This window comes from Stenotrophomonas sp. TWI169, assembly GCF_039674705.1.
GTDB lineage: Bacteria > Pseudomonadota > Gammaproteobacteria > Xanthomonadales > Xanthomonadaceae > Stenotrophomonas > Stenotrophomonas maltophilia_P.
Genome location: NZ_JBDJOB010000016.1, coordinates 54,027 through 99,104, shown reverse-complemented (window position 1 = coordinate 99,104; position 45,078 = coordinate 54,027). Strand labels below are relative to the sequence as shown.

At 66.5% G+C, this 45,078-nt stretch carries 45 protein-coding genes, 13 tRNA genes and 1 other RNA gene (1 of these 59 cut by a window edge); 43 read left to right on the top strand and 16 right to left on the bottom strand.

What is annotated here, in order from left to right:
- Nucleotides 1-101: 101 nt before the first annotated feature.
- Both phoB and ABE543_RS13440 read right to left on the bottom strand, forming a co-directional pair.
- Nucleotides 102-791, bottom strand: coding sequence for a phosphate regulon transcriptional regulator PhoB (gene phoB, locus ABE543_RS13445; protein ID WP_053519436.1), 690 nt, complete (start codon nucleotides 789-791; stop codon nucleotides 102-104).
- A 116-nt stretch (nucleotides 792-907) separates the two neighbouring features.
- On the bottom strand, nucleotides 908-2,608 hold the full coding sequence (locus tag ABE543_RS13440; protein ID WP_180875756.1) for a M48 family metalloprotease: 1,701 nt from the start codon (nucleotides 2,606-2,608) through the stop codon (nucleotides 908-910).
- 88 nt (nucleotides 2,609-2,696) lie between these two features.
- Between ABE543_RS13440 and grxC the strand changes: the two genes are divergently transcribed.
- The 4 genes from grxC (at nucleotide 2,697) to ABE543_RS13420 (ending at nucleotide 5,567) form a co-directional block, all read left to right on the top strand.
- Nucleotides 2,697-2,987, top strand: a complete 291-nt coding sequence (gene grxC / locus ABE543_RS13435) for a glutaredoxin 3 (protein WP_004154541.1) — start codon at nucleotides 2,697-2,699, stop codon at nucleotides 2,985-2,987.
- The gene (locus tag ABE543_RS13430) at nucleotides 2,984-3,376 is read left to right on the top strand and encodes a carboxymuconolactone decarboxylase family protein (protein ID WP_053519434.1); all 393 of its coding nucleotides are present in this window, start codon (nucleotides 2,984-2,986) and stop codon (nucleotides 3,374-3,376) included. The genes grxC and ABE543_RS13430 overlap by 4 nt, the downstream gene beginning before the upstream one ends.
- 227 nt (nucleotides 3,377-3,603) lie before the next feature.
- Nucleotides 3,604-4,608: an isocitrate dehydrogenase gene (locus tag ABE543_RS13425; protein WP_053520418.1), complete on the top strand. Its 1,005-nt coding sequence runs from the start codon at nucleotides 3,604-3,606 to the stop codon at nucleotides 4,606-4,608.
- Between the two features lie 197 nt (nucleotides 4,609-4,805).
- The gene (locus ABE543_RS13420; RefSeq protein WP_053520419.1) at nucleotides 4,806-5,567 is read left to right on the top strand and encodes a sulfite exporter TauE/SafE family protein; all 762 of its coding nucleotides are present in this window, start codon (nucleotides 4,806-4,808) and stop codon (nucleotides 5,565-5,567) included.
- A gap of 3 nt (nucleotides 5,568-5,570) precedes the next feature.
- On the opposite strand, the gene ABE543_RS13415 is transcribed toward ABE543_RS13420, so the two are convergent.
- Both ABE543_RS13415 and ABE543_RS13410 read right to left on the bottom strand, forming a co-directional pair.
- Nucleotides 5,571-6,191 carry a flavin reductase family protein gene (locus ABE543_RS13415; protein WP_053520417.1) on the bottom strand — a complete coding sequence of 207 codons (621 nt, stop codon included), beginning with the start codon at nucleotides 6,189-6,191 and terminating at the stop codon, nucleotides 5,571-5,573.
- 75 nt (nucleotides 6,192-6,266) lie between these two features.
- Nucleotides 6,267-7,022: a Bax inhibitor-1/YccA family protein gene (locus tag ABE543_RS13410; RefSeq protein WP_053520416.1), complete on the bottom strand. Its 756-nt coding sequence runs from the start codon at nucleotides 7,020-7,022 to the stop codon at nucleotides 6,267-6,269.
- A 181-nt stretch (nucleotides 7,023-7,203) separates the two neighbouring features.
- Here ABE543_RS13410 and ABE543_RS13405 point away from each other — a divergent pair.
- The 5 genes from ABE543_RS13405 to ABE543_RS13385 all read left to right on the top strand — a co-directional run bounded on the left by ABE543_RS13405 (nucleotide 7,204) and on the right by ABE543_RS13385 (nucleotide 8,041).
- Nucleotides 7,204-7,280: transfer RNA gene (locus ABE543_RS13405), tRNA-Pro, on the top strand.
- Between the two features lie 39 nt (nucleotides 7,281-7,319).
- Nucleotides 7,320-7,396: transfer RNA gene (locus ABE543_RS13400), tRNA-Arg, on the top strand.
- Nucleotides 7,397-7,569: 173 nt separating this feature from the next.
- Nucleotides 7,570-7,646, top strand: a tRNA-His gene (locus ABE543_RS13395).
- Between the two features lie 79 nt (nucleotides 7,647-7,725).
- A tRNA-Lys gene (locus tag ABE543_RS13390) sits at nucleotides 7,726-7,801 on the top strand.
- Between the two features lie 164 nt (nucleotides 7,802-7,965).
- Nucleotides 7,966-8,041: transfer RNA gene (locus ABE543_RS13385), tRNA-Lys, on the top strand.
- 44 nt (nucleotides 8,042-8,085) lie between these two features.
- On the opposite strand, the gene ABE543_RS13380 is transcribed toward ABE543_RS13385, so the two are convergent.
- Nucleotides 8,086-8,745 carry a DUF2306 domain-containing protein gene (locus ABE543_RS13380; protein WP_346475778.1) on the bottom strand — a complete coding sequence of 220 codons (660 nt, stop codon included), beginning with the start codon at nucleotides 8,743-8,745 and terminating at the stop codon, nucleotides 8,086-8,088.
- 144 nt (nucleotides 8,746-8,889) lie between these two features.
- Between ABE543_RS13380 and ABE543_RS13375 the strand changes: the two genes are divergently transcribed.
- From ABE543_RS13375 to ABE543_RS13320, 12 genes are all read left to right on the top strand, one after another.
- Nucleotides 8,890-8,974, top strand: a tRNA-Leu gene (locus ABE543_RS13375).
- A gap of 190 nt (nucleotides 8,975-9,164) precedes the next feature.
- A complete protein-coding gene (tig, locus tag ABE543_RS13370) occupies nucleotides 9,165-10,460 on the top strand; it encodes a trigger factor (RefSeq protein ID WP_053520350.1) in 1,296 nt (431 codons plus the stop codon).
- Between the two features lie 76 nt (nucleotides 10,461-10,536).
- The gene (clpP, locus tag ABE543_RS13365; RefSeq protein ID WP_053520351.1) at nucleotides 10,537-11,163 is read left to right on the top strand and encodes an ATP-dependent Clp endopeptidase proteolytic subunit ClpP; all 627 of its coding nucleotides are present in this window, start codon (nucleotides 10,537-10,539) and stop codon (nucleotides 11,161-11,163) included.
- 126 nt (nucleotides 11,164-11,289) lie between these two features.
- Nucleotides 11,290-12,579: an ATP-dependent Clp protease ATP-binding subunit ClpX gene (gene clpX / locus ABE543_RS13360; protein WP_053520352.1), complete on the top strand. Its 1,290-nt coding sequence runs from the start codon at nucleotides 11,290-11,292 to the stop codon at nucleotides 12,577-12,579.
- 142 nt (nucleotides 12,580-12,721) lie between these two features.
- Nucleotides 12,722-15,172, top strand: coding sequence for an endopeptidase La (gene lon / locus ABE543_RS13355; protein ID WP_053520353.1), 2,451 nt, complete (start codon nucleotides 12,722-12,724; stop codon nucleotides 15,170-15,172).
- Between the two features lie 217 nt (nucleotides 15,173-15,389).
- Nucleotides 15,390-15,662 carry an HU family DNA-binding protein gene (locus ABE543_RS13350; protein WP_005408270.1) on the top strand — a complete coding sequence of 91 codons (273 nt, stop codon included), beginning with the start codon at nucleotides 15,390-15,392 and terminating at the stop codon, nucleotides 15,660-15,662.
- Between the two features lie 11 nt (nucleotides 15,663-15,673).
- Nucleotides 15,674-15,748, top strand: a tRNA-Val gene (locus ABE543_RS13345).
- Nucleotides 15,749-15,774: 26 nt separating this feature from the next.
- A tRNA-Asp gene (locus ABE543_RS13340) sits at nucleotides 15,775-15,851 on the top strand.
- An 84-nt stretch (nucleotides 15,852-15,935) separates the two neighbouring features.
- Nucleotides 15,936-16,012 (top strand) — tRNA-Asp (locus ABE543_RS13335).
- An 87-nt stretch (nucleotides 16,013-16,099) separates the two neighbouring features.
- Nucleotides 16,100-16,176, top strand: a tRNA-Asp gene (locus ABE543_RS13330).
- A 107-nt stretch (nucleotides 16,177-16,283) separates the two neighbouring features.
- Nucleotides 16,284-16,360, top strand: a tRNA-Asp gene (locus ABE543_RS13325).
- 130 nt (nucleotides 16,361-16,490) lie between these two features.
- On the top strand, nucleotides 16,491-18,446 hold the full coding sequence (locus ABE543_RS13320) for a peptidyl-prolyl cis-trans isomerase (RefSeq protein ID WP_053519048.1): 1,956 nt from the start codon (nucleotides 16,491-16,493) through the stop codon (nucleotides 18,444-18,446).
- Nucleotides 18,447-18,545: 99 nt separating this feature from the next.
- Here ABE543_RS13320 and ABE543_RS13315 read toward each other — a convergent pair whose 3' ends face one another.
- On the bottom strand, nucleotides 18,546-19,751 hold the full coding sequence (locus ABE543_RS13315) for a transglycosylase SLT domain-containing protein (protein WP_346475777.1): 1,206 nt from the start codon (nucleotides 19,749-19,751) through the stop codon (nucleotides 18,546-18,548).
- Entirely contained in the window at nucleotides 19,748-20,512 is a 765-nt protein-coding gene (gene gloB / locus ABE543_RS13310; protein ID WP_053519052.1) for a hydroxyacylglutathione hydrolase, read from the bottom strand. Before gloB ends, ABE543_RS13315 begins: the two co-directional genes overlap by 4 nt.
- A gap of 11 nt (nucleotides 20,513-20,523) precedes the next feature.
- Between gloB and ABE543_RS13305 the strand changes: the two genes are divergently transcribed.
- Genes ABE543_RS13305 through dnaQ form a run of 3 tightly spaced genes read left to right on the top strand, consistent with a single transcriptional unit; the run spans nucleotide 20,524 to nucleotide 22,370 of the window.
- Nucleotides 20,524-21,168 (top strand): methyltransferase domain-containing protein, encoded by a 645-nt coding sequence (locus tag ABE543_RS13305; protein ID WP_053519054.1) that lies wholly within the window; start codon nucleotides 20,524-20,526, stop codon nucleotides 21,166-21,168.
- 13 nt (nucleotides 21,169-21,181) lie between these two features.
- Nucleotides 21,182-21,634: a ribonuclease HI gene (gene rnhA / locus ABE543_RS13300; protein WP_053519056.1), complete on the top strand. Its 453-nt coding sequence runs from the start codon at nucleotides 21,182-21,184 to the stop codon at nucleotides 21,632-21,634.
- 4 nt (nucleotides 21,635-21,638) lie between these two features.
- On the top strand, nucleotides 21,639-22,370 hold the full coding sequence (gene dnaQ / locus ABE543_RS13295; RefSeq protein WP_053519058.1) for a DNA polymerase III subunit epsilon: 732 nt from the start codon (nucleotides 21,639-21,641) through the stop codon (nucleotides 22,368-22,370).
- Nucleotides 22,371-22,405: 35 nt separating this feature from the next.
- Here the strand turns inward: dnaQ and ABE543_RS13290 are convergent, their stop codons facing one another.
- On the bottom strand, nucleotides 22,406-23,110 hold the full coding sequence (locus ABE543_RS13290; protein ID WP_053519060.1) for a protein phosphatase 2C domain-containing protein: 705 nt from the start codon (nucleotides 23,108-23,110) through the stop codon (nucleotides 22,406-22,408).
- A gap of 162 nt (nucleotides 23,111-23,272) precedes the next feature.
- Between ABE543_RS13290 and ABE543_RS13285 the strand changes: the two genes are divergently transcribed.
- A tRNA-Ser gene (locus tag ABE543_RS13285) sits at nucleotides 23,273-23,363 on the top strand.
- A 133-nt stretch (nucleotides 23,364-23,496) separates the two neighbouring features.
- Nucleotides 23,497-23,901: a DUF6165 family protein gene (locus tag ABE543_RS13280; RefSeq protein ID WP_053519062.1), complete on the top strand. Its 405-nt coding sequence runs from the start codon at nucleotides 23,497-23,499 to the stop codon at nucleotides 23,899-23,901.
- A 46-nt stretch (nucleotides 23,902-23,947) separates the two neighbouring features.
- Here ABE543_RS13280 and ABE543_RS13275 read toward each other — a convergent pair whose 3' ends face one another.
- The gene (locus tag ABE543_RS13275) at nucleotides 23,948-24,994 is read right to left on the bottom strand and encodes a glycosyltransferase family 9 protein (RefSeq protein ID WP_197600974.1); all 1,047 of its coding nucleotides are present in this window, start codon (nucleotides 24,992-24,994) and stop codon (nucleotides 23,948-23,950) included.
- Nucleotides 24,995-25,014: 20 nt separating this feature from the next.
- Here ABE543_RS13275 and ABE543_RS13270 point away from each other — a divergent pair, with 20 nt between their 5' ends.
- The 3 genes from ABE543_RS13270 to ABE543_RS13260 are packed head-to-tail and all read left to right on the top strand — an operon-like array spanning nucleotide 25,015 to nucleotide 26,917.
- Nucleotides 25,015-25,764, top strand: coding sequence for a 3-deoxy-D-manno-octulosonic acid kinase (locus ABE543_RS13270; RefSeq protein WP_053519066.1), 750 nt, complete (start codon nucleotides 25,015-25,017; stop codon nucleotides 25,762-25,764).
- The gene (locus ABE543_RS13265; protein WP_253118870.1) at nucleotides 25,764-26,531 is read left to right on the top strand and encodes an MBL fold metallo-hydrolase; all 768 of its coding nucleotides are present in this window, start codon (nucleotides 25,764-25,766) and stop codon (nucleotides 26,529-26,531) included. The genes ABE543_RS13270 and ABE543_RS13265 overlap by 1 nt, the downstream gene beginning before the upstream one ends.
- Nucleotides 26,528-26,917: a nuclear transport factor 2 family protein gene (locus tag ABE543_RS13260; RefSeq protein ID WP_053519070.1), complete on the top strand. Its 390-nt coding sequence runs from the start codon at nucleotides 26,528-26,530 to the stop codon at nucleotides 26,915-26,917. The genes ABE543_RS13265 and ABE543_RS13260 overlap by 4 nt, the downstream gene beginning before the upstream one ends.
- Before the next feature lie 76 nt (nucleotides 26,918-26,993).
- Here the strand turns inward: ABE543_RS13260 and ffs are convergent.
- Nucleotides 26,994-27,090, bottom strand: an RNA gene (gene ffs, locus ABE543_RS13255) — signal recognition particle sRNA small type.
- A gap of 300 nt (nucleotides 27,091-27,390) precedes the next feature.
- Between ffs and sugE the strand changes: the two genes are divergently transcribed.
- Complete coding sequence (gene sugE, locus ABE543_RS13250; RefSeq protein ID WP_053519073.1) at nucleotides 27,391-27,708, top strand: quaternary ammonium compound efflux SMR transporter SugE; 318 nt, start codon at nucleotides 27,391-27,393, stop codon at nucleotides 27,706-27,708.
- Between the two features lie 266 nt (nucleotides 27,709-27,974).
- Here the strand turns inward: sugE and ABE543_RS13245 are convergent.
- Nucleotides 27,975-28,067 (bottom strand) — tRNA-Ser (locus ABE543_RS13245).
- Between the two features lie 132 nt (nucleotides 28,068-28,199).
- Here ABE543_RS13245 and dnaX point away from each other — a divergent pair.
- From dnaX to ABE543_RS13225, 4 genes are all read left to right on the top strand, one after another.
- The gene (gene dnaX, locus ABE543_RS13240; RefSeq protein WP_053519075.1) at nucleotides 28,200-30,215 is read left to right on the top strand and encodes a DNA polymerase III subunit gamma/tau; all 2,016 of its coding nucleotides are present in this window, start codon (nucleotides 28,200-28,202) and stop codon (nucleotides 30,213-30,215) included.
- 6 nt (nucleotides 30,216-30,221) lie between these two features.
- A complete protein-coding gene (locus ABE543_RS13235) occupies nucleotides 30,222-30,542 on the top strand; it encodes a YbaB/EbfC family nucleoid-associated protein (RefSeq protein ID WP_010483846.1) in 321 nt (106 codons plus the stop codon).
- A gap of 60 nt (nucleotides 30,543-30,602) precedes the next feature.
- A complete protein-coding gene (gene recR, locus ABE543_RS13230; RefSeq protein WP_053519077.1) occupies nucleotides 30,603-31,202 on the top strand; it encodes a recombination mediator RecR in 600 nt (199 codons plus the stop codon).
- 64 nt (nucleotides 31,203-31,266) lie between these two features.
- On the top strand, nucleotides 31,267-31,626 hold the full coding sequence (locus ABE543_RS13225) for a histidine triad nucleotide-binding protein (RefSeq protein ID WP_053519079.1): 360 nt from the start codon (nucleotides 31,267-31,269) through the stop codon (nucleotides 31,624-31,626).
- 78 nt (nucleotides 31,627-31,704) lie between these two features.
- On the opposite strand, the gene ABE543_RS13220 is transcribed toward ABE543_RS13225, so the two are convergent.
- The 4 genes from ABE543_RS13220 to ABE543_RS13205 are packed head-to-tail and all read right to left on the bottom strand — an operon-like array spanning nucleotide 31,705 to nucleotide 36,068.
- Nucleotides 31,705-32,229 carry a Slp family lipoprotein gene (locus tag ABE543_RS13220; protein ID WP_053519081.1) on the bottom strand — a complete coding sequence of 175 codons (525 nt, stop codon included), beginning with the start codon at nucleotides 32,227-32,229 and terminating at the stop codon, nucleotides 31,705-31,707.
- A complete protein-coding gene (locus ABE543_RS13215; protein WP_346475776.1) occupies nucleotides 32,226-34,175 on the bottom strand; it encodes a DUF3488 and transglutaminase-like domain-containing protein in 1,950 nt (649 codons plus the stop codon). The genes ABE543_RS13220 and ABE543_RS13215 overlap by 4 nt, the downstream gene beginning before the upstream one ends.
- Nucleotides 34,168-35,112, bottom strand: a complete 945-nt coding sequence (locus ABE543_RS13210) for a DUF58 domain-containing protein (RefSeq protein ID WP_053519085.1) — start codon at nucleotides 35,110-35,112, stop codon at nucleotides 34,168-34,170. The genes ABE543_RS13215 and ABE543_RS13210 overlap by 8 nt, the downstream gene beginning before the upstream one ends.
- Nucleotides 35,113-35,114: 2 nt before the next feature.
- A complete protein-coding gene (locus tag ABE543_RS13205; protein ID WP_065175954.1) occupies nucleotides 35,115-36,068 on the bottom strand; it encodes an AAA family ATPase in 954 nt (317 codons plus the stop codon).
- A 42-nt stretch (nucleotides 36,069-36,110) separates the two neighbouring features.
- Between ABE543_RS13205 and ABE543_RS13200 the strand changes: the two genes are divergently transcribed.
- Nucleotides 36,111-37,952 carry a glycosyltransferase family 39 protein gene (locus tag ABE543_RS13200; protein ID WP_053519089.1) on the top strand — a complete coding sequence of 614 codons (1,842 nt, stop codon included), beginning with the start codon at nucleotides 36,111-36,113 and terminating at the stop codon, nucleotides 37,950-37,952.
- 17 nt (nucleotides 37,953-37,969) lie between these two features.
- Here ABE543_RS13200 and ABE543_RS13195 read toward each other — a convergent pair whose 3' ends face one another.
- Nucleotides 37,970-38,539 (bottom strand): Maf family nucleotide pyrophosphatase, encoded by a 570-nt coding sequence (locus ABE543_RS13195; protein WP_053519091.1) that lies wholly within the window; start codon nucleotides 38,537-38,539, stop codon nucleotides 37,970-37,972.
- A 113-nt stretch (nucleotides 38,540-38,652) separates the two neighbouring features.
- Here ABE543_RS13195 and ABE543_RS13190 point away from each other — a divergent pair, with 113 nt between their 5' ends.
- The 8 genes from ABE543_RS13190 to fabF all read left to right on the top strand — a co-directional run.
- Nucleotides 38,653-39,162 (top strand): YceD family protein, encoded by a 510-nt coding sequence (locus ABE543_RS13190; protein WP_049404889.1) that lies wholly within the window; start codon nucleotides 38,653-38,655, stop codon nucleotides 39,160-39,162.
- Between the two features lie 107 nt (nucleotides 39,163-39,269).
- Nucleotides 39,270-39,464: a 50S ribosomal protein L32 gene (gene rpmF, locus ABE543_RS13185; RefSeq protein WP_005408308.1), complete on the top strand. Its 195-nt coding sequence runs from the start codon at nucleotides 39,270-39,272 to the stop codon at nucleotides 39,462-39,464.
- A gap of 93 nt (nucleotides 39,465-39,557) precedes the next feature.
- A complete protein-coding gene (locus tag ABE543_RS13180) occupies nucleotides 39,558-40,535 on the top strand; it encodes a beta-ketoacyl-ACP synthase III (RefSeq protein ID WP_053519093.1) in 978 nt (325 codons plus the stop codon).
- A gap of 75 nt (nucleotides 40,536-40,610) precedes the next feature.
- Complete coding sequence (locus tag ABE543_RS13175; protein WP_065182460.1) at nucleotides 40,611-41,393, top strand: serine/threonine protein phosphatase; 783 nt, start codon at nucleotides 40,611-40,613, stop codon at nucleotides 41,391-41,393.
- A gap of 188 nt (nucleotides 41,394-41,581) precedes the next feature.
- On the top strand, nucleotides 41,582-42,526 hold the full coding sequence (fabD, locus tag ABE543_RS13170; protein ID WP_053519097.1) for an ACP S-malonyltransferase: 945 nt from the start codon (nucleotides 41,582-41,584) through the stop codon (nucleotides 42,524-42,526).
- An 82-nt stretch (nucleotides 42,527-42,608) separates the two neighbouring features.
- Nucleotides 42,609-43,352, top strand: a complete 744-nt coding sequence (fabG, locus tag ABE543_RS13165) for a 3-oxoacyl-ACP reductase FabG (RefSeq protein WP_053519099.1) — start codon at nucleotides 42,609-42,611, stop codon at nucleotides 43,350-43,352.
- A gap of 152 nt (nucleotides 43,353-43,504) precedes the next feature.
- Nucleotides 43,505-43,744 carry an acyl carrier protein gene (acpP, locus tag ABE543_RS13160; protein ID WP_053519101.1) on the top strand — a complete coding sequence of 80 codons (240 nt, stop codon included), beginning with the start codon at nucleotides 43,505-43,507 and terminating at the stop codon, nucleotides 43,742-43,744.
- Between the two features lie 142 nt (nucleotides 43,745-43,886).
- A protein-coding gene (gene fabF, locus ABE543_RS13155; protein WP_053519103.1) for a beta-ketoacyl-ACP synthase II crosses the window boundary here: on the top strand, nucleotides 43,887-45,078 show its 5' portion. Its footprint extends 71 nt past the window's final position; only the first 1,192 of its 1,263 coding nucleotides appear in the window; it begins with the start codon at nucleotides 43,887-43,889; the stop codon falls past the right edge of the window.

Here is a 45,078-nt window from a genome sequence, read left to right as displayed (position 1 = left end):
GCTGGTCTTGGTGGGGGGGTGTTTATGTCTAATGACCCTTGTGTTATTCCTTTGTGGCCGCCCGCGCCCCGGTGGGGGGCCGTAGGCCCCCACGACGGGACTCAGGTGGCGGTCGAGAAGCGGTAACCCGCGCCGCGCACGGTCTGCACCATGTTCTCGGCATTGAACGGTTCCAGCGTCTTGCGCAGGCGGCGGATGTGCACGTCGATGGTGCGCTCCTCCACGTACACGCTGCCGCCCCACACGTGGTCCAGCAGCTGGGCGCGGGTGTACACCCGCTCGGGGTGGGTCATGAAGAAGTGCAGCAGGCGGTACTCGGTCGGGCCGATCGGCACCGGCTGTTCGTTGGCGAACACGCGATGCGCGGCACCGTCGATGCGGATCGGACCGACTGCCACGCTGCCGTCCTCGTCGTCTTCGCGGGCGCGGCGCATGACCGCACGGATGCGGGCCAGCAGCTCCCGGGCCGAGAACGGCTTGACCACGTAATCGTCGACGCCGGCTTCCAGGCCGCCGACACGGTCGTTCTCCTCGCCACGCGCGGTCAGCATGATGATGGGCACCTCGCGGGTCAGCGTCTCCTTGCGCCAGCGGCGCGCCAGGTCCAGGCCGCTGGTGCCGGGCAGCATCCAGTCCAGCAGGATCAGGTCGGGAACACGGTCAGCGATCGCGGTCTGGGCTTCGCGGGCATCACCGGCGTGAACCGGCTCGTAGTCACCCTTGCGCAGGGCGAAGGCGACCATTTCGCGGATCGCGGGCTCGTCATCGACGATCAGGATACGTTTCTGCACGAGGGCACCGTAGGGCTCGGTTACTGGACGGGTGCCAGTAGACTACGGTTTGATGACATTTTTGTGACCATCGGGCCGGAACCGCTCCCGATTGCCACGGACCGGTCATGCAGCGCTCAGCGGCGGTCCAGGTCGGGGTCCTGCACGCCCTGCCGGCGCAGTTCCAACACGGTCGGGGTGATCGATTCGATGCGCGCGTCGACCCGGGCCCGTCCCACGTAGTCCAGCGCGGGATTGCGCTTGAGTGCCTGCAGCTGCATCAGCGCCTGCTCCGGCCGGCCGCTGAGGAAGGCGGCCTCGGCGTAGGCCTCGCTGGCACGGACGCTGTCCCCGGCCAGCTCGCTGGCACGGGCGTAGCGCTGCTGGAACACCGGATCGTTACCACTTTGCGACAGCAGCGGCCGCAGCATGGCCTGCGCGCGCTGCCCCGCCTCGCGGTTGCCCTGTTCGTTGAGGATCTCGGCGTAGGTCAGCGCGACGGGCCGGCTGTTGGGATGCTCGCGCAGCAGCTGCTCGAAACGGGCATTGGCCTGCGTGGCCTGGCCCGAGCGCGATTCGGCCTCGGCCAGGGCAAGGGCTACCCACAGGCTGTCCGGATGGGCCTGCAGCAGGCCGTTCAGGGTCTGCCGCGCCTCGCCGGCACCGCTGCGTCCCCCCCGCATCACCGCCAGGGCCTGGCCGTAGCGCTGGGCATCGTTCAATCCGCTCTTCTGGCGTTTGCCCAGATCGGCGTATTCACGCTCCACCTCGCCGGTGGAGTCGGCACTGAGCACCCGCAACCGTTCACGTGCCCAGTCGAAGTCGCCGCTGGGGCCCCGGCTGAGCTGGCCAACCGGCACCCGCAGCACACTGCTTGGCAGCAGCGGGTTGCTGCCGCGCAGCAGCGGTTCGGACAGGGTCGGGTCGGCCGGGTCCACCCGTTCCCTGCGCTCGCCGCTGGGCGTGGTGGTGGTCAGCAGCACCGTGTCCTTCTTCATCTGCTCGGCGCGGGCCTTCGCTTCGCTGATGCGGGTGATGTTGACCGGGTGCGTGCGCAGGAACTCCGGCACGCTGTAGCCGCCCTCGTTGCCGCGCATGGCCGTCGACATCCGCTCGAAGAAGCCGGCCATCGCGTCCACGTCGTAACCGCTGCGTGACAGGGTGCGTATGCCCAGCCGATCGGCTTCCGATTCGTTGGAGCGGGTGTAGTTGATCTGCCGCTGCTGCATCAGGCCCATGCCCGAGCTGATCGCGGCCATGGTCGCATTGCCTGAAGAGGTGCTGTTGCTGGCCTGTGCCGCCACCACCGCCGCCAGCATGCCCAGCAGGATCGGGATCTGGTCGCGCTGGGCGCGCTCGACCCCGCGCAGCACGTGCTGCTGGGTGACGTGGGCGATTTCGTGTGACAGCACCGCGGCAACCTCGTCTTCGCGTTCGGCCGTCAGCACCAGCCCGGCGTTGACCCCGATGTAGCCGCCCAGGGTCGCGAAGGCGTTGATCTGGCGGTCCTTCATCACGAAGAAGGTGTAGGGCTGGCGCGGCTGGTCGCTGTTGGACCCCAGGCGGGTGCCCATGGTCTGCAGCCAGTCATTGACCAGCGGATCGTCCAGCAGGTAGCCATAGTTGCGCAGCTCGCGCAGCATCATCGCGCCGTACTCGGCCTGGCGGGCCGGGGTCAGCAGCTCGCCGGCCGAGGAGCCGATGTCGGGCAGCTTCTCCTGGGCCTGGGCCAGCGGCATGGCCAGGGCGAAGGTGACGGCGGTCGAAAGCAGCAGGGCTCGCAAGCGGGAGGTCCTCGGGCGGGGCGCGCCAAGCGTGGCAGGGCAGGGGGCAACCATTCGTTAATCCACAGTGTTGCGGTGGTAGCGTGGAAATTCCAGCGCACCGGTACCATATGTAGACCGTCGATCCATCGTGGAGTTTCCCGTGACAGCCCAGACCGCCGGCGGTGCCCCCGCCATCACCATCTATTCCACTGCCGTCTGCCCGTACTGCGTGGCCGCCAAGAACTTCCTCAAGAGCAAGGGCCAGCAGTGGACCGAGGTCCGCATCGACCTGGACCCGGCCGAACGCGAGAAGATGATGGCGCTGACCCGCCGCACCAGCGTGCCGCAGATCTTCGTCGGCGACGTCCATGTCGGTGGCTATGACGACATGATGGCGCTGCACCGTGAAGGCAAGCTTGAGCCGCTGCTGGCCGGGCAGGGCCAGGCATGAGCGCGGCCGACGACGGCAGCAAGGACCGCATCGCTGAGTTCACCGCGTTCCGCAAGCGCATGAACGAGCGCATTCTGGGCGAGCCGAACCAGGTGGTGCGCCGGTTCTTCGCGCTGGATACGCAGACCTACCAGGCCGGCGCGCTTGATGTGAAGACCAAGGAGCTGCTGGGGCTGGTGGCCTCGATGGTGCTGCGCTGCGACGACTGCATCAGCTACCACGTGGCCCAGTGCAAGGAGGCCGGGGTGACCCGCGAGGAGTTCTTCGAGACCTTCTCGGTCGGCCTGGTGGTCGGCGGCTCGATCGTGATCCCGCACCTGCGCCGCGCGGTCGATTTCCTCGACCAGCTCGAAGGCGGTGCCGCCGCCCCGGAAGCCCACGAGCACTGAGGCTAACGCCGGGCCATGCCCGGCTAATGACCGGACGCCCACCCGCCGGGCATGGCCCGGCGCTACCGGAATACGCGGGCAATTCTGCCTGAGCCGGGGACTGGGACCATGGTCTATTTGGGACCTCGGCCCCGGCTCAGGCATAATTGCCGGTGAAACTTCCTTTGCGCCGGCGTTTCCGGGCACGTCCGGACGGCGTTTTTTCCCCCTGTTCGGAACATCGATCAATGACGCAGAAAATTACGGTCATCCGCGGCGACGGCATCGGCCCGGAGATCATGGACGCCACCCTGTACGTGCTCGACCAGCTCAATGCCGGCCTGGAGTATGAAGAGGCCGACGCCGGCCTGGCGGCGCTGGAGAAGCACGGCGACCTGATGCCGGCGGTCACCCTGGACTCGATCGCGCGCAACAAGGTTGCCCTGAAGAGCCCGCTGACCACGCCGGTCGGCGGTGGCTTCACCTCGATCAATGTCAGCCTGCGCCGCCATTTCGACCTGTACGCCAACGTGCGTCCGGCCCACACCTTCCCGAACACCAAGTCGCGTTTCGACAACGTCGACCTGATCACCGTGCGTGAGAACACCGAAGGCGCCTACCTGGCTGAAGGCCAGGAAGTGTCGGCCGACGGCGAGACTGCCTTCTCCGGCACCCGCATCACCCGCAAGGGCTCGGAGCGCATCGTGCGCTACGCCTTCGAACTGGCCCGCAGCGTCGGCCGCAAGAAGGTCACCGCCGTGCACAAGGCCAACATCATCAAGTCGACCTCGGGCCTGTTCCTGAACGTCGCCCGTGAAGTGGCCGCGCAGTATCCGGACATCGAGTTCCAGGAAATGATCGTCGACAACACCTGCATGCAGCTGGTGATGCGCCCGGAACAGTTCGATGTGATCGTCACCACCAACCTGTTCGGCGACATCATTTCCGATCTCTGCGCCGGCCTGGTCGGCGGCCTGGGCCTGGCCCCGGGTGCCAACATCGGCAAGGACGCGGCGATCTTCGAAGCCGTGCACGGCACCGCGCCGGACATCGCGGGCCAGGGCAAGGCCAATCCCTGCGCGCTGCTGCTGGCGGCGGCACAGATGCTGGATCACATCGGCCAGCCGCAGAATGCCGAGCGCCTGCGCAAGGCCATCGTGGCGACCATGGAAGCCAAGGACTCGCTGACCGGCGACCTGGGCGGCACCGGCACCACCATGAGCTTCGCCAAGGCCATCGCCACGCGCCTGTAAGCGGTGGCGGGACCTTGTCTGGATTTCCAGCGGGGCGCCTTCGGGCGCCCCGTTGCGTTTGGGTGCCTGCGCATGCTCTGCGCAGCTCATGTGGTGTGGCGGCACCGAAAGTGCGCACGCTGGTCGAGCACCTTGCCACGCACTACGCTGCCCAGGCCGGCGTGGCAGCGTAGCCATGGGGTCGTAGCGAGGTGATGATGGATTCGGTGTATCTGCTGGTCGCACTTGGAGCGATCGTGGCGGGATTCGTGCAGGGACTGTCCGGCTTTGCGTTCGGAATGGTCGCCATGTCGTTCTGGGCGTGGGGGCTGGAGCCACGCCTGGCGGCGACGCTGTCGGTGTTCGGCGCGCTGGTGGGTCAGCTGGTGGCGGTGTTCACCGTGCGGCGCGGATTCAATCTGCGTCTGCTGCTGCCCTTCGTCTTCGGCGGCCTGGCGGGCATTCCGCTGGGCGTGATGGTATTGCCGCAGCTGGACATGGACTGGTTCAAGGCCCTGCTGGGAGGCTTCCTGGCACTGTGGTGCCCGGTGATGCTGATGGCCCGTTCGCTGCCGCCGATCACCACGGGCGGGCGCATCGGCGACACCGTGGCGGGCATGGCCGGTGGCGTGCTCAGCGGCATCGGCGGCTTCGCAGGTCCCGTGCCCACGTTGTGGAGCACGCTGCGTGGTTTCGGCAAGGAGGAGCAGCGCGCGGTCATCCAGAACTTCAACCTGGCGATGCTGTCGGTCACCATGGCCACCTACGTCGGCAGTGGCCTGGTTACCCGGCAGATGTTGCCGTACTTCGCTGTCGTCGCCCCGGCCATGCTGGTTCCGGCGCTGCTGGGGGCGCGGGTCTACATCGGCATCAGCGAGGCGCGGTTCCGCCAGATCGTATTGAGCCTGCTGACGCTGTCGGGCATCGCGCTGCTCGCCTCGTCGCTGCCGGCCCTGTTGGCGCGCCCGGTTGCCGGCTGAGATTCAGGCCGGCCGGAACATGCGGAAACGCTGCTCGGCACTGACGCGGAAATAGTCGGCCGGTCCACCGCCGCGCAGGATCGGGTCGGCGGCTGCAGTGTCGTAGATGCCATCGACCAGCAGTCGTGCCTCGATATGTACGGCGACCACCTCGCCGAGCACCAGCCAGCCGTTGGTGTCCTGTCCGGCGGCATCGCGCAGGCGGACGATCTGGGTGCAGCGGCATTCCATGCTGACCGGGCTTTCTGCAACACGCGGCGGCTTGACCTGCCCGGAAGCCAACGGCGTCAAGCCGGCCAGCGTGAACTCGTCGACGTCCGGCGCGACCGCCCGGCAGCTCTCATTCATGGCTTCGGCCAGGTCGAAAGTGGCCAGGTTCCAGACGAACTCGCCCGTCGCTTCGATGTTGTGCAGCGAGTCCTTGCGGCCCTGGCTGGAGAAACCAATGATCGGCGGCGTGTAGTTGAAGGCGTTGAAGAAGCTGTAGGGCGCCAGGTTCAACGCGCCGTCGGCAGCGCAGCTGGAAATCCAGCCGATCGGGCGGGGGCCGATGATGGCGTTGAACGGGTCATGCGGCAGGCGATGGCCGTCAGCGGGGCGATAGCTGTGGAAGAGGGCAGGCATGGCGGGGTCGAAAGGGGGAGGGGAACAGAAAGGGCGCCACGGAGGCGCCCTTTGTCGTTTTCAGCCTGACCGGAATCAGCGCTGCTGGATCTTTGACAGCAGGCGGAGGAACTCGACGTACAGCCAGACCAGGGTCACCATCAGGCCGAATGCGCCATACCACTCCATGTACTTGGGCGCGCGCTGGGCCACACCGCTCTCAATGAAATCGAAATCCAGCACCAGGTTCAGCGCGGCGACCACGACCACGAACAGGCTGAAGGCGATGCCCCAGCCGCTGGAGGAGTGGATCAGCGGGACTTCGATGTTGAAGAACGACAGCACGAACGACGCCAGGTAGAGCAGGGCGATGCCACCGGTGGCGGCGACCACGCCGAGCTTGAAATTCTCGGTGGCCTTGATGACGCCGGTGCGGTAGGCCACCAGCAGGGCAGCCAGCGTGCCGAAGGTCAGCAGCACGGCCTGGAATACGATGCCCGGGAACCGCAGCTCGAACACGGCGGAAATGGCGCCGAGGAACAGGCCTTCCACCAGCGCGTACAGCGGTGCGGTGACCGGCGACCATTGCTTCTTGAACACGGTGACCAGCGCCAGCACCAGGCCGCCGATCGCGCCGCCCATGGCATACAGCTTGGCGGCCGGCAGCACCTGGCCGAAGGCCACGGTCTGGTTCCAGGCGAAGGCTGCGGTCAGCACGGTCAGCAGCAACAGGATGCCGGTCTTGTTGACGGTGCCGTTGAGGGTCATCGCCTGGTCGGGGCGGGTCACCACCGAGCCGTTGGCGAGGTCGAGGAAAGTCGACTCGGAAAGAGCCGGGTTGCCGCTGCGCATGCGCGTTCTCCGTGCGAATGAGGGATCAGGAAGGCCATCCGGCCGACGATGTCGAGCATAGCCGATGGCCACTGCCACTGCCGTGACCGCGCGCCCGGGACAGATCGCTGCGTTGACAGTTCGCCGCGTGCTTGGCGACAATGACCAACTCCCCGGGCCCGGCTCGAGGGGATTGCAAGACCGGGGTATAGCGCAGTCTGGTAGCGCGCCTGCTTTGGGAGCAGGATGTCGGGGGTTCGAATCCCTCTACCCCGACCAATCCCACGCCACGTCGGATTGGACGCCGTTCCGGTTCGGGCGCCCGTAGCTCAACTGGATAGAGCACCGGCCTTCTAAGCCGGCGGTTACAGGTTCGATTCCTGTCGGGCGCGCCATTGGCGAGGCACCGGGACCGCATCGGCGGATGTGAAGAAAGGCTTGCAAAAGCGTGAGGACTCCACCAGAATATCGGACTCGCTTCGGCGGCCCGAACTTCGGTGACGGTCTCCAGGCAAGGCTTCAAAGCTCCAGCGCCAGCAGCATTGGCGATGAAGCGAATGTTTCAGTGGTGGCTGTAGCTCAGTTGGTTAGAGTACCGGATTGTGATTCCGGTGGTCGGGGGTTCGAATCCCCTCAGCCACCCCACTGATTCAACCGCATCGGCACAGCCGACACGGTGTTGCAATAAACAGAATGCACGCTATAATGTGCGTCTGAGTTTCACGGGCCGTTAGCTCAGTTGGTAGAGCAGTTGACTCTTAATCAATAGGTCCAAGGTTCGAATCCTTGACGGCCCACCAAGACAGAAGCCACCTGGTACCCCAGGTGGCTTTTTTCTTGCCTGCAGGCCGCGCAAAGGGCATGCGAAGCACCTTGGGTCGTGGCACGCATGCATCGATCAACGATGTTGAAAAAAAGCTTGCACCCCGTGTGCGCATCAGGTCATAATTCGCGCCCCGATTTCGGGCTGTTAGCTCAGTTGGTAGAGCAGTTGACTCTTAATCAATAGGTCCAAGGTTCGAATCCTTGACAGCCCACCAGACGAAAGCCACTTGGTCCTCCAAGTGGCTTTTTTCTTGGGTGTTCAGCGGCTGCCGGACGGCTCTGCGAGTGTGCCGATGGACACCAGGCGCCTTCCTGCTTCATGCACCAGCAGCGGCAGGGCCCAGCTCAGTACCAGCAGGCTCGGCACCATCACCAGAGGCGATGCCAGCTGCATGAGCGCAGGCACCAGCAGCGCCAGGCGGAACGCCGCGGGTGACAGCGTCACCAGGTAGCTGCGCAGCATCCATCGCCGGTGCTGCTCGACGTCGCCACGCCGGATGCTGCGATAGCCGCAGAATGATGTGACCAACCACGCCAGGCCGGTCGCAGCGAACGCCATTTTCAGTGCCAGCCAGCCCTGGGTGGTGGCGATCAGGCCGGCGACAGCGGCACTCCCCAGCAGGATGCCGGCCAGGTAGATCCGTCCCAGCCAGCGATGCAGCCGGGGACGGTGTCGCCGCAGGGGACCGATGAACTGCGTGGCGCCAGCCAGCATGGCCAGGCTGCCGCCGGCGACATGCAGCCACAGCCAGTTGCGACGCTCCCAGAACATGCCATAGGCCTCGGCGCTGACCTGCCCGTAGCGCTGTGCGGTGACCCACAGGAAGTGCAGCGCGACTGCAAGACCGAGCAGCCAGACGAGTGTGGACCAGCCGGGCATCCGGGCCTGCAGGGGCGTGCGGAGTGGGGTGCGTTCCATCGGGGCAGACCGGGTGGTGGCAACGGCACGAGTCTACGCGCACGTGCCGGCGCCTGCGCGTGGGTGCCTGGACTACGTATTCAGGTTTGTCACGCCTTCCGCTTTGTGCACCCGCCTGCGACAATGACGGCCTGTGCCGGCCACGCGAAAGTGGCGGAATTGGTAGACGCCCTGGATTTAGGTTCCAGTGCCGCAAGGCGTGGGGGTTCGAGTCCCCCCTTTCGCACCAGTGCCGGCCTGCCTCCGCCCCCCGCCGGGCGTTCCCGAGGCGCTTGCCCGGCCTGCGCTGGCAGTGCACGCCGAATTGGGCGAAACTAAAGGGCTGCGGCAAGCAGGCGCGTCCCGGACGCCGTCACCTTACAACCGTTTCATCCATCATCGAGCCGGAGGCCAGAGCGCCACCGGTGGCAGGAGTCAACATGCAAGCTTCGATCGAATCCATCGGCAACCTGGAACGCCGCCTGAGCTTCTCGCTGCCGGAAGACCGTCTGCAGAGCCACATCAACGGCCGCCTGGGCGAAATCGCCCGTACCACCCGCATCAAGGGTTTCCGTCCGGGCAAGGTGCCGGCCAAGGTGATCGAGCAGCGCTTCGGCGCGCAGGTCCGTGGCGAGGCGCTGGACGGCCTGCTGCGCGAAACCTTCGACGCGGCCGTGCGTGAGCACGATCTGCGCATCGTCGGCAGCCCGCGCATCGACAAGGGCGACGAGGGTGAGTTCTCCTTCGTGGCCACCGTGGAAGTGGTGCCGGACTTCGGTGACATCGACGTCAGCAAGCTGACCGTGGTGCGCCACACCGCCGAGATCACCGACGCCGACATCGACCAGATGATCGAGAACCTGCAGAACCAGCGCCGCACCTGGGCACCGGTTGCGCGTGGCGCGCAGGATGGCGACCTGGTTGCGGTCGAAACCTGGTCGCAGGCCGGCGAAGAGCGCCTGCCGGCCGAAGGCACCGAGAAGGGTTCGATCGTGCTCGGCCAGGGCATGATGTTCGAGACCATCGAAAAGGGCCTGGTCGGCCTGGCCAAGGGCGAGGAAAAGACGCTGGACGTCGATTTCCCGGCCGACTGGCGCGTGCCGGTGCTGGCCGGCAAGACCGTGCAGGTCACCGTCAAGGTTGCCGAAGTGTCCGAGCCGGTGGTGCCGGCGGTCGATGAGGCCTTCATCAAGAGCTTCGGCGTGAAGGGCGGTGATGTCGAGCAGTTCCGCAGCGACATCCGCGCCAACCTGGAGCGCGAGCTCAAGGGCGCGCTGATGAACCGCCTGCGCCGTGAAGTGGGCGAGCAGCTGATCGCCGCCTATTCCTCGGTGGAAATGCCGCCGCGCCTGGTCGAGAACGAAGCCCGCGCGATGCTGGCCCAGCAGGTCGAGCAGATCCGCCGCAGCGGCCGCAACCCGGGCGAGATCCCGGCCGATGCCCACGAAGGTTTCAAGGACGCCGCCGCCAAGCGCGTGCTGGTCGGCCTGCTGGTCGGCGAAGTGGCGCGCACCAACGATCTGCGACTGGAGCCCAAGCGCCTGAACGAAACGCTGCGTCTGATCGCCTCGACCTACGAAGAGCCGGAGCAGGTCATTGAGATGTACCGCAACGACCCCCAGCTGATGTCTGGTCTGCAGAACCGTGTGATGGAAGAGCAGGTGATCGACTGGATCGCCGAGCGCGCCCAGCACACCGAAGAGAAGCTGTCGTTCCAGGACGCGATCCGCCAGTAAGTCCGGGCGGATCACCGTATGCCCCGCGCCCCTGCCGGCGCGGGGTTGTTTCCCCCCAAGATAGGTACCTCACGTAATGGACAACCGAACCAAAGCCCTGAACCTGGTTCCGATGGTGGTCGAGCAGACCAGCCGCGGCGAGCGTGCCTACGACATCTATTCGCGCCTGTTGAAGGAGCGCCTGATCTTCCTCGTGGGCCCGATCGACGATCACATGGCCAACGTGGTGGTGGCGCAGTTGCTGTTCCTGGAATCGGAGAACCCGGAGAAGGACATCAACATCTACATCAACTCGCCGGGTGGCGTGGTCACCGCCGGTATGGCGATCTACGACACCATGCAGTACATCAAGCCGAATGTGAGCACCACCTGCATCGGCCAGGCGGCCTCGATGGGTGCCCTCCTGCTGGCTGCAGGTGAAGCCGGCAAGCGCTATGCGCTGCCCAATTCGCGCGTGATGATCCACCAGCCGCTGGGGGGTTATCAGGGCCAGGCGACGGACATCGACATCCACGCGCGCGAGATCCTGACGCTGCGTTCGCGCCTGAATGAGATCCTGGCCCGCCACACCGGCCAGTCGCTGGAAACGATCGCTCGCGATACCGAGCGCGACAACTTCAAGAGTGCGGTCGAAGCGCAGGCCTACGGCCTGGTCGACCAGGTCCTGGAGCGTCGCCCGGATGAGTCGGTCCAGGCGGGTTGAGCCGCCTTCACGGGGCCAGGCAGGCCTCGTTCCTGCAGGGTCGGGCGGGACTGGTGTCCCTCCGGCCCTGTGCTATTCTCGAATCGAACCCCCGTTCAGCGGGTGGGGTAACTGGGTAAGCGAAGCATGAGCGAAGACCGCCAAGGTCGTTCCACGGACACCGGCAAGATCCTCTACTGCTCTTTCTGCGGCAAGAGCCAGCATGAAGTGCGCAAGCTGATTGCGGGTCCGAGCGTGTTCATCTGCGATGAATGCGTGGAGCTGTGCAACGACATCATCCGCGAAGAACTTGAGGAGAAGGCGCAGTCGGCGCGCAGCTCGCTGCCGAAGCCGCGCGAGATCCTCGAGGTCCTCGACCAGTACGTGATCGGCCAGAACCGTGCCAAGCGCACCTTGGCCGTGGCCGTATACAACCATTACAAGCGCATCGAGAGCCGGCAGAAGAACGACGACGTCGAGCTGGCGAAGTCGAACATCCTGCTGGTCGGTCCGACCGGTTCGGGCAAGACCCTGCTGGCCGAAACCCTGGCCCGCCTGCTCAACGTGCCGTTCACCATGGCCGACGCCACCACGCTGACCGAAGCCGGTTACGTGGGCGAGGACGTGGAGAACATCATCCAGAAGCTGCTGCAGAAGTGCGACTACGACGTCGAGAAGGCGCAGCAGGGCATCGTCTACATCGATGAGATCGACAAGATCTCGCGCAAGAGCGAGAACCCGTCGATCACCCGCGACGTGTCCGGCGAAGGCGTACAGCAGGCCCTGCTGAAGCTGATCGAAGGTACCGTGGCCAGCGTGCCGCCGCAGGGCGGTCGCAAGCATCCGCAGCAGGAGTTCCTGCAGGTGGACACCAAGAACATCCTGTTCATCTGCGGCGGCGCGTTCGCCGGCCTGGACAAGGTGATCCAGGCCCGTTCCACCGACGTGGGCAGCATCGGCTTCGGCGCCAAGGTGAAGAGTGCCGAGCGCAAGCAGGAAGTGGGCAAGCTGCTGGCGGAAGTCGAGCCGGAAGATCTGATCAAGTTCGGCCTGATTCCCGAGTTCGTCGGCCGCCTGCCGGTGGTGGCGACCCTGGAGGAGCTGGACGAGCCGGCCCTGATCAAGATCCTGACCGAACCGAAGAACGCCATCACCAAGCAGTTCAAGAAGCTGTTCGAGATGGAGAACGTCGAACTGGAGTTCCGTCCGGACGCCCTGTCGGCCATCGCCCGCAAGGCGCTCAAGCGCAAGACCGGCGCCCGTGGCCTGCGCACCATCGTCGAATCGGTGCTGCTGGACACCATGTACGACCTGCCTTCGCAGGAAAACGTCAGCAAGGTGGTGGTGGACGAATCGGTGATCGAGCACAAGTCCGAGCCGTACCTGATCTACCAGACCCCGGCGGCCCCTGAACAGAAGGCCGCAGGCGCCGAGTGATTCTTCCAAGTTGTTGATTGGAAAGAATTTTAAAGGAATGCCTTGCATCTAAAAGCCGATGGCCCCATAACGGGGCCATCGGCTTTTTTTGTCTCCGGAAGATGTCCTCCCGGAGGCGGTTTTCCCCTTCCCTGGAGCCCCCATGGCCCGTTCCCCAAGTGAAACCCTCGACCTGCCGGTCCTGCCGCTGCGCGACGTAGTGGTGTTCCCGCACATGGTCATCCCGCTGTTCGTCGGCCGTGACAAGTCCATGCACGCGCTCGAACAGGCAATGGAGGCAGACAAGCGCATCCTGCTGCTCGCGCAGAAGTCCGCCGAGACCGACGACCCGCATGCGGCCGATCTCTACCAGGTCGGTACGCTGGCGCAGGTGCTGCAGCTGCTGAAGCTGCCCGATGGCACGATCAAGGTGCTGGTCGAAGGCCTCTCGCGCGTGCAGGTGACCCATGTCGACGAACGCAACGGTTCGCTGCACGGCCAGGCCGTGGAGATCGACGCTGCGGACGAGCGCGAGCCGCGCGAGATCGAGGCGATCGCCCGCTCGCTGATGTCGCTGTTCGAGCAGTACGTGAAAACCAACCGCAAGCTGCCGCCGGAGCTGCTGCAGACCCTGGCCGGGATCGACGAGCCTGCGCGCCTGGCCGACACCATCGCCGCCCATATCAGCGTGCGCCTGGCCGACAAGCAGCGCCTGCTGGAAACGCTGGCCGTCGGCGAGCGCCTGGAGATGCTGGTCGGCCTGGTCGACGGCGAGATCGACGTGCAGCAGATGGAAAAGCGCATCCGCGGCCGTGTGAAGTCGCAGATGGAGAAGAGCCAGCGCGAGTACTACCTCAACGAACAGATGAAGGCCATCCAGAAGGAACTGGGTGACCTCGACGACGCGCCGGGCGAGCTGGAAGAGCTGGCCCGCAAGATCGCCGAAGCGGGCATGCCGAAGGCCGTGGAAGCCAAGGCGCGCAATGAACTGAACAAGCTCAAGCAGATGTCGCCGATGTCCGCTGAGGCGGCGGTCGTGCGCAATTACCTGGAGTGGCTGCTGGGCGTGCCGTGGAAGAAGCGCACGAAGGTGCGCAAGGACCTGAAGGCTGCGCAGGACACGCTCGATGCCGACCATTACGGCCTGGAGAAGGTCAAGGAGCGCATCCTTGAATACCTGGCGGTGCAGTCGCGGGTGAAGCAGATGAAGGGCCCGATCCTGTGCCTGGTCGGGCCCCCGGGCGTGGGCAAGACCTCGCTCGGCCAGTCCATCGCCAAGGCCACCAACCGCAAGTTCGTGCGCATGTCGCTGGGCGGCGTGCGTGATGAGGCCGAGATCCGTGGCCACCGTCGCACCTACGTCGGCTCCATGCCGGGCCGCATCGTGCAGAACCTCAACAAGGTCGGCAGCAAGAACCCGCTGTTCGTGCTCGACGAGATCGACAAGATGTCGATGGACTTCCGTGGTGATCCCTCCTCGGCGCTGCTGGAAGTGCTCGATCCGGAGCAGAACAACGCATTCAACGATCACTACCTGGAAGTGGACCTGGATCTGTCGGAAGTGATGTTCGTGGCCACCTCGAACTCGCTCAACATTCCGGGCCCGCTGCTGGACCGCATGGAAGTGATCCGCATCCCCGGTTACACCGAGGATGAGAAGCTCAACATCGCGACCCGCTACCTGGTGCCCAAGCAGATCAAGGCCAATGGCCTGAAGCCGGAGGAACTGGAAATCGGCAGCGATGCGATCCAGGACATCGTGCGCTACTACACCCGCGAGTCGGGCGTTCGCAATCTGGAACGCGAGATCGCCAAGATCTGCCGCAAGGTGGTGAAGGAGATCGCGCTGGCAGGCCCGCAGCCGGTGAAGGCCAGGAAGGGCGCGAAGAAGGCCAAGGCGCTGGTCACGGTGACCGGCAAGAACCTGGACAAGTACCTGGGCGTGCGCCGCTTCGATTTTGGTCGCGCCGAGGAAGAAAACGAGATCGGCCTGGTCACCGGCCTGGCCTGGACCGAAGTCGGTGGCGACCTGCTGCAGATCGAATCGACGCTGGTACCGGGCAAGGGCCAGTTGATCCTGACCGGCCAGCTCGGCAACGTGATGAAGGAATCGGCTTCGGCGGCGCTGTCGGTCGTGCGTTCGCGCGCCGATCGTTTCGGCATCGACAGCGACTTCCTGCAGAAGCACGACGTGCACCTGCACGTTCCGGACGGTGCCACGCCGAAGGACGGCCCGAGCGCCGGCGCGGCGATGGTGACGTCCCTGGTCTCGATGCTGACCAGGGTGCCGGTGCGTGCCGATGTGGCGATGACCGGCGAAATCACGCTGCGTGGGCGGGTCACCGCCATCGGTGGACTGAAGGAGAAGCTGCTGGCTGCACTGCGTGGCGGTATCCGCACGGTCATCATTCCCGAAGAGAACCGCAAGGATCTGGCCGACATCCCGGCCAACGTCACCCGTGATCTGAAGATCGTGCCGGTGAAGTACATCGAAGAAGTGCTTGATCTGGCATTGGAGCGTCCGCTGGCACCGAAGAAGGCGCGCAAGAGTGCGCAGCGCGTCACGGTACGTAGCAAGGCGAAACCGAGTGGAAACGCGCGCGTCAAGCACTGACGCGCGTTGCCGAATGGCCTGAAACCCGCGTCGTTGCTGGCTTTCCAGCTTGCGTGGGGGTAGGGCCACTGGTATAAAAGCAGCACTCGCAAATGAGTGATCGCTGTTGGCGATCTCTGAATCGGCGAACCGTTTCCACATGGCGATCGCGCGCAGATGGCGTGCGGTTGCTTCCCTGTCGAATCCGCGGAACCCACCGCCAAAGGAGTTGTAGAGAATGAACAAGACCGAATTGATCGACGCCGTTGCTGAAGCTGCCGACCTGACCAAGGCCGAGTCCAGCCGCGCTGTCGATGCCGTCGTTGCTGCCATCACCAAGGCGCTGAAGGACGGCGATGCGGTCACCCTGGTTGGCTTCGGTACCTTCCAGGTCCGCGACCGTGCAGCCCGCACCGGCCGCAACCCGAAGACCGGCGACACCATCAAGATCGCTGCTTCGAAGAATCCGTCCTTCAAGGCTGGCAAGGCCCTTAAGGATGCTGTAAACTAAGCGGCTCGCTGGGGTGCTTAGCTCAGCGGTAGAGCGTCTCCTTTACACGGAGAGGGTCGGGGGTTCGAAACCCTCAGCACCCACCACAGCACCGCGGTAAAAGTTTGAGTGTGGAGCGGTAGTTCAGCTGGTTAGAATGCTGGCCTGTCACGCCGGAGGTCGCGGGTTCGAGTCCCGTCCGCTCCGCCACTTCAACGAGGCCTCCGGCCAAAAGCTGGAGGCTTTGTTTTCTCCCTGATCCTGATCGGGAAGAGAACACAAGCAGTACAACGCGGAGCGGTAGTTCAGCTGGTTAGAATGCTGGCCTGTCACGCCGGAGGTCGCGGGTTCGAGTCCCGTCCGCTCCGCCATTACATCGAGGCCCCCGGCCCAAAGCTGGGGGCCTTGTCTTCTCCCCGGCCTGTCCGGGACGAAGGCAGAAGGGTTGTCGCAAGCACGGAGCGGTAGTTCAGCTGGTTAGAATGCTGGCCTGTCACGCCGGAGGTCGCGGGTTCGAGTCCCGTCCGCTCCGCCATTGCGAAGTTCTTAAGTCCCCGTGAAAAAACTTTGAAAAAAGTGTTCATCGGGCTGGGTTTCCAGGGTGTCTTCGGATATACTGGGCGCCTGCAAAGTTTCAAGCGCGGAGCGGTAGTTCAGCTGGTTAGAATGCTGGCCTGTCACGCCGGAGGTCGCGGGTTCGAGTCCCGTCCGCTCCGCCAACTTTCAAAAGCCCTCGGCGAATGCCGGGGGCTTTTTCTTTGCGCGCATGTCGCCCTTGGCGTTTTTGGTCCCTGCGACGAAGCGGGTTACACTGCCGGGCTCGCCAATCAGGCCTTGTGATTCCTCACCATGCTGCAGAAACTCCGCGACAAGACCTCAGGCTGGATCGTCACCGTGATCCTGGGGCTGCTGATGATTCCGTTCCTGTTCGTGATCGACAACAGCTACCTGGGTGGCGTTGGCGCACAGAACGTGGCCAAGGTTTCCGCACCGCCGACCTGGTGGCGTTCCGCGCCGTCGTGGTGGCCGGTACGCATGCTGTGGCAGCACCATGAGATCAGCGCGCAGGATTTCCGCACCCGTTTCGAGCAGGAGCGCATGCGTGAGCGCCAGCAGCAGGGCGAGAACTTCGACCCGCGCGCGTTCGAAAGCACCGAGAACAAGCTGGCGGTCCTGGATCAGCTGATCGACGAGCAGGTTGTGCGCCTGGTCGGCGAGCAGGCAGGTGTGGTGATTGGCGATGGCGCCGTGCGCGAGTACATCACGTCCATGCCGGCGTTCCAGGGGCCGGATGGCAAGTTCAACGAGAACAGCTACCGCCTGGCGCTGGCCGGCGGCAATCCTCCGCGTACCCCGACCCAGTTCCAGGAACTGGTGCGCGAGAGCCTGCAGCAGTCGGTGATTCCGGCCGGACTGCAGAACTCCGGTTTTGTCACCCAGGCCGAGACCGAACGCCTGTTGAAGCTGCTGGGCGAAACCCGTGATGTCGAGCTGGCTGCGCTGCCGCCGGTGCCGGCTGACACGGCCCCGGTGACCGATGCGCAGATCAAGCAGTGGTACGACAGCCATGGCAAGGATTTCCGCCAGGCCGAAACCGTTTCGCTGGAGTATGTCGAGGTCAACGGTGCCAACCTGCCGGCGCCGACGCCGGCCGACGAAGCCACCCTGCGCAAGCGCTACGAGGAAGAAAAGGCCAAGTTCACCTCTCCGGAGCAGCGCCAGGCCGCCCACATCCTGATTACCGGCGACGGTGCTGAGGCCAAGGCGAACAAGCTGGCGGCCGAGGCAAAGGCGGCCGGTGCCGACTTCGCAGCCCTGGCCAAGGCCAACTCCGAGGATCCAGGCTCCAAGGACCAGGGCGGTGACCTGGGCTGGGTGGAGCGTGGCGCGATGGTCAAGCCGTTTGAAGACGCCCTGTTCGCGGCCAAGGCCGGCGACGTGATCGGTCCGGTCAAGACCGACTTCGGATACCACATCATCAAAGTGGCCGCGGTACGCGGCGGCGAAGGCAAGTCGTTCGAGGACGTGCGCGATACGCTGGCCGCCGAACAGCTCAAGGCCGACGGTGAGCGCGGTTTCAACGAGCTGGCCGGCCGTCTGGTCGATGCCATCAACAAGAGCCCGAGCGACCTGGCTGCCGCAGCCAAGGAAGTGGGGCTGCCGCTGCAGACCCTGGGACCGATCACCCGCGCTACCGCCAGCGGCATCGCCAGCGACCCGGCCGTGCTGCGCGCCGCGTTCTCGGACGTCCTGGTGCAGGACGGGACCGCCAGCGATCCGATCGCCCTGGGAGGCGCCACCAACCACAGCGTCGTGATCCGCGTCGCGGCCCACACGCCGGAGCAGGCGCTGCCGCTGGAGAAGGCCCGCGAGCAGGTGATCGCCGCGATTCGTGCCGACCGCCAGCGCCAGGCCAGCGACAAGGCGGCCGAAGCGCTGCTGGCCAAGTTGAAGGGCGGTGCCACCCTGCAGTCGCTGGCTGCCAGCGAAAAGCTGCAGCTGAGCCCGATGCCGGGCCTGCCGCGTGGCCAGCCGGTGCCGACCCCGGAAATCAACAGCGCGATCTTCAGCGCGCCGGTACCCACCGCAGGCAAGCCGACCTACGGCAAGGTCGACGTCAACGGCCGTGCGCTGGTGTTCGCGGTGAACAAGGTCAATCCGGGCGACATCAAGGACGTGACCGCCGAGCAGCAGAAGCAGCTGAAGGAACAGTTGAGCCAGATCGACGGCATGGCCGCAGCCAAGGCCTACATCGACGCGATGCGCAAGAAGTTCGTGGTGCAGACCACCGAAGCGAATCTGTAAGCCCACGGCGGGCAGAACGGAAAGGCCCGGCATTGCCGGGCCTTTTTCGTGGGCGGGTGCCCGGTAGCAGGAGGATCGCGCGGCGCTGCTGTGCGCCGGTCAGTCTTCCAGGCGAAGCACCGCGCCCGGCTTGAGCACGCTGCTGCCACTCAGGCCATTCAGCGACAGCAGCGCCTTGACCGGCATGCCGTAGCGACGGGCAATGGTCCAGGCCGACTCGCCGTTGCGCACCGTATGCCGACGGCTGCGCGGACGGTCGACGGCGGCGGCGACGGTGCGGGCAACCTGCGGCGCTGGCGAGGCAGCGGGGGCAGAGGCGGGCGAAACCGAGGCCGCCAGCGCCGTCTTGCTGTCCACCACGTCGGCGGTCGCCGCTGCGACAGGGGCCAGCACCCGGGTGGTGCCCGTGGGGCGGCCACCGGCGGCCAGGGCGGGATTCAGGCGGGCGATGCGTGCCGGGTCCAGTGAGCGCTGGGCGGCCCACTGCTGGACGCTGGTGCCGGCCGGCAGGGCATGATCCTTCAGCACCGGCACGGTGCGGTCCAGCGAGGCCATGACGCCCGGTTGTTCTTCCACGTCTTCCAGCACGCAGGCCAGGGCGTGAAGCTTCTCGACGTAGGCATAGGTGACCGGCGACAGGCCGGGCAGGGCTGAGGGCGTGGCGTTCTGCGCATTCATGCCCGCCTTGCGCAGTGCCTGCAGCACGCGATATTCGCCAGCGTTGTAGGCCATGGTGGCCAGCCGCCAGTCGCCGCCGAACATGCCGTGCAGGGTTTTCAGGTAGCGCACCGCGGCCTGGGTCGAATCCACCGCCGACAGGCGGCCGTCGTAGCCGTTGGCCATCGGCACGCGATGGTTGCGGGCGGTGGTGGCGATGAACTGCCACAACCCGGTCGGTCCGCTGCCATTGCGGGCATTGGGCCGGTAGCCGCTTTCCACGAAGGGAATCAGCGCGAATTCGGTCGGCAGGTTGGCCTTGCGCAGTTCTTCGACCACATAGCCGAACAGGACCAGTGCATCGTCATCCTGGTTGGCCAGGCGTGAAGGGGCGTGCGCGAACTGTTTCTGCCAGCGCGGGCTGGTGGCCTCGGCGTCGCAGGTGGGTTCAGCCAGGCCATCGCGGAAGCTGGAGAAGATCTCCTGGCCATTGCGCACCGATGCAGGTGGCAGCGAAGAGGCGTCCAAGGGCAACGCAGCAGCGGCGGTGAGATTCTGGCCGATGCCAGCGCCCAGCGACTGCGCGCCTGCGGTTCCAGCCAGCCCCAGAGCGATGCCCAGGGCCAGCGGCAGACTTCGGCGCATCATGCGCGGAAGCCGTCTTTCCAATGCCGGAGACCGGCCATGACATCGACATCGTCAACGACGTCGCGCCCCAGGTGCGCCGACACCGCCGCGCGGATCGGCGCGGTGTGCACACGCAGGAACGGATTGCAGTCCAGTTCGTTGGCCAGGGTTACCGGCAGGGTGGAACGGTCATCGCGGCGCATGGCCAAAGCCTCCTCTTGGCGCTGCCGCAGGGCAGCGTTGGCGGGGTCGACATGCCGCGCGAAGACGGCATTTGACACGGTGTACTCATGGGCACAACAAAGCAGCAGTCGTGCAGGCAAGGTACCCAGCGTGCGCATCGATGCCAGCAGCTGGGACGGCGTACCTTCGAACAGGCGTCCACAGCCCAGGCTGAACAACGAATCTCCGCTGAAAAGATGTTCAGCAGTGTGAAACGCGATGTGGCTGCGGGTATGCCCGGGCACGGATAGTACGTGGAACGTCCGGCCCAGTGCCTGAACGCGTTCACCTTCGCCGACGCGTTCGGTGGCGGTGGTGATGCGTTCCTCCACCGGTGCGACCACCCGCGCGCCGGGAAAACGGGCACGCAGGGCCGGCACGCCACCGATGTGGTCGTCGTGATGGTGGGTCAGCAGGATGGTATCCACGCGCAGGCCCTGTTCGGCCAGCGCGAGCACCGGCGCGGCATCACCGGGATCGACGACGATGGCAGCGCCTTCATCATCGATCAGCACCCAGATGTAATTGTCCGCAAATGCGGGTAGGGCAGTCAGTCGCATAGAATTGGACCATGCCCGCGCTGCAGAGCACCCGTCAAGCGAGCCTGGCCCCGTGGTTCGACAGCGAGCCGGCGGCGGCCCTGCGCGTGCTGGAGCGGCAACTGCTGTTGCCACAGCTGTCGGTGCTGCCCGCACAGCCCTGGATGTGGATCGCGCCGAGCGCTGCCTGGCTGGAAGATGCGCAGCCGGGCGGGCGCGGCCTGCGCCTGTACCGCAATGGCGGCCGCTATGCCGGCGATGCGTGCTGCGGTCTGCCGCTGCCGCTGGCCACCGAAAGCGTCAATGCCATCGTGCTGCAGCACGTGACGGCCGCTGATGCCGACCAGCTGCTTGACGAGTGCGAGCGGGTGCTGATGCCCGGCGGCCATCTGTGGTTGAGCAGCCTTAATCCGTTCAGTCCGTTCCGCACCCACTGGCGCCAGCATGGCCTGACGGTGCGTACGCCGCAGCGGATCCGCCAGCTGCTGGGTCGTCACGGGCTGGACTGCGACGACATGCGCTACCTGGGCCCGCTCTGGCAGGGCGCCGGCAGTCGTGGCCGCGGGGGTTGGGCCCCGCTGCGCGCGGCCTGCCTGTTCCATGCCGAAAAACGTACGTTGGCCCTGCCCGGGCCGACACCGCTGCCGGTGCGCTGGCATGGCACCGTTGCTACCTGATTCTGGAGCTGTATTGAAAACCATCGAAATCCATACCGACGGATCCTGCCTCGGCAATCCCGGTCCCGGCGGCTGGGCCGCGTTGCTGCGCTACAAGGACCACGAGCGTGAACTGAGCGGCGGCGAAGCGCATACCACCAACAACCGGATGGAACTGATGGCGGCCATTTCCGGCCTGGAGGCGCTGACCGAGCCCTGCAACATCGTGCTGTTCACCGACTCCCAGTATGTGCGGCAGGGCCTGACCCAATGGATGCCGGGCTGGATCCGCAAGAACTGGAAGACCGCCGGCGGTGATCCGGTGAAGAACCGCGAGCTGTGGGAGCGGCTGCATGCGGCCACGCTGCGGCACCAGATCGACTGGCGCTGGGTGAAGGGGCATTCCGGCGATCCGGACAATGAACGCGTCGATACGCTGGCGCGCAATGCCGCCATCCAGATCCGCGATGCCAGCCCGGTAAACTGAAGCCATGCGTCAGATCATTCTCGATACCGAAACCACCGGCCTGGAGTGGAAGAAGGGCAACCGCATCGTCGAAATCGGCTGCGTGGAGCTGTTCAAGCGTCGCCCCACCGGCAACAACTATCACCAGTACATCAAGCCGGACTGTGAGTTCGAACAGGGCGCGCAGGAGGTCACCGGCCTGACCCTGGACTTCCTGGCCGACAAGCCCGAGTTCGCGCAGATCGCCGATGAGTTCCTGGCGTTCATCGACGGCGCCGAGCTGATCATCCACAACGCGGCATTCGACCTGGGCTTCCTCGACAACGAGTTGTCCCTGCTGGGGCCGCAGTACGGGAAGATCACCGATCGCTGCACCGTGATCGACACCCTGGCGATGGCGCGCGAGCGTTTCCCGGGCCAGCGCAACTCGCTGGATGCGCTGTGCAAGCGGCTGGGCGTGGACAATTCGCACCGTGCACTGCACGGCGGCCTGCTCGATGCGCAGATCCTGGGCGATGTCTACATCGCGCTGACGTCAGGGCAGGAAGAGATCGGCTTCGGTCTGGGCGAGGACGAGGCCGGCGCGGGTGGCGCGGTGCTGCAGGCGTTCGATGCTGCCAAGCTGCTGCCGCGTCCGCGCGTGGTCGCCACCGCATCGGAACGTGAAGCGCACGCCGCGCGACTGGAACGCCTGCGCAAGAAGGCCGGTCATGCGCTGTGGGACGGCCCGAAGGTGGAAGAGCCCGCCAGCGCGTAGACCCTCGGCGCAGGGTGCGCGTGCGGTCCGCTGGCTCAGTGGCAGCGGACCAGGATCACGCTGATGTTGTCGCGGCCGCCGCCATCAAGCGCGGCGGCGACGAGCGTATCCACGCATTCCTGTGCGCTGGCGTCGTCGAAGGCCAGCGTGCGGGCGATGCCACGATCATCGACTTCCTCGGTCAGGCCATCGCTGCACAGCAGCAGCTGCATGCCGGGACGAAGTTCGCCACGGGTGGTGGCCACGTTCAGGTGCGCCGGATCGGTCACGCCCAGCGCCTGGGTGACCACATTGCGGTGCGGATGCGCGCGCGCCTGCTCCGCGGTCAGGTTGCCCTGCGTGACCAGTTCCTGCACCACGCTGTGATCCTGGCTGAGCTGGGCCAGCTGGCCGTCGCGCCACAGGTAGGCCCGGCTGTCACCGACCCAGGCCACTTCGTAGCGATTGCCCTGCACGCGCGCGGCGACCACGGTGGTGCCCATCGGCAGCGTATCGTTGCGTCGCCGCGAAGCGCGGATGATCTCTTCGTCGGCCGTGCGGATGGCCTGCTCCAGCGACGCGCCGCGGCGGATCTCGCGGACGATGGCTTCGCGCGCCAGCGCGCTGGCGACCTCGCCGCAGGCGTGCCCGCCCATGCCATCGGCCACCAGCCACACGCCCAGCTCGCTGTCACCGTAATAGGTGTCCTCGTTGAGCTCGCGGCGCAGGCCGGGATGGGTGAGATGTCCGAATTCGATCATGGTGTGCGGGGCGGGGTAGCGCGGGGGAGAGGGCATCATCACGGCGTGACCGGCATCCGGCAAGGCATGGCGGCAGGAAAATTGCGCCGCAGGGCCCCGGAGACTTGTCGGCAGCCTCACTTCCTCGTATGATGCGCGTCCCCGGTTCGCCGGGGACCACCCGGAGAGGTGGCAGAGTGGTTGAATGTACCTGACTCGAAATCAGGCAGGCGTTTATAGCGCCTCGGGGGTTCGAATCCCCCCCTCTCCGCCAGATGAAGAAGAAAGCCGCCCCCCGGGCGGCTTTTTTCGTTGTCCGGCTGGCCGCGCGCGTTGCGGGGCGGCAATGGATCTCCCCTCGGGGTGCTGCGGGTTAACATGTACGCATCACCTGCTGGAGCTCCCCCATGACTGCTGAAATCCTCGTTCCCGTGTCCTTTGGCGAACTGCTCGACAAGATTTCGATCCTGCAGATCAAGTCCGAGCGGATCAGCGACGAGGGCAAGCTGGCCAACGTGCGCAAGGAGCTGTCGGCGCTGGAGCAGACCTGGATGGCGCACCCGGCCGCGGTCAAGGACATCGCCAAGCTGCGCGGTGAACTCAAGGCCGTCAACGAGCAGTTGTGGGACATCGAGGACGACATCCGCCTGAAGGAGAAGGCGCAGGCGTTCGACCAGGGCTTCATCGACCTTGCACGCAGTGTGTATCTGCGCAATGACGAGCGCGCTCGCATCAAGAAGGCGATCAACCTGGCACTGGGCTCTGCCTACGTGGAAGAGAAGTCGTACCAGGATTACGCCCAGCGTGGGTGAGATGGATCCGCCGGGCGTGGCCCGGCGCTACCGATGATCCATCGACTCAGGTGAGGTGGTCGGTCACGTAACGTTCGAAGGCGGCGATGCCGTCCTCGACCGTGATCAGTTCCATCACATCATCGAACTCGATCTTGGTGCCCCACTTGAGGTCGGCGGCCTGCTTGCCGAGATACTTGCGTGCGGCGTCGTCATAGCGGTCCACGCAGTAGCGGCGATCCGAATACGGGCCGCTGCGGTGCGGGTTGCTGGCCGCGTGCAGGCCCAGCACCTTCGCTCCCATGGCATTGGCGATATGCATCGGTCCCGAATCGGGTGTCATCACCAGATTGGCGCGTGCCAGCAGCGCAGGCAGCTGCTTGAGCGTGTCCTTGCCGACCAGGTCCAGTGCCGGCGTGTGCAGCTGGGCCTGGATCGCGTCGGCCATGCTGCGTTCCAGTTCACTGCGGCCACCGCACAGCACCACCTGCCAGCCGCGCTGCGTGGCATGGTTGGCGACGGCCGCATAGCGGTCGGCGTACCAGTTGCGGCGGACGTGGCTGGAGCAGGGCGAAATCATCAGTACCGGCCGGCCATCGTCCTGCCACTGCGCCGCGGCCCACTCGAAGGCGGACGGCGGCACGGCCAGGTCCCAGCTCACGTCGGTCTGGCGCAGGCCCAGCGGCTCGCAGAAGCTGCCGATCGCGTCCAGCACGTGGATGCCGGGGCGGTCCGGAATGCGTTCGTTGATGAACAACCCGTGCAGATCCTTCGAGCGGCTGCGGTCGTATCCGATGCGGCGTTCGGCCGGGATGAACGCTGACAGCAGGTTCGCGCGGAAGGCCACCTGCATCTGCAGCAGCGCCTCGAAGCGCCCCGGTGGCAGCTGCTTGCGCAGCTCCTTGACGCCGGCCATGCCGCTCTTCTTGTCGTAGGCATGGAAGGTCACGCCCGGCAGACCCTCGAGCAGCTTCTGCCCGGCCTTGTCGATGATCCAGTGGATCGGCGTGTCCGGGCGTGCGGCCTGCAGCGTACGCACCAGGGGCACCACGTGGGTGACATCGCCAAGTGCGGACAGGCGCAGAAGGCACAAGGATGAGGACGCTGATGCCATGTGTTGTTAGACTCAAAGAAATGGTCGCATTCGACGCCAATGAAGCGCTGACGCCATGCCGCGAGGGTCGCGGCATCGGGGCCATTCTGTTCGACCGCGAGCGCCTGCGGCAAGCCGACATCGGCCTGTTCTCTCCCCAGCACTGGGGCAGCCGGGCCCGGCCGGTGGGCGAGGGGGGGCGTGGCAGCGCCTGGTTCGTGGACGCGCCGTTCGGCCCCAGCGTGCTGCGCCACTACCTGCGCGGTGGCCTGGTGGCCAGGATCAGCCACGACCAGTACCTGTGGCGGGGCGCCGACCGGACCCGCAGTTTTGCCGAGTTCCGGCTGATGCGGGCCCTGCGCGCGCTGAAGCTGCCGGTTCCCCGGCCGGTGGCGGCTTTCTACATGCGGCAGGGCATGCGCTACCGGGCGGCGATCCTGATGGAACGGATCGAAGGGGTGCGTTCGCTGGCCGACCGCGCGCTGGTTGCCGGACGTGGCGCGCCGTGGGAAGAGACCGGTCGGCTGATCGCCCGCTTCCACCGTGCCGGCTTGGACCATGCCGACCTCAACGCGCACAACATCCTGTTCGACAGCAACGGCCATGGCTGGCTGATCGACTTCGATCGTGGCGTCATCCGCATTCCGGCCACCGCCTGGCGGGAGCGCAACCTCAAGCGCCTGCTGCGCTCGTTGATCAAGCTGCGCGGCGAGCGCAGCGTAGAGGACGTGCAGAAGGACTACGCGCGGCTGCGCCGCGCCTATGACATGGCCTGGAACCGGGGCACCTGATGGACTGGTCGTTGCGTTTCCTCGGCGTCGGCAATGCGTCGGCGGTCGAGTTGGGATCACCGATGTCGGTGATCGAGCGCGAAGGTCGGCCGTGGTTGACGATCGACTGTGGCGGGGAAGGCCTGACCGCCTTCAGGGCGCACTACGGCCACATGCCGCAGGCGCTGTTCATCACGCATGTCCACCTGGACCATGTGGCCGGTTTCGAGCGGCTGTTCGTGGATACCTACTTCAACGCGCAGCGGCGTGGGAAGGTGCGCCTGTATGTGCCGGCCACCGTGGTGCCGCTGCTGCACAGGCGCATCGGCGATTACCCCAATGTGCTGGCCGAGGGCGGTGCCAATTTCTGGGATGCGTTCCAGTTGGTCGTGGTCGGCGACGCGTTCTGGCATGAAGGCGTGCGCCTGGAAGTATTCCCGGCACGCCACCACTGGCCGGAGACCGCCTATGGGTTGCGCCTGCAGGGCGCGCTGACCTGGAGCGGTGATACCCGGCCGATCCCGGAGATGCTGGCGCGGTACGCCAGTGACAACGAGCTGATCGCCCACGACTGCGGCCTGCACGGCAATCCATCGCATACCGGGGTCGATGATCTGGAGCGCGAGTACAGCGCTGAGCTGCAGGCGCGGATGATGCTGTACCACTACGCCAGCGTGGCCGATGGTGCTGCGCTGGCCGCGCGCGGACACCGCGTGGCACAGCCGGGCCAGTGTGTGCCGCTGGCGACCCCGACCGCGCCGCACGTGCTGGCGCAGGATCCGCCGTGAATACCTCTGGCCAGCCTGCCGACGCGGCGCTGGCGGCCGAGCTGGAACATCTGGAACGCGCGCTGCACACCCCGCAGGTGCGCGGTGATCGCGCGCGGCTGTCGGAACTGCTGGATGAGGATTTCAGCGAGATCGGCAGCTCCGGCCAGTGCTATGGCCGTGCGGCTGCGCTGGCGGAGATTCCGCTGGAGCGGGCGCAGGTGCAGATCGAATCGGAGCAGTACGCGGTCTCGTTGCTGGCACCAGACCTGGCCCAGGTGCGTTATCGCAGCCGCTACCACCTGGATGGCCAGCCGCAGCGCTGGGTGCTGCGCAGTTCGTTGTGGCGCAGGCATGGGCAGGGATGGCGGGTGGTATTCCATCAAGGGACGCCCGAAGCACGGTAGCGCCGGGCCACGCCCGGCGAGGGGGCCAACCAGGGTTGACCTCTTACCAGAGCGCGGCACTGCCAGAAAGGCGATGGCCCCGCCGGCTGACCTCGGCGCCCGCGTCGATCGATACCGTTGCTGCCTTCCGGCCCTGGCGGGGTTTTCGACCTAGCGTCGCGAGGGGCCGACGGGGCCACCATAGAGACGTTGGCCGCCCGGAGGCGGCCTGTTCACGGATCAGGGGAAGCAGCGCAGGGTGCGCCGGAGACCACAGCCGGACTGCACATCGGCTGGCCGATGGCAGGCGCGCATTCTAGCGCAGGCATGCGTATCGACGCCAGCGCCATGCGCTGAATCTGCTGTAACCCGCGGCGCGTATTCGCGGCCGGGCGGCGCGGGCGTTGCTAGAATCCCGGGCCAGGAGGAACGACCTCCCCCGCATCGGGAATCAATGACCAGGACGGCCTGGCCCTGCCAAGAGGAGGGCCGTCATGGCCTGGATCTATCTGTTGTTCGCTGGCCTGCTGGAAATCGTCTGGGCCGTGTCGATGAAGCAATCGGAAGGCTTCACCAGGCTCACTCCCACCCTGGTCACTCTCGCCGGCATGATCGCCAGTTTCTGGCTGCTGGCCGTGGCCATGCGCAGCCTGCCGCTGGGAACGGCTTACACGATCTGGACAGGTATCGGCGCGGTCGGTGCCTTCGTGGTCGGCATCGTGTTCCTGGGTGAACAGGTCAGCCCGATGCGGATCGGCGCGGCGGTGCTGATCGTGTCGGGGCTGGTGCTGATGAAGCTGTCCAGCAGCTGAGATTGGGCGCAGTTTCCTGGACAACCGACTGCCCACCAAATAAAAAAGCCGCCCGTTGGGCGGCTTTTTCATTCATCTGGCGGAGAGAGGGGGATTGTCGGGTGCATCCCTGCACCCGATCCCTGCGCGCACTGCGCTTCGGGACCCGCCTTCGGCGGTCCGGATCTGCTCCCGCAGATCCGTCGAACCCCGGCGAGGCGTGTCACCCCGATGCTCTCCACCAGACAAATAAAAAAGCCGCCCGATGGGCGGCTTTTTCATTCATCTGGCGGAGAGAGGGGGATTCGAACCCCCGAAGCGCGGTTTAGACGCTTACACACTTTCCAGGCGTGCTCCTTCAACCACTCGGACACCTCTCCGGATCCCTGCCATCGGCAAACGCCTCAGCAGGGGCGCAGATTCTAGCGGGCGGCGCGGCAGGACACAAGCACCCATTCAGGGCGCGTCGCAGGCGGAGGGGGATGGACAGGCGTGGCACAATGGAGCATCCGATGGAAGACGGTGGCCTGATGTCCTATCTCGTCCTTGCCCGCAAGTGGCGTCCGAAGCGTTTTGCCGAGCTGGTGGGCCAGGAACACGTGGTCCGTGCGCTCAGCAATGCGCTGGACAGTGGCCGGGTCCACCACGCGTTCCTGTTCACCGGTACCCGCGGTGTGGGCAAGACCACCATCGCGCGCATCTTCGCCAAGTCGCTGAACTGCGAGCAGGGCACCAGTGCCGATCCGTGCGGCCAGTGCCCGGCCTGCCTGGACATCGATGCCGGTCGTTACATCGACCTGCTGGAGATCGACGCCGCGTCCAACACCGGCGTGGATGACGTCCGCGAGGTGATCGAGAACGCGCAGTACATGCCCTCGCGCGGCAAGTACAAGGTCTACCTGATCGACGAAGTGCACATGCTCTCGAAGGCGGCGTTCAACGCGCTGCTGAAGACGCTGGAAGAGCCGCCGGAGCACGTCAAGTTCCTGCTGGCCACCACCGATCCGCAGAAGCTGCCGGTCACCGTGCTCAGCCGCTGCCTGCAGTTCAACCTCAAGCGCCTGGATGAGGACCAGATCCAGGGCCAGATGACCCGCATCCTGGCGGCCGAGGAAATCGAAGCCGACGGCAGTGCCATCGTGCAGCTGGCCAAGGCCGCCGACGGCAGTTTGCGCGACGGTCTGTCGCTGCTGGACCAGGCCATCGCCTACGCCGGTGGTGCGCTGCGCGACGATGTGGTGCGCACGATGCTGGGGACCGTCGATCGCACCCAGGTGGCAGCGATGCTCGATGCCCTCGCCGAAGGTGACGGGTCGCGCCTGTTGCAGGTGGTGGCGGCACTGGCGGAATTCTCGCCCGACTGGAGTGGCGTGCTGGAGGCCTTGGCCGAAGGCCTGCATCGCATCCAGGTGCAGCAGCTGGTACCGGGTGTTGCCGCCGCGGCTGAAGGCCTGGACGCGGCAGCGTTCGCCGGGCGGCTGCGTCCGGAGGTGGTGCAGCTCTGGTATCAGATGGCCCTGAACGGCCGTCGCGACCTGTCGCTGGCGCCGAGCCCGCGCGCGGGCTTTGAAATGGCCGTGCTGCGCATGCTGGCGTTCCGCCCGGCAGCGTCGGTGCCGCCGGTGCCGCGTTCGGTGGATGCCGCCGGCGGTGCCGCCGGGGGGGCGATGCCCGGTGGTGGGGCGGGTGCTGGCAGCCAGGAAACGGCCCCGGTGGCCGCCGCTGCCGCGATCCCGGCCCGCGTGCCTGCGCAGGCCGCCCCACGCGAACCCGACCCGGAGCCAGAGCCGGCGCCCGAACCCGAACCTGATCCGGCGCCTGAGCCGAAGCCGGTTCCGGTCGAAGAACCGGTGTCGCCGCCGCCGGTCAAGGCCGACGGCATCCCGGTGCCGGTGGCCGTCGATGATCTTCCGCCGTGGGCCACGGATGAGGCCGAGGCCCGCGACCAGGCACTGGCTGCGGATGTCGCCACGCCGGACGCGGCCATGGTCGCGCCCTGGCATGAGCCGTCGCCTCCGGTCGCTGCATCAGCCGCGCCCGAGCGTCCGTTCCGTTCCGAGGGCATCGTCATCGCTCCACCTGCGCCCGTCGCGTCGGCGGAGACGGGCGCGCGGGCTGACATCGGCGAGCTGGCGACGGCGGAAGACTGGCTGGACCTGGTCGCCAACAGCGGCCTGAGCGGGCCTTCACGGCAGCTTGCGGCCAATGCCGCCTTCATCTCCTGCCGGCAGGGGACCTTGAAACTGGGGCTTTCGCCCGGATTTGAGTACCTGCGCTCGGAACGCGCGCTGGCCGCTCTTGGCGAAATGCTGGAAAAGGCCTTGGGGCACGCGCTGAAGATCGTGGTCGAGACCGTGGAAACCGAACACGTTCCGGCCGAGACCCTGCACCAGCGCGCCGATCGCCAGCGCGGGGAGCGGCAACAGGTGGCAGAGGCTGTTTTCATGGACGATCCGGAAGTGCAGGTGCTGATCCAGCAACACGGCGCCCGGGTCGTTTCCGATTCCATCCGTTCTTTTGACGAGTAAGACACTATGCGCGGCAACATCGCCCAACTGATGCAGCAGGCCCAGAAGATGCAGGAGAACCTGCAGAAGGCCCAGGAAGAAATCGCCAGGATCGAAGTGACCGGCAGTGCCGGCGGTGGCATGGTCAGCGTGACGCTGACTGGTGCCAAGGAGTGCCGCAAGGTGCGCATCGACCCGTCGCTGGCCAGTGACCCGGAGATGCTGGAAGACCTGATCGCCGCGGCGTTCAACGATGCCTCCAACAAGATCGATGCCGAATCGAAGTCGAAGATGGGCTCGGCTACCGCCGGCATGCAGCTTCCGCCGGGCATGAAGCTGCCGTTCTGATCGTCGGCGCGGTGCCCGCGTTGCCGGGTGCCGCGCACACCCATAAAGCCAGAAGCTGCCGTGTCCGCACCCCTGCTTGAACAATTGATCGATGCGCTGCGGGTGCTGCCTGGCGTGGGCCAGAAGACCGCGCAGCGCATGGCCTACCACCTGCTGGAACGCGAACGCGACGGCGGCCAGCGCCTGGCCGAGGTGTTGGCGCTGGCCGTAGAGCGCATCGGCCACTGCGCGCAGTGCCGCGATTTCAGTGAAACCGAACTGTGCCCGACCTGCGCCAACGGCAGTCGCGAGCGCAGCCAGCTGTGCGTGGTGGAATCGCCCGCCGACCGCCTTGCCATCGAGAATGCCACCGGCTTCCGGGGTGTCTACTTCGTGCTGCAGGGGCGTCTGTCGCCGCTCGACGGCATCGGTCCGCGCGACCTGGGCCTGGAGCAGCTGGAGCAGCGCCTTGGCGAAGGCGAAGTGCAGGAGCTGATCATCGCCACCAGCGCCACCGTCGAGGGAGAGGCCACCGCGCATTATCTGGCGCAGCTGGCGCGGGCCCGCCAGGTCCGGCCGAGCCGGTTGGCGCAGGGGCTGCCGCTGGGGGGCGAACTGGAATACGTGGATCGCGGCACGCTGTCGCACGCGTTCGGCACCCGCAGCGAATTCCGCGATTGACGGCCTGGCCCTTTGAAGGGCGGGGGTTGCCTACAATGCAGGCGACATTTCACCGAGGCCGACCATGAGCAACGAAACCCTTTTCAGCAGGATCATCCGTCGCGAGATTCCGGCCACCATCGTCTATGAAGACGAAGACGTGCTGGGCTTCAAGGACATCGCGCCGCAGGCGCCGGTGCACGTGCTGTTCATTCCGAAGAATGAAATCATTCCGACCCTGGACGACCTGCAGCCTTCGCAGGCGCACCTGATCGGCAAGCTGGCCCTGGCGGCGGCCGACTATGCGCGCCGCGAGGGCTTTGCCGAGCAGGGCTACCGCATCGTGATGAACTGCCGTGAGGATGCGGGGCAGACCGTGTTCCACATCCACATGCATCTGCTGGCCGGCGCGCCGCTGGGCCATTTCGGCGCGCCCGGGAAGTAAGCGCCCGCCGGCGCGATGCCGTGCAAGCAGAAGGCCGCCCGGTGGGCGGCCTTCTGCGTCATGCGTACCGGAGGGGGGTTACCACCAGCCCCAGCGGCCGTAGCCCCAGTACGGGCCATACGGGCCCGGGCCCCAGGGGCCATAGGGGTAGGGCACGACGTCGACCTGTCGCTGCTCCGGCCACAGGTAGATCACATCGGCCGACAGCTTCGGCAGGCGATAGTCGTACTCGCCGATGCGGGTGTTCTGGTAGCCATCGATCTTGCCGATGAAGGTCACGTCACGGCCGGGCTCAAACACCGCCGGATCGTAGAAGCCGGAGCGGCAGGCGATGAAGCGGCCGTCGCTGGCATCGGACGAGGTGGTGTTCGGGCGGCCGGAGGCGTTGAGCGGGCGCGAGATCATCTGGAAGCAGGTCTCGCCCTGGCCGGGCTTGGTTTCGATGATGCGGCCGCCCCAGCGCACGGGCGTGCCGACCTGCTGGGTGGCGACTGAATCGCGCGGGGAGACCATGCTGAACTGTCCCTGCAGCGGCTTTGGGGCCGTGGCGCAGGCCGACAGGGCCAGCGTGGCCACAGCGGTGAGAAGGAACTTGGTGTTCATGGGGAGGCTCCGGAAGTCGGGCGATGCCTGCGCAGGTCCCGCAATAATGAAGCGAGGTCGGTGCAAGTTCCAGCGTAGCGCGCGTCGGCGAAACGCTGGCTGAGTGCCAGCAGGGCCGGATCGGGCCGGCACGCATGGACGCGACGGGCCCAGAGCAGTGCCGGCTCGTGCGGTTCGCGGGCCAAGCCGAGCCGGGCGTAGCGCCGGCCCAGGCGGTGCCAGGCGCGCAGCAGCGGGTCGCGTTCGCGCTCGCCCCGGGCCAGCAGCCATGCCATCCACAGCACGGCTGCCAACGCGGCCATCACGAAGCCTGACAGCAACTGTCCCGGCGCGATGTCGTCCAGACCCAGGGGCTTGAACAGCTGCTGCTGGCGGCGCGCATCGAAGGACAGCACCAGGTCGTTCCAGCCACGGCGCAGCCAGTCGCCCATCTGACCCAGCTGCAGCCAGCGCTGCTGCAGCGGATTGCCGGCGTCTGCCAGCAGGCGATCGTCGAGGGTGTCCAGGATGCGTTCGGGGGCGACGGCGGCCGTGGGATCGACCCGCACCCAGCCCCGTTGCGGCAGCCAGACCTCGGCCCAGGCGTGGGCATCCATCCGCCGCACGACCCAGTAGTCGCCCACCCGGTTGCGCGTGCCGCCGGCGAAGCCGGTCACCACGCGGGCCGGAATGCCTGCGTTGCGCATCAGCACCACGAAGGCCGAGCTGAAGTGCTCGCAGAAGCCTGCCTTGTAGCCGAACAGGAATTCATCGATGGGGTCGCGGCCGGCCACGGGCGTGTCCAGCGTGTAGGAGAAATCGGTGGTGATCCACTGCAGTGCGCGACGTACCACGGCCTCATCGTTGCTGCCCGCCTCCTGCCGCCACTGCCGGGCGAGGGTGGCGGTGCGTGGATTGAAGCCGGCCGGCAACTGCAGCGCTGCGCGTCGCAGGTAGGGGGGGAGCGCGCTGTCGAAGTGCTGCGGCGGCGCCGAGTGCAGGCGCCACCGGCTCAGCGCCGACAGCGTGCGGTCGCTGAGCAGGCTCATGTCCGCATCCAGCGTGCTGCCTTCCGGCGCACGGGTCGGCAGATCCAGTGCCACCAGCTGGCGGCGGTCGGTCGGCTCGTAGTCGATCTGGTAGTCCCAGCCGCGCGCACCGGCATCGACGATCGCGGGTGGGCGCTGCGTGCGGGCACGGTCACGGGTCCAGCGTCGGCCATCGAAGTCGGTCAACACCGGTCCTCGCCAGTAGCGCTGGTCCGGATCGGGTACGGCGCCGAAGAACTGCACCCGCAGCGCAGGTGTGTCGTCGGCCATCAGGTCCAGCCACTGCCCCGGCTCCATGCTGTCGGACAGGCCCGGCGTACTGACCGCGCGTTCGGGTACGCCCCACAGCGGCGTGGACAGACGCGGAAACAGCCAGAACGACGCCAGCGCCAGTGGCAGGCCCAGCGCCAGCAGCCGGCCGACGCCCTTCAGCTGGCCGCGCAACGGCAAGGCGTCGGCGTGACCCTCGCCCTGTGCCAGGCGCTGCAGGGCCAGCAGTGCACAAAGGCCGGCCAGCGCCGCCAGCAGCGTGGTCAGCGGGCCCTGGTCCAGCAGGAAGGCGGCGAATGGCGAGAACAGCGCAAAGCCCAGCAGGCTGCGTGCATCGCGCAGGCTGCGCAGCTCGCTGGACTTGATTGCAAGCATCGCGGCGAGCAGTGCACAGCCGGTATCGCGTCCGGGGCGGACCAGGCCCATCTGCCAGACGATGGCGGCCAGCATGCCCAGCACGAGCAGCAGGCGCACCGGCATCGGCAACACGCGTCGCCACGACAGCGCAGCCGTCAGCAGCGCAGCCAGCGCGATCACCGTGGCCAGCATCGGCGGCAACTGCAGCAGCAACGGCAGCAGCGCAAGCGCAGCGCTGGCCAGGGTCCAGGTGCGGGCGTTGCGGTCGAGCGTGGGCGCGGCGTCAGTCATGCGGCATCAGCGCCAGCGCGCGCAGGCAGAGATGGTGATGGCTGGCGCCCTGTCCTGGCCCCAGTGGCGGATGCGAGGGCAGCAGCAGGGTGTAGCGGCGACCGCCGCGTTCGGCCATGTCGATCCAGCGCGCCAGGCGTGCGATGCGCGCTTCGGTCGGCAGTGGCGCCAGCGTGTGCCAGTCCAGCACGACCTCGATGCCGACCGGCTTTTCGTACTCACGGACCAGCAGGCTGTCGCGGCGCGCGGAGTGCTTCCAGGCAATGCTGCGTGGCGCGTCTCCGGCGCGGTAGGGGCGCAGCTGGTGCAGCTCTTCGCCGCTGGCGTGGGCGCGGGTGTGCAATGGATCGTTGCCGCGCTCCGGCAGCGCGGGGGCCAACGCTTCGGCCAGGGGATACACCAGCAATGGCTGTTCCGGCCACACCCACGACCACGCACGGACCAGGCCCAACGGTTGCGTGGTGGACAGGCGGATGCGCGACAGCTCCCGCCAGCCGCGACGTTCGCTGGGGACGTCCAGCTCCACTTCGCCGCGCCCCTGTGCCGGCAGCGAGGTCCAGGCCTGGCTGTCGCCCAGTTGCAGGTGCAGCCCCTGTCGTGGCCGCGGATCACGCAGCGACAGGTCCACGCGCAGCCGCAGCGGCTGGCCGGCAGGCACCGGCTCGGCGGAGATCGCATCGATCTGCACGCCCGACAACTGCAGGTGCGCGGCAATGGCGCTGGCGATTGCCGCCGCCGCCAGCAGCAACGCCAGCAGCAACGCGGGGTTGTTGTTGTAGTTCAGCGCACCCAGCAGCATCGCTGACAGCAGCGTGGCGACGAACAGGCCGAAGCGTGTAGGCAGCACGTAGATGCGGTGGCGGTTCAACCGCTGCGGCAGTGCTTCCGGCGCACGCGGGCGTGCCAGCAGCTGCAGCCGCGCCCAGCGCGAGGCCACGCTCAGTCCACCGTGACGGTCTGCAGGATCGCGCGTGCCAGCGCAGGCCCGGAGCTGGACTCGGCTTCGGCCACCAGTCGATGCCCCGCCACCGCCACGAACAGCGTCTGCACGTCTTCGGGAATGACATGGCTGCGGCCGAGCAGCAGCGCATGCGCCCGGGCTGCACGCAGCAGCGCCAGTCCGGCACGAGGCGACAGCCCTACGCGCACGCCTGCATGCTGGCGGCTGCGTGTCAGCAGGGCCTGCACGTAGTCGACCAGCGCGTCGCTGGCGTGGACCTGGCCTACGGCCTCACGCAATGCCCGCACCTGCACTTCGTCCAGTTTCGGCATCGCACGTGCGATCAGGTCGCGGCGATCGGTGCCGCGCAGCAGCTCGCGCTCGGCCTGCGGGCTGGGATAGCCCATCGCCAGCCGCAGCAGGAAACGGTCCAGCTGCGAGTCGGGCAAGGGGAACGTGCCCGACAGGTCCACCGGATTCTGGGTGGCGATCACGAAGAAGGGGTCCGGCAGCGCATGCGTCTGTCCATCCAGTGTCACCTGCTGTTCGGCCATGGCCTCCAGCAGCGCGCTCTGCGTGCGTGGTGGCGCGCGGTTGATTTCATCGGCCAGCAGCACATGGGTGAACACCGGGCCGGGATGGAACTGGAACTGGCGACTGCCTGCCTCATACACCGATACGCCAAGCACATCGGCCGGCAACAGGTCCGAGGTGAACTGCACGCGCTGGAAGCCCAGGCCCAGACTGCTGGCCAGCGCGTGGGCCAGCGTGGTCTTGCCGAGGCCGGGCAGGTCCTCGATCAGCAGATGTCCACCGGACAGCAGCGCGACGAAGGCGAGCCGCACTTCCGGAACCTTGCCCAGCACCAGCGCGTTGACCTGATCCTGGGCCTCCCGCAGGGACTGGCGCAGTTGATCGGTTAGCATGCTGGGACTGGGGGACGAAGCTGGCATGATCGTCTCTGATCTGGAATCTCCTCGATTATCCATAGAGCAATGCAGGGCGAACAGCGCGCACGGACGATTTTTCTCTGGTTATGGACGCTGGTCACAGCGGCCAAGCTGGTGGTGGCCGCGCGCCTGCCACTGTTCGTCGATGAAGCGTTCTACTGGCAGGAAGGCCAGCACCTGGCGGCGGCCTATTCCGATCTGCCGGGCCTGACCGCGTGGATGGCCCGGCTGGGCGTGGAGATCGGCGGTCATCACGTGCTGGCCCTGCGCCTGCCGTTCCTGGCGATAGGTGCGTTGCTGCCCTGGCTGGTTTCGCGCATCGCCACGCGCTGGTTCGGTGCCGTGGCCGGTTGGCAGGCAGGCAGCCTTACTCTGCTGATGCCACTGTCGGCCACGCTGGGGCTGCTGGCGGTGCCGGACGTACCCATGGCGCTGGCGGCCGTGCTGTGCCTGCACGCGGGTGCGCGCCTGCTGCACAATGTGGACGCATCATCGGCGATGAAGCTGGCGTTGGGCCTGCTGATCGGTGCGCTCAGCCACTATCGCTTCATCGGTGTGATCGGCGTCGGCTTCATCGCGTTGCTGGCGTTGCCGCAGGGCCGGCGCATGCTGGCCGATCCGCGGGTCTGGGTCGCGCTGGCCATTGGTGTACTGGCCTGGTTGCCGTTGCTGGCGTGGAATGCGGACAACCACGATGCCGGGCTGAAGTTCCAGGTGGTCGAGCGCCATCCCTGGGCGTTCGAGTGGGGTGGGCTGTGGTTCCTGGTGATCCAGCCGATGCTGGTCACCCCCATTCTGTGCATCGCGATGTGGAAGGTGGCGCTGGCCGGCACGCGCAGCGGTGGTGGTGCGCGCGTGCAGTGGCGCTACTTCGGGCTGGTGGGCGGCGTATCGACGCTGGGCATCTTCCTGCTGGGGTTCTTCACCGATGTCGAGCGCATCAGTTTCCACTGGCCGCTGCCGGGCTACCTGGCGCTGCTGGTCGCGGTACCGGTGGTGCTCAATGGATGGCCGCGCTGGCTGCGCAGGACAGGGTGGTGGCTGGCAGGGCTGGGCATGGTGCTGGCGTTCGGCTACTACCTGATGGCATCCACGCCGGCACTGCGCGAGCAGATGGCCGGCAGCAAGTACTACCCGCGCAATTTCGCCGGCTGGGAGCCGTTGGCCACGGCGGTCCGCGAGGAACTGCAGCAGATGCCCGAAGGCACGCGTGTCCTGGCCGGCAACTTCAAGGTGGGGGCCGAGCTGGGCTTCCAGCTGGGCGATGGCGATATCGAAGTGTTGCCGCACCCGCTCAACGACAAGCATGGCCGCACGGCGCAGCTGGCGCAGTGGAACCTGGTGCATGCCGGTGAGCGCACCGCGCCCATGCTGCTGGTGCTGTCACCCAGCGACCAGCGGTACCGCGAGCTGCTGGACCGCTATCACGCGGTCTGCGAACAGGTGGGGCCGCTGCCGGCACCACGGATTGTCAGCAGTGACCACGGCTTCCAGCGCTTCCTGCTGTTCCGCCTGCCGGCGCAGCGCGCGCCGGGGCCCTGCGTGACGCCGGCGATGGCGTGGCTGGATGCGCCGTCCAATGGCGAGAAGGTGTCCGGCACGCTGGCGATCCGGGGCTGGGCCTTCAAGGACGGCGTCGGCCTGGCGCGCGTGGAGGTGCTGGTCGATGGCCGCTCGATCGGCGATGCACGCTACGGTCGCGAGTTCGACCTGCGCCCGGCCTGGCCGGACAGCACCGATCCGCAGCATCCGGCCGTGGGCTTCGATGCCAGCCTCGATACCTCCGTGCTGGCACCGGGCAAGCACTGGCTGGGCCTGCGCCTGTACGGCCACGACGGCAGCGTGGAAGCATGGCAGGAGCAGCCGTTCGTGGTGGAGAAGCGCTGAAGGCGCTACCCCGGGGCTCAGGGCACCCGGAATCCGGCCCTGCGCAGCACGCCGCACAGGGCGATCAGGGGCAGGCCGACCAGCGCAGTGGGATCGCGGCTGTCGATGGCTTCGAACAGGCTGATGCCCAGTCCTTCGCATTTGAAGCTGCCGGCACAGTCAAGGGGCTGCTCGGCAGCGACATAACGGGCGATTTCCGCGGCATCAAGATGACGGAAGCGCACTTCGGTCAGATCCAGCGCTGCGAAAGATTCTCCGTCCCGTGTGAGATTGAGGGCGGTGTGGAAGCGTACGGTGCGTCCGGCCATGGCCGCCAACTGCGCACAAGCGGCATCGACCGTGCCTGGCTTGCCCAGCGGCCGGCCTTCCAGATCGGCGACCTGGTCCGAGCCGATCACCCAGGCGCCCGGGTGGCGGGCGGCCACATCGGCCGCCTTGGCCGCGGCCAGGCGTACCGCCAGATCCAGCGGGGCTTCACCGCTCAACGGCGTTTCATCCACCTCCGGGCGCGCGCACTCGAACGGCAGGGCCAGCCGCTGCAGCAGTTCGCGGCGGTAACGGGAGGTGGAGGCCAGGACCAGGGTCATGCAACAATACCGGGGCAGGGTGCGGCAGTCTGGCCCGGGCTGACTGCCAGCGGCAAGCCTCATGTGGCGGGCATTTGACAGCCGCCGCCCGGATCCTTAGTATTCAGCGGCTTATGTCCGCGAACGTGCCCGAAACGCTGGATGCCTGGCGGATGGTTGTAGCGCGAAGGCGCTTCGACGGTCAGGTGTCCCTGGCTGAATTGACCCGCCTGCAGGGGTTGGTCGCAGATACCGACGGCGAGTGCGTGTACTCGCTTGAGTTCGGTCGCGACGACGTCTTGCGGGTATCCTATGTGGAACTGACCATCGACACCGCGCTGCCGCTGACCTGTCAGCGCAGCATGCAGCGATTCCTGTTGCCGGTGAAGGTGACCCAGAGGCTTGGCCTGATCCGCGACGAGGACGAGGAATCGTCCCTGCCGGAGGAATACGAGGCGTTGCTGGTGCCGGAAGATGGCCAGCTGCGTCCGCTGGACCTGGTCGAGGACGAACTGGTGCTGGCGGTGCCGGTGGTACCGCTGTCACCCGACGGTGAAGCAGTCGACAAGGACTGGGCACCGAGCGAAGAAGAAACGAAGAAGGCCAACCCGTTCGCGGCGTTGGCGGCGTTGAAGAAACAATAGCAGCCGGTTGTCGTCGGCGGCTGCGGCGAAAGCGAAAAGTGTGCTGGGCGCTGGCGTCCTGTGCGACGAAACGACGAAGCAAAACGAACCGAGTTTGGAGCAATCCCATGGCTGTCCAGAAATCCCGTGTTACCCCGTCCCGTCGCGGCCAGCGTCGTTCGCATGACGCCCTGAGCGCCAAGCAGCTGTCGACCGACCCGACCACCGGTGAAGTGCATCTGCGTCACCACATCACTGCCGACGGTTTCTACCGTGGCAAGAAGGTCATCCAGACCAAGACCTCGGCCGTCGAAGAAGATTGATGTGCCGGGAAGGCCGCTGCCCGACGGGCAGCGGCCTTTGCCTTCTTTCCCCGGGCGTGCCGGTGATCGGCGGCCCGCGCAACAGGAAACATGATGAGCAAGCGGATCTACTCGAGGATCGCGGGCACCGGCAGCTATTTGCCGGAAAAAGTCCTGACCAACGCCGACCTGGAAAAAATGGTCGAAACCTCGGACGAGTGGATCCAGACGCGCACCGGTATTCGTGAGCGGCACATTGCGGCCGAAGGCGAGACCACCAGCGATCTCGGCTACCAGGCTGCGCTGCGTGCGCTTGAAGCGGCGGGCATCGACGCTTCCCAGCTCGACATGATCGTGGTCGGCACGACCACGCCTGATCTGATTTTCCCGTCCACCGCGTGCCTCATCCAGGCCAAGCTCGGTGTGGCCGGTTGCCCCGCCTTCGACGTCAACGCGGCCTGCTCGGGCTTCGTGTTCGCGCTGAGCGTGGCCGACAAGTTCATCCGTTCCGGCGACTGCAGGCACGTGCTGGTGATCGGCGCGGAAACCCTGACCCGCATCGTCGACTGGAACGACCGCACCACCTGCGTGCTGTTCGGTGATGGTGCTGGCGCCGTCGTGCTCAAGGCCGACGAGGAAACCGGCATCCTCAGCACGCATCTGCACTCTGATGGCAGCAAGAAGGAACTGCTGTGGAATCCGGTCGGCGTTTCGGCCGGTTTCAAGGACGGCGCCAATGGCGGCGGCACCATCAACATGAAGGGCAACGACGTGTTCAAGTACGCCGTCAAGGCGCTGGACTCGGTCGTGGACGAGACCCTGGCTGCCAATGGCCTGGACAAGTCGGACCTGGACTGGCTGATCCCGCACCAGGCCAACCTGCGCATCATCGAAGCCACCGCCAAGCGGCTGGAAATGTCGATGGACCAGGTCGTGGTCACCGTCGACCAGCATGGCAACACCTCGTCCGGCTCGGTGCCGCTGGCGCTGGACGCTGCGGTCCGCTCGGGCCGCGTCGAGCGCGGTCAGCTGCTGCTGCTGGAAGCCTTTGGTGGCGGCTTCACGTGGGGTTCGGCCCTGTTGCGCTATTGATAGTGCAAGTTACGACAACGTGAAGTCTGTCGTTGCGGCCCTCCGGGGCCGTAACGCGTTTAAGGAGGTCCTGTCATGGTTGAGCCCATCGTCATCGACGGGCAGCGCGCCTGGCTGAAGCAGTACGGCAAGGGAAGCCGAGCCATGGCCCTGGGCCTGCTCAATTTCGTCGCCCGCCGGTTCCAGCTGGACGCGCTGCGCCCGCCGCCGCACCGGGGCGGAGACGCCGCACGCGAGGTCGAGGCCCGCCGCCTGGGCGAACTGCAGGCACAAGGGGTGAACGTGCCCGACGTGATCGGCAGCGGCCATGCCGCGCTGGTGATCGGGGACAACGGCAGCTCGTTCAACACCTGCCTGCGCGAGGCCGACGACGCCGGGCGGGACCGGCTGGTGATGGCCGCAATGCGGGCACTTGCCGAAGCACACAGCCGTGGCGCCTATTTCGGCCAGCCGCTGCCGCGCAACCTCACCTGGGATGGCGAGCGGGTCGGTTTCATCGACTTCGAGGAAGATCCGCTGGAAGTGATGGATCTGGCAGAAGCCCAGGCGCGCGACTGGCTGATGTTCGGCTATGGCGTGGCCAAGTACTACGCCGACCGGCCTGACTGCCTGCAGGCGATGATGGCCGAGGCGATCGGCACCGTGCAGGCGCCGGTACGCGAGCACGTGCACGCTGTGAGCGGCCGCCTGCAGCGCCTGGCCCGGGTCTGCATGAAGCTCGGACGCTCGGCGCGCACGCTGGCCCATTCGATCTTCATCGCGCACGGCGCCACCACCATGGGGGTGCTGATGGTGGTCGGGCTGTGCATGGACTTCTTTGCCGATGGCGAGCTGGACATTCTGCAGTTGTTCTGCTGATTGCATCCGCCGGGCATGGCCCGGCGCTACCGGAGCCGTTCGCCGGGCATGGATCGGCGTTGCCGGGACCGTTCGCCGGCCCGGCATTGCCGGCGCGCTCCATACGCCCTGCATACGCGCACGTACAGACGACACGGCGGATTCACCCTTATCATGGCCCGCTTCGATTGCAACAAGCGGATGACCGCGTGACCGTATCCACCCTCGCTTTTGTCTTCCCCGGCCAGGGCTCGCAGTCTGTGGGCATGGTGGCCGAGCTGGCCGAGCTGCACCCGCAGGTGCGTGAGGCCTTCACCGAGGCATCCGATGGTGCCGGCGTCGACCTGTGGGCGCTGTCCCAGGGTGGCCCGGAGGAAATGCTCAACCGTACCGAATACACGCAGCCGGCCCTGCTGGCGGCGAGCATCGGCGTGTGGCGCGCCTGGAACGCCGTGGGTGGTCCGCGCCCGTCGGTGCTGGCCGGCCACAGCCTGGGCGAGTACACGGCGCTGGTCGCCGCTGGCGCGCTGAGCCTGCATGACGGTGCGCACCTGGTGCGCCTGCGCGGCCAGCTGATGCAGGACGCGGCTCCGGCCGGCGTGGGCGCCATGGCCGCCGTGCTCGGCGCCGAAGACCAGCTGGTGCTGGACGTCTGCGCCGAAGCAGCGGGCAGCCAGGTGGTGGTACCGGCCAACTTCAACTCGCCCGGCCAGATCGTGATCGGTGGCGATGCGGCAGCAGTCGACCGCGCGCTGGCGTTGCTGGCCGAAAAGGGCGTGCGCAAGGCAGTGAAGCTGGCCGTCAGCGTGCCCTCGCATACCCCGTTGATGCGCGAGGCCGCCAACCGTCTGGCCGAAGTGATGGCCGGGCTGTCCTGGCAGGCTCCGCAGCTGCCGGTGGTACAGAACGTCGATGCCCAGGTGCACGACGGCGTGGATGCCATCCGCACCGCGCTGGTCCAGCAGCTGTACCAGCCGGTGCAGTGGACCGGTTGCGTGCAGGCCCTGGCCGCCCGTGGCATCACCCAGGTTGCCGAATGTGGCCCGGGCAAGGTGCTGACCGGCCTGGTCAAGCGCATCGACAAGGCCATCGACGGCCGTTCGCTGGCCACCCCGGGCGACTTTGAAAGCGCCCGCGAGGCATGGTCGGCCTGATCGCCCCTGTTCCTGCCGACCCTGCCAGTGGCCGCTGCACGCGGCGCGGGTGGGGCGGCTGCCCCCGTCTGAGGAAACCATCATGAGCAAGCCCCTGCAGGGTGAAATCGCACTGGTCACCGGCGCCAGCCGTGGCATCGGTGCCGCCATTGCCGATCTGCTGGCCGCCCAGGGCGCCACCGTCATCGGCACCGCCACCACCGAGTCCGGCGCTGCGGCGATCGGCGAGCGCCTGGCGGCCCACGGTGGTCACGGCCGCGCGCTGAACGTTACCGATGCCGCCGCACTGGACAGCGTGCTGGATGGCATCGCCAAGGAATTCGGCCCGATCTCGATCCTGGTCAACAACGCCGGCATCACCCGCGACAATCTGCTGATGCGCATGAAGGACGATGACTGGGCCTCGATCATCGACACCAACCTGACCAGCGTGTTCCGCACCAGCAAGGCGGTCATGCGCGGCATGATGAAGGCACGCAAGGGCCGCATCATCAACATCGCCTCGGTGGTGGGCGTGACCGGCAATGCCGGCCAGGCCAACTACGCTGCAGCCAAGGCCGGCATCATCGGCTTCAGCAAGTCGCTGGCCAAGGAGATCGGCTCGCGTGGCGTCACCGTCAACGTGGTCGCGCCGGGCTTCATCGACACCGACATGACCAAGGCACTGCCGGAAGAAGCGCGCACCGCGCTGATCAACGACATCGCCCTCGAACGCCTGGGTTCGCCGGAAGACATCGCCCATGCGGTGGCCTTCCTGGCCAGCCCGGCTGCCGGCTACATCACCGGCGAAACCCTCCATGTGAACGGCGGCATGTACATGCCGTAAGCAAGGGGCGCACGGATTGCGCCGCAAGTGGTTGATCTGCGTGGATTTTTGCTGCAATGCAAGGGCGCGCCGGTTTCCACTACACTATCCCACGGCCATCGCCCTTGATGGCGACCACTTTTGAACCACAACTCCATCTGGAGCGAGATCCCATGAGCACCATCGAAGAACGCGTCAAGAAAATCGTCGTCGAACAGCTTGGCGTCAAGGAAGAAGAAGTCACCACCAGCGCATCGTTCGTCGATGACCTGGGCGCTGACTCGCTGGACACCGTCGAGCTGGTGATGGCGCTGGAAGAAGAATTCGAGTGCGAAATCCCGGACGAAGAAGCCGAGAAGATCAGCACCGTGCAGGCCGCCATCGACTACATCAAGGCCCACGTCAAGGCCTGATGTCAGACGGCAGTGCGCGTGCGGGCATCCGCCCGGCGCGCACCGCACCCCATGGGGCCGCTGTTGCGGCCCCGTGTGTTTGCGCATCACACCGAAGCAAACCGCGTTGCCCGAAAGCATCTTCGGGTCAGGAGAATCAGCAATGAAGCGTCGCGTCGTCGTAACCGGCCTGGGTATCGTCTCGCCGTTGGGCAATGATCTGGCCAGCAGCTGGGAAGGCATCACCCATGGTCGTTCGGGCATCGGTCCGCTGACCAACGTCGCCGATTCCTACCTGGAACGGTTCACCACCAAGATTGCAGGTGAGGTCAAGGGCTTCGACATCACCGCCGACAATGCACTGTTCGGCAAGTACCGGGTCAGCGGCAAGGATGCCAAGAAGATGGACCCGTTCATCCATTACGGCCTCGGTGCCTCGTTCATGGCCCTGCATGATTCGGGCCTGGAGATCACCGACGCCAATGCCGAGCGCATCGGCGCCATCGTCGGCGCCGGCATCGGCGGCCTGCTCGGCATCGAAGAGCAGACCATCGAATTCCACGAGGGCAAGAAGATCTCGCCCTTCTACGTGCCCAAGACCATCATCAACATGCTGCCGGGCCAGCTGAGCATCATCACCGGCCTGAAGGGCCCGTCGTTCTCGGCGGTTTCGGCCTGCGCCACCTCGAACCACTCGATCGGCACCGCCATGCGCATGATCCAGTACGGCGATGCGGACGTGATGGTGGTGGGCGGCGCCGAGCGCGGCTCCTCGCCGACCGCCGTGGGCGGCTTCTGCGCGATGAAGGCCATGTCCACCCGCAACGACGCACCGGAACAGGCCTCGCGCCCCTGGGACAAGGACCGCGACGGCTTCGTGCTGGGCGACGGTGCCGGCATCCTGATCCTGGAAGAGTACGAGCACGCCAAGGCCCGTGGCGCGAAGATCTATTGCGAGCTGGCCGGCTTCGGCGCCAGCTCCGACGCGTACCACATGACCGCGCCGAGCGAGAACGGCGAAGGCGCTGCCCGCTGCATGACCATGGCGTTGAAGGACGCTGGCCTGAATCCGGAACAGGTGGGTTACCTCAACGCACATGGCACCTCCACGCCGCTGGGCGACCTGGGCGAAACCATGGCGATGAAGACGGCCTTCGGCGACCACGCCTACAAGATGATGGTCAGCTCCACCAAGTCGATGACCGGCCACCTGCTCGGCGCTGCCGGCGGTGTGGAGGCGATCTTCTCGGTGATGGCGCTGCAGGACAACGTCATCCCGCCGACCATCAACCTGCAGGAGCCGGGCGAAGGCTGTGATCTGGACTACGTCCCCAATGAAGCGCGCCAGGCCAAGG

What these genes read in the sequence shown, in the direction of transcription:
- ABE543_RS13440 (WP_180875756.1), bottom strand. Translation starts at nt 2,608, where the DNA reads ATGGTTGCCCCCTGCCCTGCCACGCTTGGCGCGCCCCGCCCGAGGACC.
- ABE543_RS13430 (WP_053519434.1), top strand. Translation starts at nt 2,984, where the DNA reads ATGAGCGCGGCCGACGACGGCAGCAAGGACCGCATCGCTGAGTTCACC.
- ABE543_RS13425 (WP_053520418.1), top strand. Translation starts at nt 3,604, where the DNA reads ATGACGCAGAAAATTACGGTCATCCGCGGCGACGGCATCGGCCCGGAG.
- ABE543_RS13420 (WP_053520419.1), top strand. Translation starts at nt 4,806, where the DNA reads ATGGATTCGGTGTATCTGCTGGTCGCACTTGGAGCGATCGTGGCGGGA.
- ABE543_RS13415 (WP_053520417.1), bottom strand. Translation starts at nt 6,191, where the DNA reads ATGCCTGCCCTCTTCCACAGCTATCGCCCCGCTGACGGCCATCGCCTG.
- ABE543_RS13410 (WP_053520416.1), bottom strand. Translation starts at nt 7,022, where the DNA reads ATGCGCAGCGGCAACCCGGCTCTTTCCGAGTCGACTTTCCTCGACCTC.
- ABE543_RS13380 (WP_346475778.1), bottom strand. Translation starts at nt 8,745, where the DNA reads ATGGAACGCACCCCACTCCGCACGCCCCTGCAGGCCCGGATGCCCGGC.
- tig (WP_053520350.1), top strand. Translation starts at nt 9,165, where the DNA reads ATGCAAGCTTCGATCGAATCCATCGGCAACCTGGAACGCCGCCTGAGC.
- clpP (WP_053520351.1), top strand. Translation starts at nt 10,537, where the DNA reads ATGGACAACCGAACCAAAGCCCTGAACCTGGTTCCGATGGTGGTCGAG.
- clpX (WP_053520352.1), top strand. Translation starts at nt 11,290, where the DNA reads ATGAGCGAAGACCGCCAAGGTCGTTCCACGGACACCGGCAAGATCCTC.
- lon (WP_053520353.1), top strand. Translation starts at nt 12,722, where the DNA reads ATGGCCCGTTCCCCAAGTGAAACCCTCGACCTGCCGGTCCTGCCGCTG.
- ABE543_RS13350 (WP_005408270.1), top strand. Translation starts at nt 15,390, where the DNA reads ATGAACAAGACCGAATTGATCGACGCCGTTGCTGAAGCTGCCGACCTG.
- ABE543_RS13320 (WP_053519048.1), top strand. Translation starts at nt 16,491, where the DNA reads ATGCTGCAGAAACTCCGCGACAAGACCTCAGGCTGGATCGTCACCGTG.
- ABE543_RS13315 (WP_346475777.1), bottom strand. Translation starts at nt 19,751, where the DNA reads ATGATGCGCCGAAGTCTGCCGCTGGCCCTGGGCATCGCTCTGGGGCTG.
- gloB (WP_053519052.1), bottom strand. Translation starts at nt 20,512, where the DNA reads ATGCGACTGACTGCCCTACCCGCATTTGCGGACAATTACATCTGGGTG.
- ABE543_RS13305 (WP_053519054.1), top strand. Translation starts at nt 20,524, where the DNA reads ATGCCCGCGCTGCAGAGCACCCGTCAAGCGAGCCTGGCCCCGTGGTTC.
- dnaQ (WP_053519058.1), top strand. Translation starts at nt 21,639, where the DNA reads ATGCGTCAGATCATTCTCGATACCGAAACCACCGGCCTGGAGTGGAAG.
- ABE543_RS13290 (WP_053519060.1), bottom strand. Translation starts at nt 23,110, where the DNA reads ATGATCGAATTCGGACATCTCACCCATCCCGGCCTGCGCCGCGAGCTC.
- ABE543_RS13280 (WP_053519062.1), top strand. Translation starts at nt 23,497, where the DNA reads ATGACTGCTGAAATCCTCGTTCCCGTGTCCTTTGGCGAACTGCTCGAC.
- ABE543_RS13275 (WP_197600974.1), bottom strand. Translation starts at nt 24,994, where the DNA reads ATGGCATCAGCGTCCTCATCCTTGTGCCTTCTGCGCCTGTCCGCACTT.
- ABE543_RS13270 (WP_053519066.1), top strand. Translation starts at nt 25,015, where the DNA reads ATGGTCGCATTCGACGCCAATGAAGCGCTGACGCCATGCCGCGAGGGT.
- ABE543_RS13265 (WP_253118870.1), top strand. Translation starts at nt 25,764, where the DNA reads ATGGACTGGTCGTTGCGTTTCCTCGGCGTCGGCAATGCGTCGGCGGTC.
- sugE (WP_053519073.1), top strand. Translation starts at nt 27,391, where the DNA reads ATGGCCTGGATCTATCTGTTGTTCGCTGGCCTGCTGGAAATCGTCTGG.
- dnaX (WP_053519075.1), top strand. Translation starts at nt 28,200, where the DNA reads ATGGAAGACGGTGGCCTGATGTCCTATCTCGTCCTTGCCCGCAAGTGG.
- ABE543_RS13235 (WP_010483846.1), top strand. Translation starts at nt 30,222, where the DNA reads ATGCGCGGCAACATCGCCCAACTGATGCAGCAGGCCCAGAAGATGCAG.
- ABE543_RS13225 (WP_053519079.1), top strand. Translation starts at nt 31,267, where the DNA reads ATGAGCAACGAAACCCTTTTCAGCAGGATCATCCGTCGCGAGATTCCG.
- ABE543_RS13220 (WP_053519081.1), bottom strand. Translation starts at nt 32,229, where the DNA reads ATGAACACCAAGTTCCTTCTCACCGCTGTGGCCACGCTGGCCCTGTCG.
- ABE543_RS13215 (WP_346475776.1), bottom strand. Translation starts at nt 34,175, where the DNA reads ATGACTGACGCCGCGCCCACGCTCGACCGCAACGCCCGCACCTGGACC.
- ABE543_RS13205 (WP_065175954.1), bottom strand. Translation starts at nt 36,068, where the DNA reads ATGCCAGCTTCGTCCCCCAGTCCCAGCATGCTAACCGATCAACTGCGC.
- ABE543_RS13200 (WP_053519089.1), top strand. Translation starts at nt 36,111, where the DNA reads ATGCAGGGCGAACAGCGCGCACGGACGATTTTTCTCTGGTTATGGACG.
- ABE543_RS13195 (WP_053519091.1), bottom strand. Translation starts at nt 38,539, where the DNA reads ATGACCCTGGTCCTGGCCTCCACCTCCCGTTACCGCCGCGAACTGCTG.
- ABE543_RS13190 (WP_049404889.1), top strand. Translation starts at nt 38,653, where the DNA reads ATGTCCGCGAACGTGCCCGAAACGCTGGATGCCTGGCGGATGGTTGTA.
- rpmF (WP_005408308.1), top strand. Translation starts at nt 39,270, where the DNA reads ATGGCTGTCCAGAAATCCCGTGTTACCCCGTCCCGTCGCGGCCAGCGT.
- ABE543_RS13180 (WP_053519093.1), top strand. Translation starts at nt 39,558, where the DNA reads ATGAGCAAGCGGATCTACTCGAGGATCGCGGGCACCGGCAGCTATTTG.
- ABE543_RS13175 (WP_065182460.1), top strand. Translation starts at nt 40,611, where the DNA reads ATGGTTGAGCCCATCGTCATCGACGGGCAGCGCGCCTGGCTGAAGCAG.
- fabG (WP_053519099.1), top strand. Translation starts at nt 42,609, where the DNA reads ATGAGCAAGCCCCTGCAGGGTGAAATCGCACTGGTCACCGGCGCCAGC.
- acpP (WP_053519101.1), top strand. Translation starts at nt 43,505, where the DNA reads ATGAGCACCATCGAAGAACGCGTCAAGAAAATCGTCGTCGAACAGCTT.